The sequence below is a fragment of the Bacillus sp. JJ1122 genome, assembly GCF_036964885.1.
Classification (GTDB): Bacteria; Bacillota; Bacilli; order Bacillales; family Cytobacillaceae; genus Mesobacillus.
The window spans coordinates 1-50004 of sequence record NZ_JBALQL010000002.1; the positions used below are offsets into that span (position 1 = coordinate 1).

Annotated in this window: 60 protein-coding genes, 1 tRNA gene and 1 pseudogene; 44 read left to right on the top strand and 18 right to left on the bottom strand. The window is 38.3% G+C overall.

Annotated elements, in window-relative coordinates:
* Positions 1 to 55 precede the first annotated feature (55 nt).
* From ispG to V7201_RS01970, 3 genes are all read right to left on the bottom strand, one after another.
* The gene (gene ispG / locus V7201_RS01960) at positions 56 to 1159 is read right to left on the bottom strand and encodes a flavodoxin-dependent (E)-4-hydroxy-3-methylbut-2-enyl-diphosphate synthase (RefSeq protein ID WP_335375158.1); all 1104 of its coding nucleotides are present in this window, start codon (positions 1157 to 1159) and stop codon (positions 56 to 58) included.
* Positions 1160 to 1286: 127 nt separating this feature from the next.
* Positions 1287 to 1646: a hypothetical protein gene (locus V7201_RS01965; RefSeq protein WP_335375104.1), complete on the bottom strand. Its 360-nt coding sequence runs from the start codon at positions 1644 to 1646 to the stop codon at positions 1287 to 1289.
* Between the two features lie 344 nt (positions 1647 to 1990).
* Positions 1991 to 2767, bottom strand: a complete 777-nt coding sequence (locus V7201_RS01970; RefSeq protein WP_335375105.1) for a DUF1189 domain-containing protein — start codon at positions 2765 to 2767, stop codon at positions 1991 to 1993.
* 218 nt (positions 2768 to 2985) lie between these two features.
* Here V7201_RS01970 and V7201_RS01975 point away from each other — a divergent pair, with 218 nt between their 5' ends.
* Together V7201_RS01975 and V7201_RS01980 are read left to right on the top strand one after the other, a co-directional pair.
* Complete coding sequence (locus V7201_RS01975) at positions 2986 to 4617, top strand: Na/Pi cotransporter family protein (protein WP_335375106.1); 1632 nt, start codon at positions 2986 to 2988, stop codon at positions 4615 to 4617.
* Positions 4618 to 4700: 83 nt separating this feature from the next.
* Entirely contained in the window at positions 4701 to 5183 is a 483-nt protein-coding gene (locus tag V7201_RS01980) for a DUF456 domain-containing protein (RefSeq protein WP_335375159.1), read from the top strand.
* 171 nt (positions 5184 to 5354) lie between these two features.
* Here V7201_RS01980 and V7201_RS01985 read toward each other — a convergent pair whose 3' ends face one another.
* Positions 5355 to 6050, bottom strand: coding sequence for a Crp/Fnr family transcriptional regulator (locus V7201_RS01985; protein WP_335375107.1), 696 nt, complete (start codon positions 6048 to 6050; stop codon positions 5355 to 5357).
* Between the two features lie 450 nt (positions 6051 to 6500).
* Between V7201_RS01985 and V7201_RS01990 the strand changes: the two genes are divergently transcribed.
* The 8 genes from V7201_RS01990 to phoU all read left to right on the top strand — a co-directional run bounded on the left by V7201_RS01990 (position 6501) and on the right by phoU (position 15502).
* A complete protein-coding gene (locus tag V7201_RS01990; protein WP_335375108.1) occupies positions 6501 to 7109 on the top strand; it encodes a superoxide dismutase in 609 nt (202 codons plus the stop codon).
* Positions 7110 to 7262: 153 nt separating this feature from the next.
* Complete coding sequence (locus tag V7201_RS01995; protein WP_335375109.1) at positions 7263 to 8483, top strand: MFS transporter; 1221 nt, start codon at positions 7263 to 7265, stop codon at positions 8481 to 8483.
* A gap of 180 nt (positions 8484 to 8663) precedes the next feature.
* Positions 8664 to 10799, top strand: coding sequence for a peptidoglycan D,D-transpeptidase FtsI family protein (locus tag V7201_RS02000; RefSeq protein WP_335375160.1), 2136 nt, complete (start codon positions 8664 to 8666; stop codon positions 10797 to 10799).
* A gap of 221 nt (positions 10800 to 11020) precedes the next feature.
* Positions 11021 to 11974, top strand: coding sequence for a PstS family phosphate ABC transporter substrate-binding protein (locus V7201_RS02005; RefSeq protein WP_335375110.1), 954 nt, complete (start codon positions 11021 to 11023; stop codon positions 11972 to 11974).
* Between the two features lie 180 nt (positions 11975 to 12154).
* A complete protein-coding gene (gene pstC, locus V7201_RS02010) occupies positions 12155 to 13075 on the top strand; it encodes a phosphate ABC transporter permease subunit PstC (protein WP_438825004.1) in 921 nt (306 codons plus the stop codon).
* A gap of 1 nt (position 13076) precedes the next feature.
* Complete coding sequence (gene pstA, locus V7201_RS02015; protein WP_335375112.1) at positions 13077 to 13961, top strand: phosphate ABC transporter permease PstA; 885 nt, start codon at positions 13077 to 13079, stop codon at positions 13959 to 13961.
* An 80-nt stretch (positions 13962 to 14041) separates the two neighbouring features.
* Complete coding sequence (pstB, locus tag V7201_RS02020; RefSeq protein ID WP_335375161.1) at positions 14042 to 14806, top strand: phosphate ABC transporter ATP-binding protein PstB; 765 nt, start codon at positions 14042 to 14044, stop codon at positions 14804 to 14806.
* A 36-nt stretch (positions 14807 to 14842) separates the two neighbouring features.
* Entirely contained in the window at positions 14843 to 15502 is a 660-nt protein-coding gene (gene phoU / locus V7201_RS02025; protein ID WP_335375113.1) for a phosphate signaling complex protein PhoU, read from the top strand.
* A 751-nt stretch (positions 15503 to 16253) separates the two neighbouring features.
* Here phoU and V7201_RS02030 read toward each other — a convergent pair.
* A complete protein-coding gene (locus tag V7201_RS02030) occupies positions 16254 to 16733 on the bottom strand; it encodes a hypothetical protein (RefSeq protein ID WP_335375114.1) in 480 nt (159 codons plus the stop codon).
* Entirely contained in the window at positions 16730 to 17104 is a 375-nt protein-coding gene (locus tag V7201_RS02035; RefSeq protein WP_335375115.1) for a hypothetical protein, read from the bottom strand. Before V7201_RS02035 ends, V7201_RS02030 begins: the two co-directional genes overlap by 4 nt.
* 328 nt (positions 17105 to 17432) lie before the next feature.
* On the opposite strand from V7201_RS02035, the gene V7201_RS02040 reads away from it, so the two are divergent.
* From V7201_RS02040 to V7201_RS02080, 9 genes are all read left to right on the top strand, one after another.
* Positions 17433 to 17903: a DUF4912 domain-containing protein gene (locus tag V7201_RS02040; protein WP_335375116.1), complete on the top strand. Its 471-nt coding sequence runs from the start codon at positions 17433 to 17435 to the stop codon at positions 17901 to 17903.
* Entirely contained in the window at positions 17900 to 19120 is a 1221-nt protein-coding gene (locus V7201_RS02045; protein WP_335375117.1) for a glycosyltransferase family 4 protein, read from the top strand. The genes V7201_RS02040 and V7201_RS02045 overlap by 4 nt, the downstream gene beginning before the upstream one ends.
* Positions 19117 to 19749 (top strand): hypothetical protein, encoded by a 633-nt coding sequence (locus V7201_RS02050; protein ID WP_335375118.1) that lies wholly within the window; start codon positions 19117 to 19119, stop codon positions 19747 to 19749. Before V7201_RS02045 ends, V7201_RS02050 begins: the two co-directional genes overlap by 4 nt.
* A 57-nt stretch (positions 19750 to 19806) precedes the next feature.
* Positions 19807 to 19956 (top strand): 50S ribosomal protein L33, encoded by a 150-nt coding sequence (rpmG, locus tag V7201_RS02055; protein WP_071395755.1) that lies wholly within the window; start codon positions 19807 to 19809, stop codon positions 19954 to 19956.
* A 117-nt stretch (positions 19957 to 20073) separates the two neighbouring features.
* Positions 20074 to 20643: a 5-formyltetrahydrofolate cyclo-ligase gene (locus V7201_RS02060; protein WP_335375119.1), complete on the top strand. Its 570-nt coding sequence runs from the start codon at positions 20074 to 20076 to the stop codon at positions 20641 to 20643.
* On the top strand, positions 20633 to 21427 hold the full coding sequence (locus V7201_RS02065) for a DUF92 domain-containing protein (protein WP_335375120.1): 795 nt from the start codon (positions 20633 to 20635) through the stop codon (positions 21425 to 21427). The genes V7201_RS02060 and V7201_RS02065 overlap by 11 nt, the downstream gene beginning before the upstream one ends.
* A 129-nt stretch (positions 21428 to 21556) precedes the next feature.
* On the top strand, positions 21557 to 22507 hold the full coding sequence (locus V7201_RS02070) for an L-lactate dehydrogenase (protein ID WP_335375121.1): 951 nt from the start codon (positions 21557 to 21559) through the stop codon (positions 22505 to 22507).
* A 210-nt stretch (positions 22508 to 22717) separates the two neighbouring features.
* Complete coding sequence (locus tag V7201_RS02075; RefSeq protein WP_335375122.1) at positions 22718 to 22915, top strand: hypothetical protein; 198 nt, start codon at positions 22718 to 22720, stop codon at positions 22913 to 22915.
* 245 nt (positions 22916 to 23160) lie between these two features.
* Positions 23161 to 24696 carry a rhomboid family intramembrane serine protease gene (locus tag V7201_RS02080; protein ID WP_335375123.1) on the top strand — a complete coding sequence of 512 codons (1536 nt, stop codon included), beginning with the start codon at positions 23161 to 23163 and terminating at the stop codon, positions 24694 to 24696.
* Here the strand turns inward: V7201_RS02080 and V7201_RS02085 are convergent.
* Positions 24674 to 25546, bottom strand: coding sequence for a hypothetical protein (locus tag V7201_RS02085; RefSeq protein WP_335375124.1), 873 nt, complete (start codon positions 25544 to 25546; stop codon positions 24674 to 24676). The two genes, V7201_RS02080 and V7201_RS02085, sit on opposite strands and share 23 nt — an antisense overlap.
* A gap of 169 nt (positions 25547 to 25715) precedes the next feature.
* Here V7201_RS02085 and V7201_RS02090 point away from each other — a divergent pair, with 169 nt between their 5' ends.
* From V7201_RS02090 to V7201_RS02115, 6 genes are all read left to right on the top strand, one after another.
* Positions 25716 to 27176: a spore germination protein gene (locus V7201_RS02090; RefSeq protein ID WP_335375125.1), complete on the top strand. Its 1461-nt coding sequence runs from the start codon at positions 25716 to 25718 to the stop codon at positions 27174 to 27176.
* Between the two features lie 248 nt (positions 27177 to 27424).
* A complete protein-coding gene (locus V7201_RS02095) occupies positions 27425 to 27640 on the top strand; it encodes a YqgQ family protein (protein ID WP_335375126.1) in 216 nt (71 codons plus the stop codon).
* A gap of 6 nt (positions 27641 to 27646) precedes the next feature.
* Complete coding sequence (locus V7201_RS02100; RefSeq protein WP_335375127.1) at positions 27647 to 28624, top strand: ROK family glucokinase; 978 nt, start codon at positions 27647 to 27649, stop codon at positions 28622 to 28624.
* A 280-nt stretch (positions 28625 to 28904) separates the two neighbouring features.
* Complete coding sequence (locus V7201_RS02105) at positions 28905 to 30791, top strand: LTA synthase family protein (RefSeq protein WP_335375128.1); 1887 nt, start codon at positions 28905 to 28907, stop codon at positions 30789 to 30791.
* A gap of 286 nt (positions 30792 to 31077) precedes the next feature.
* The gene (locus V7201_RS02110; RefSeq protein ID WP_335375129.1) at positions 31078 to 32232 is read left to right on the top strand and encodes a hypothetical protein; all 1155 of its coding nucleotides are present in this window, start codon (positions 31078 to 31080) and stop codon (positions 32230 to 32232) included.
* 19 nt (positions 32233 to 32251) lie between these two features.
* Positions 32252 to 32563 (top strand): MTH1187 family thiamine-binding protein, encoded by a 312-nt coding sequence (locus V7201_RS02115; protein WP_335375130.1) that lies wholly within the window; start codon positions 32252 to 32254, stop codon positions 32561 to 32563.
* Between the two features lie 57 nt (positions 32564 to 32620).
* Here V7201_RS02115 and V7201_RS02120 read toward each other — a convergent pair whose 3' ends face one another.
* Positions 32621 to 32797, bottom strand: coding sequence for a DUF2759 domain-containing protein (locus tag V7201_RS02120; RefSeq protein WP_335375131.1), 177 nt, complete (start codon positions 32795 to 32797; stop codon positions 32621 to 32623).
* A 120-nt stretch (positions 32798 to 32917) separates the two neighbouring features.
* Positions 32918 to 33385 carry a hypothetical protein gene (locus tag V7201_RS02125; protein WP_335375132.1) on the bottom strand — a complete coding sequence of 156 codons (468 nt, stop codon included), beginning with the start codon at positions 33383 to 33385 and terminating at the stop codon, positions 32918 to 32920.
* 105 nt (positions 33386 to 33490) lie between these two features.
* Between V7201_RS02125 and V7201_RS02130 the strand changes: the two genes are divergently transcribed.
* Both V7201_RS02130 and V7201_RS02135 read left to right on the top strand, forming a co-directional pair.
* Positions 33491 to 34126 carry an MBL fold metallo-hydrolase gene (locus V7201_RS02130; protein WP_335375133.1) on the top strand — a complete coding sequence of 212 codons (636 nt, stop codon included), beginning with the start codon at positions 33491 to 33493 and terminating at the stop codon, positions 34124 to 34126.
* 155 nt (positions 34127 to 34281) lie between these two features.
* Positions 34282 to 35379 (top strand): class I SAM-dependent methyltransferase, encoded by a 1098-nt coding sequence (locus tag V7201_RS02135; RefSeq protein WP_335375134.1) that lies wholly within the window; start codon positions 34282 to 34284, stop codon positions 35377 to 35379.
* Positions 35380 to 35423: 44 nt separating this feature from the next.
* Here V7201_RS02135 and V7201_RS02140 read toward each other — a convergent pair whose 3' ends face one another.
* Both V7201_RS02140 and V7201_RS02145 read right to left on the bottom strand, forming a co-directional pair.
* The gene (locus V7201_RS02140) at positions 35424 to 35669 is read right to left on the bottom strand and encodes a DUF2626 domain-containing protein (RefSeq protein WP_251482833.1); all 246 of its coding nucleotides are present in this window, start codon (positions 35667 to 35669) and stop codon (positions 35424 to 35426) included.
* Between the two features lie 79 nt (positions 35670 to 35748).
* The gene (locus tag V7201_RS02145) at positions 35749 to 36450 is read right to left on the bottom strand and encodes a helix-turn-helix transcriptional regulator (RefSeq protein ID WP_335375135.1); all 702 of its coding nucleotides are present in this window, start codon (positions 36448 to 36450) and stop codon (positions 35749 to 35751) included.
* Positions 36451 to 36643: 193 nt separating this feature from the next.
* Between V7201_RS02145 and V7201_RS02150 the strand changes: the two genes are divergently transcribed.
* Complete coding sequence (locus V7201_RS02150) at positions 36644 to 36997, top strand: Spx/MgsR family RNA polymerase-binding regulatory protein (RefSeq protein WP_335375136.1); 354 nt, start codon at positions 36644 to 36646, stop codon at positions 36995 to 36997.
* Between the two features lie 78 nt (positions 36998 to 37075).
* Here V7201_RS02150 and V7201_RS02155 read toward each other — a convergent pair.
* A tRNA-Gln gene (locus V7201_RS02155) sits at positions 37076 to 37147 on the bottom strand.
* 151 nt (positions 37148 to 37298) lie between these two features.
* Between V7201_RS02155 and V7201_RS02160 the strand changes: the two genes are divergently transcribed.
* Both V7201_RS02160 and V7201_RS02165 read left to right on the top strand, forming a co-directional pair.
* Positions 37299 to 37733 (top strand): ATPase, T2SS/T4P/T4SS family, encoded by a 435-nt coding sequence (locus V7201_RS02160; RefSeq protein ID WP_438825005.1) that lies wholly within the window; start codon positions 37299 to 37301, stop codon positions 37731 to 37733.
* Between the two features lie 48 nt (positions 37734 to 37781).
* Complete coding sequence (locus tag V7201_RS02165) at positions 37782 to 39260, top strand: recombinase family protein (protein ID WP_335375138.1); 1479 nt, start codon at positions 37782 to 37784, stop codon at positions 39258 to 39260.
* Positions 39261 to 39358: 98 nt separating this feature from the next.
* Here V7201_RS02165 and V7201_RS02170 read toward each other — a convergent pair whose 3' ends face one another.
* The gene (locus tag V7201_RS02170) at positions 39359 to 39625 is read right to left on the bottom strand and encodes a hypothetical protein (protein ID WP_335375139.1); all 267 of its coding nucleotides are present in this window, start codon (positions 39623 to 39625) and stop codon (positions 39359 to 39361) included.
* Between the two features lie 159 nt (positions 39626 to 39784).
* Here V7201_RS02170 and V7201_RS02175 point away from each other — a divergent pair, with 159 nt between their 5' ends.
* Positions 39785 to 40450, top strand: a complete 666-nt coding sequence (locus V7201_RS02175) for a hypothetical protein (protein WP_335375140.1) — start codon at positions 39785 to 39787, stop codon at positions 40448 to 40450.
* A 281-nt stretch (positions 40451 to 40731) separates the two neighbouring features.
* Complete coding sequence (locus V7201_RS02180; RefSeq protein ID WP_335375141.1) at positions 40732 to 41475, top strand: hypothetical protein; 744 nt, start codon at positions 40732 to 40734, stop codon at positions 41473 to 41475.
* Between the two features lie 262 nt (positions 41476 to 41737).
* Here V7201_RS02180 and V7201_RS02185 read toward each other — a convergent pair whose 3' ends face one another.
* Positions 41738 to 42292, bottom strand: a complete 555-nt coding sequence (locus V7201_RS02185; RefSeq protein WP_335375142.1) for a recombinase family protein — start codon at positions 42290 to 42292, stop codon at positions 41738 to 41740.
* Positions 42293 to 42745: 453 nt separating this feature from the next.
* Here V7201_RS02185 and V7201_RS02190 point away from each other — a divergent pair, with 453 nt between their 5' ends.
* Both V7201_RS02190 and V7201_RS02195 read left to right on the top strand, forming a co-directional pair.
* Positions 42746 to 42937, top strand: coding sequence for a hypothetical protein (locus V7201_RS02190; protein ID WP_335375143.1), 192 nt, complete (start codon positions 42746 to 42748; stop codon positions 42935 to 42937).
* Between the two features lie 163 nt (positions 42938 to 43100).
* Positions 43101 to 43883, top strand: coding sequence for a hypothetical protein (locus tag V7201_RS02195; protein ID WP_335375144.1), 783 nt, complete (start codon positions 43101 to 43103; stop codon positions 43881 to 43883).
* Between the two features lie 14 nt (positions 43884 to 43897).
* On the opposite strand, the gene V7201_RS02200 is transcribed toward V7201_RS02195, so the two are convergent.
* The 4 genes from V7201_RS02200 to V7201_RS02215 are packed head-to-tail and all read right to left on the bottom strand — an operon-like array spanning position 43898 to position 45215.
* Positions 43898 to 44047 (bottom strand): hypothetical protein, encoded by a 150-nt coding sequence (locus V7201_RS02200; protein ID WP_335375145.1) that lies wholly within the window; start codon positions 44045 to 44047, stop codon positions 43898 to 43900.
* On the bottom strand, positions 44040 to 44714 hold the full coding sequence (locus tag V7201_RS02205; protein WP_335375146.1) for a hypothetical protein: 675 nt from the start codon (positions 44712 to 44714) through the stop codon (positions 44040 to 44042). The genes V7201_RS02200 and V7201_RS02205 overlap by 8 nt, the downstream gene beginning before the upstream one ends.
* Positions 44707 to 44946, bottom strand: a complete 240-nt coding sequence (locus V7201_RS02210; protein WP_335375147.1) for a hypothetical protein — start codon at positions 44944 to 44946, stop codon at positions 44707 to 44709. Before V7201_RS02210 ends, V7201_RS02205 begins: the two co-directional genes overlap by 8 nt.
* Complete coding sequence (locus V7201_RS02215) at positions 44943 to 45215, bottom strand: helix-turn-helix domain-containing protein (protein WP_335375148.1); 273 nt, start codon at positions 45213 to 45215, stop codon at positions 44943 to 44945. Before V7201_RS02215 ends, V7201_RS02210 begins: the two co-directional genes overlap by 4 nt.
* Before the next feature lie 226 nt (positions 45216 to 45441).
* Between V7201_RS02215 and V7201_RS02220 the strand changes: the two genes are divergently transcribed.
* The 10 genes and pseudogenes from V7201_RS02220 (at position 45442) to V7201_RS02265 (ending at position 49886) form a co-directional block, all read left to right on the top strand.
* Complete coding sequence (locus V7201_RS02220; RefSeq protein WP_335375149.1) at positions 45442 to 45567, top strand: hypothetical protein; 126 nt, start codon at positions 45442 to 45444, stop codon at positions 45565 to 45567.
* A gap of 22 nt (positions 45568 to 45589) precedes the next feature.
* Positions 45590 to 46240: pseudogene (locus V7201_RS02225) on the top strand (ATPase, T2SS/T4P/T4SS family); the annotation flags it as partial.
* Positions 46230 to 47261: a competence type IV pilus assembly protein ComGB gene (comGB, locus tag V7201_RS02230; RefSeq protein WP_335375150.1), complete on the top strand. Its 1032-nt coding sequence runs from the start codon at positions 46230 to 46232 to the stop codon at positions 47259 to 47261. The pseudogene V7201_RS02225 and the gene comGB, both read left to right, overlap by 11 nt.
* Before the next feature lie 28 nt (positions 47262 to 47289).
* On the top strand, positions 47290 to 47589 hold the full coding sequence (gene comGC, locus V7201_RS02235; RefSeq protein ID WP_335375151.1) for a competence type IV pilus major pilin ComGC: 300 nt from the start codon (positions 47290 to 47292) through the stop codon (positions 47587 to 47589).
* 3 nt (positions 47590 to 47592) lie between these two features.
* Complete coding sequence (comGD, locus tag V7201_RS02240) at positions 47593 to 48033, top strand: competence type IV pilus minor pilin ComGD (protein ID WP_335375152.1); 441 nt, start codon at positions 47593 to 47595, stop codon at positions 48031 to 48033.
* A complete protein-coding gene (locus V7201_RS02245; protein ID WP_335375153.1) occupies positions 48017 to 48352 on the top strand; it encodes a hypothetical protein in 336 nt (111 codons plus the stop codon). The genes comGD and V7201_RS02245 overlap by 17 nt, the downstream gene beginning before the upstream one ends.
* The gene (gene comGF, locus V7201_RS02250) at positions 48303 to 48779 is read left to right on the top strand and encodes a competence type IV pilus minor pilin ComGF (protein WP_335375154.1); all 477 of its coding nucleotides are present in this window, start codon (positions 48303 to 48305) and stop codon (positions 48777 to 48779) included. Before V7201_RS02245 ends, comGF begins: the two co-directional genes overlap by 50 nt.
* A gap of 47 nt (positions 48780 to 48826) precedes the next feature.
* Complete coding sequence (comGG, locus tag V7201_RS02255; protein WP_335375155.1) at positions 48827 to 49150, top strand: competence type IV pilus minor pilin ComGG; 324 nt, start codon at positions 48827 to 48829, stop codon at positions 49148 to 49150.
* A 14-nt stretch (positions 49151 to 49164) separates the two neighbouring features.
* Positions 49165 to 49662 carry a shikimate kinase gene (locus V7201_RS02260; protein ID WP_335375156.1) on the top strand — a complete coding sequence of 166 codons (498 nt, stop codon included), beginning with the start codon at positions 49165 to 49167 and terminating at the stop codon, positions 49660 to 49662.
* 44 nt (positions 49663 to 49706) lie between these two features.
* The gene (locus tag V7201_RS02265; RefSeq protein WP_335375157.1) at positions 49707 to 49886 is read left to right on the top strand and encodes a YqzE family protein; all 180 of its coding nucleotides are present in this window, start codon (positions 49707 to 49709) and stop codon (positions 49884 to 49886) included.
* Positions 49887 to 50004: the final 118 nt, after the last annotated feature.

Genomic DNA, 50004 nt, shown 5'->3' on the forward strand with positions numbered 1-50004 from the left:
AAAAGGGGGCACAGTTCATCTCTTCCCGGGTCTTTCCTTTACTTATTGCTGGTACTTATTGCTGGACCGTGGCAGCCGCTTCTGCAGCTTCACGCAGCTTTTCTTCAGCAATTTTATCGATTTCCTTCTTCAATTCCTCTACCATTGTCGCTTCAGGGACTTTACGGACTATCTCTCCCTTACGGAATAACAACCCTTCCCCTCTTGCTCCCGCAATGCCGATATCTGCCTCACGCGCTTCACCAGGACCATTTACAGCGCAGCCAAGGACTGCAACCTTGATGGGGGCTTTGATTTTTGAAATGTATTCTTCTACCTCGTTGGCAATGCTGATTAAGTCGATTTCAATTCTTCCGCATGTTGGACATGAAATTAGTGTCGCAGCATTAGCGGCGAGGCCAAACGACTTTAATAATTCTCTTGCAACCTTTACCTCTTCAACAGGATCCGCACTTAAGCTTACCCTTACCGTGTTCCCAATTCCCTTGCTAAGGATGGCTCCAAGTCCTGCAGCACTTTTTACTGTTCCCGCAAATAAAGTGCCTGATTCTGTGATTCCAAGATGAAGCGGATAGTCAAATGCCTTAGCTGCTTTTTCATATGCTTCGATGGCTAAATTGACATCAGATGCCTTCATAGAAACGATGATATTATGGAAATCCAGATCCTCTAGGATCTTAATGTGGTGCAATGCACTTTCGACCATTCCATCTGCAGTAGGGTAGCCATACTTTTCTAGAATGCGTCTTTCCAAGGAACCTGCATTAACACCAATTCTGATAGGGATACCGCGTTCTTTCGCAGCCTGCACGACCGCTTCTACCTTTTCGCGTTTGCCGATATTACCAGGGTTGATCCTGATTTTGTCTGCTCCGCCTTCAATTGCCTTCAGCGCTAAACGGTAATCGAAGTGAATATCGACCACAAGCGGAATATTGATGCGTTTCTTGATTTCAGGAATTGCATTCGCGGCTCTTTCATCTGGACAAGCAACTCGGACGATTTGACAGCCTGCTTCTTCGAGGCGTTTGATTTCAGCTACAGTAGCTTCAACGTCGTGCGTCTTTGTTGTTGTCATACTTTGGATGACAACTTCATTGTTGCCCCCTATTGTTAAATTCCCAACTTTAATTGGGCGGGTTTTGGTACGATGTATAATTTCACTCAACGGTGATTCGCTCCTTTAAAAAATGGAATTCATCTTATAAATTTCAAATGATGCACAACCCCATTTTATCAATCTTTTGTTCATATTGACAAGGAAAGACTATAATTGTTAGCCTTTGCTAATTTCCTTCGCTGTAATCCGGAAATTTATATGTTTTGCCAAACTTGATTTTTTGAGGGTCTGTACCATCATTCAGTAATTTGAAATCCGCAACAGCTTTTGATATCGGCACTGCGAGTTGGCTTTTTGAGTTACTGTCCAGCACAGATAAAACGGTATCTCCTGGTTTTACCTCGTGTTCAAAGTATGGAATATTATTTGTGTTATTCGGTCCTTCCTCCACTTTCTGCTTTTTGACTACTTTTTCGACGGTTTCTATCTTTTGCATATTTGCAGCAGGTAGAGTGCCTGCACTTAAATCATTGTAAATGGCATATACGATTACTACTAGAAACAGGAATCCTGCAAGTTTTTTCATAGGATTTTCCTCCCTTTAAGAGCCTATATCAAAACTTATGCAGGAAAAATAGAGTTGAGAACATATTTAATAGATTTTTTCTGCTTATTTTTATAGAAGATTTTAAAAATCAACTATGAACTTTACCATAGAGCATAAACAAGTGGATTTTTTAAAACAATGGTTGGCTGTATACTTGTGATTTTTCTTAATTCTTACAAGTGTAAAGCGAGTAACCTAGAATGGAAGTCAACCTCTATTCTATTAGCAATATTTTACGAAACCAGCTCGATGAATGGTCATAAGAAAGCTTATAACGACCACTCTCGATACCGAAGTCCAAAAAAAACGCCAAGGGGCGCATTTTAATCCATATTCTTTTTTAGTGTAGCAACTTCCTTAATAGCCAGCAATAGCATCATGGATCCAACAAACCAGTTAATCATGAAGCTGTAAGGAACTGTTGTTTTCAACAATGACATGATCGTGAAAAATAAGGTAGGAAGAGTGATGCTATAAGCGGCCATTCTCCACAAGTCTTTATAATGAAGATTTTTCCCTGCAAGATTTTTTAATAATAGACCGAATACAGCGAGAATAGAAATTTCAATGAACTTCATGCCGCTAGAAAAAACATAGATGGCAATAATGATTAATCCAATAAAAATAGGAAGGGAGGAGGAAGCACTGCTGAGCATGCTGATAATATCCTGTTTAGACATTGTCCCATCATTAATCAAGCTGTATGGAAATGAATTTGATTCCCCTCCTGCTGCTAAAACAGCTTCGTTCTTTAGCAACGCGAAGGTAGATTCCATTCCTGCCATATCTTCTTGTTCTACTGCGCCAGTAGAATCAAAAATGATTGTAACACTCCCACTATCAATGGTAAGAGGCTCCTTGATTTCTGATTTAAGTACTCCCTTTTCTATTGTAAAATAGGGCAATTTCGCTTCCAGTGTTTCTTTCGCAGTATTGACTGCTTCATTGATTGCCACTGCTGTGTAATAAGATGCTGGTATAACTGAAATTATGGTTAGCAGAAATACGTATAAAATCGTTTTCCCAATGCCTTGAAAGCGGAATAACGCAATATCCTTTGGTGAATATATGCTTTTGGCAAATTGAGTAAAAATATTCATCGATCCACGTCCTTTAATAGATTCACGTTCCTATTTTATATTTTCAACTGTGGTTGCACAAGCAATTCAATCTCGCTTTGTAACAATTTTGTAACATAGACTGGTAATGTTAAGGTATTGTAAATTCGATTCATAAACCATTTACTATTAATTAATATTTGCTTCATAATGGTGTGAGTTTGTAGATGTTTGTCGAAATCGATCAAGGGGTTGGAATAATGGAATTGAATTTACAAGAAATGCTGTTTGAATTCTTTGGCGGTCTTGGAATCTTCTTATATGGCATAAAATTCATGGGTGATGGTTTGCAAAAATCAGCAGGCGAGCGCTTAAGAGATGTTCTGGATCGTTATACCACTAATCCAGTAATGGGTGTACTAGCAGGTTTGATTGTTACTGTATTGGTGCAAAGCAGTTCAGCTACAACTGTTATCACAGTTGGTCTCGTAAGTGCGGGCTTTATGACACTGCGCCAGGCAATTGGAGTCATTATGGGAGCAAACATTGGTACAACAATCACAGCCTTCATCATCGGTATAGACGTAGGTGAGTATGCTTTACCAATTATTGCGTTAGGATCAATTCTTTTATTCTTCTTTAAAAATAAAAAAATACATAATGTTGGCCAAATTGTTTTTGGATTTGGTGCTTTATTTTATGGTTTAGAATTGATGAGCGGAGGAATGAAACCACTGCGTTCTCTAGAATCTTTTCACGAATTAACCGTAGAACTTAGTTCGAACCCACTGCTTGGAGTACTCATTGGAACGTTGTTTACTGTTATTGTCCAGAGTTCAAGCGCAACTATTGGGATACTCCAAGGTTTGCACGCTGAGAATTTAATCAATCTTGATGGTGCTTTACCGGTTTTATTTGGAGATAATATTGGAACAACGATAACGGCTATCCTTGCGGCGATCGGCACCTCAGTAGCTGCCAAAAGAGCTGCAGCAACACATGTACTGTTTAACCTTATTGGAACAACGATCTTCTTGATCCTGCTGAGTCCCTTTACCTATGTCATTGAAATGATCAGGGGCAGCCTGGGATTAAATCCTGAAATGACGATAGCGTTCGCTCACGGAATATTCAATACAACCAATACACTTATCCAGCTTCCGTTTGTCGCTGGCTTGGCGATCGTCGTTACGAAGCTTATTCCTGGTGAAGATGCTATCATCGATTATAAAGCACAGCACCTTGACCCAGTGTTTATTGAACAATCTCCTTCAATTGCACTTGGCCAGGCGAAGGAGGAAGTGCTGCGCATGGGTAAGTTCGCTTTAAAAGGTCTTGAAGAAACGAACCAATTCTTAAAGACAAAAAACACAAAACATTCCGCTAGTGCATATCAGCTTGAGGAAGCAATCAATAATTTAGATCGCAAGATAACCGATTATCTAGTAGATTTAGCAACAAGCTCATTATCTGAGCATGAATCTGAAGAACACAGTATGCTGATTGATACTGTCCGTGATATTGAGAGAATCGGTGACCACTTTGAAAATATCCTTGAATTGGTTGAATATCAGCTGGCTAATAAAGTGAAGATTACTGATTCAGCAATGGCCGATCTTGAAACGATGTTCAGCCTTACAGTCAAGACCGTTGAAGAGGCATTGCAAGCATTGGATCAGAAGAACCTTGAAGCAGCCACAGACGTTGTAAAAAAAGAAAATGAAATAGACAGTATGGAACGTACACTTAGAAAGCAGCATATCCTGCGAATGAATGAAGGACAATGCACTGGTCAGGCAGGAATTGTCTTTGTTGATATTATCAGCAATCTTGAGCGGATTGGCGATCATGCAGTTAATATCGCTGAATACGTTTTGGGAGATCAGAAATAGTGGTAAAATAAGCAAGGGGAAGCCCTTGCTTATTTTAATATGCAAATCAGGGTCTAATTTGTGTGAGAAGGAATGGTCAAATGATGGATTATATTTATTGGACAATCATCGGTTTGTTATTTGCAGGTGCTTTTGCAGCATTGGTTTTTCCAATTTTGCCGGGTGTCCTTTTATTATTGGGTGGCTTTGTAATATATGGAGTCTTTTTTTCATTCGATCCGTTTAACTGGATATTCTGGACTGTACAGGGACTGTTTGTCATTCTGTTGTTTGGCGCTGATTATATAGCAAATATAATTGGTGTGAAAAAGTATGGCGGCAGCAAAGCAGGCATTTGGGGGAGCACGATAGGATTGCTTGTTGGTCCATTTGTAATCCCATTCCTGGGCATTATTATTGGTCCTTTTTTAGGCGCAGCACTCGCAGAACTTGTAGTGAATAAGAAAAATTTAAACGATGCGGTCAAAATCGGCTTTGGTTCAGTGATAGGATTTGTTAGCAGTGTGATTACTAAGGGAATCATTCAGGCGGTCATGCTGATTTACTTCTTTATCCTTGTTCTCTAACAGGGAGATAACGAGCAAAATGTTTTTATTATTGGCTGGGTGTTAAAGGACAACGTTGATTTTTAGCTCCTGGCGCCCTCCGGAAAGCGAGTGCCTGGAGCGGAAATCAGCAGACAAGTTTAACACAGCCTTATTAAAAAAATCGTGCCTGCAAAGCACGATTTTTCTTCTTTAATTGAGCCCGCAAATTTCAAATGAGCAATTCTGGCAATCCACTTCTCTTTTCAAATAAGCAAGGTTTTTTATAGTAAACTTGAGCTGATCATATGAAATGATGTCTTTCTCACGTAATTCCTTCAGCATTCTTTGTACAACCTCCCGGGTTCCGTAGGTAAGATTGGCCAGTTCCTGGTGTGTAAGTGGCAAATCGATCAGGATTCCATCGTCAGTCATTACCCCGTAGCTATTGCTTAAACGAATTAGAATCGAATAAAGTCCGCCTTTTTTGCCATTCATAATTAAATCCTGGCATTTCATCTGTGCTTTTAAATAGCGGGTGCTTAGCCAATTGACAAGTGCATTCATTGCTGATTGATCCTTCATGATCATTTCTTCGAATTGTTCTCTTTTAATCATTAGGATTTCACACTCAGTAAGTGTCTTGGCAGAAAAGTGATAACGCGGGGAATGTTTAAACAACTCATATTCAATGATCATTTCTTCGCCATTTAAAATCTTCAGGATGAATTCCTTGCCTTTCACATGTACACGCCCCACTGAAACACTGCCGCTCAAGATGACATAAACATGGTTCACATTTTCTTCTTCCTGAAATAGTATTGTGTCGGGTTTAATTTTTTGAATCGTTTCCTTATCAATGAAGTTTTGTAAAATTAAACTGTATAATGAAATATTTTTATCCAACACGATCGTCTCCTTACTTTGCCTCTACACCTTTGATTTAAAAGAATTCATAATATGATGTCAATGAGGTATTGGGATAATATGGGTGTCGATATAGCTTGCTGCGACTTAAATCGTTGACAGATAGCCGTTTGTGTATTTTTGACGATTTTTCGAAAACTTGATTCTTGTTCAAAACAGGTAATTTAAAACATATGGAATAGATGCCTTGATGTTGATTATAGTGGGGGTTTTCGAGAATTTCGTCCCTATTTTTAAGTTACCGTAAGATTTAAGTATAAAACATATAATAAACGGGGATTTTAATTACGTTGGTTTAGAGCATTTTATTTGAATCGATTACCGTTCTCTGGTAATCTAATGATGAAGCGCTTTTAGAACAATTCTAATGTCTGAATAATAAGATAGATTTGTTCGAGAAAGTGTACCACGATACATAGGAGGATGTTAAAAATGGCATTTGAATTACCACAATTACCGTATGCATACGATGCACTTGAGCCACACATCGACAAAGAAACAATGAATATTCACCACACTAAGCACCACAATACTTATGTAACAAACCTTAATAACGCTTTGGAAGGCAATGAAGAGCTTCTTTCTAAAACTGTTGAAGAAGTTATTTCAAACCTTGATGCAGTTCCTGAAGCTGCACGCACAGCTGTACGCAATAACGGTGGCGGGCATGCTAACCACTCTTTATTCTGGCAAGTCATTTCTCCAAATGGCGGCGGCGAGCCTACTGGAGAATTAGCTGAAGCAATCAACACAAAATTCGGCGGCTTCGAAGGCTTCAAAGAAGAATTCTCAAAAGCTGCTACAACTCGCTTCGGTTCTGGCTGGGCTTGGTTAGCAGTTAACAATGGAGAACTAGAAGTTACTAGTACTCCAAACCAGGACTCTCCTTTAATGGAAGGAAAGACTCCTATTCTTGGACTTGATGTATGGGAGCATGCATATTACCTGAATTACCAAAACAGAAGACCAGAATACATTGGCGCGTTCTGGAATGTTGTAAACTGGGAAGAAGTTAACAACCGCTACAACGCTGCAAAGTAATATTATCTTAAAAGGGAAGGCTGCAATCATTTGCAGCCTTTTTTTGTTTCTCTGTCGGTATGCCTCGAACATGTCTCCTAATTACAATGGCAAAAAACTGCATAACGCTGTTTACTTTGTTAGAAACTACCCTAGAGAAAAGGGGAGTAGATCATGAGCAAAGTAAAAAAATTATTAGGAGATATCGAACTTACAAAGGATTTAACGCTCCTATTGATTATTGGGGGACTGTACTCATTGAGCATTGCCCTTTCTAATACCTTTGTAAATATATACTTATGGAAGCAATCTGGAGAGCTTGCCGATTTAGGATTATACAATTTATCAGTTGTGGTGGCGCAGCCATTGACATTCATCCTTGCAGGCAGATGGGCTAAAAAAGTAGACAGAGTGATTGTGCTCCGCATTGGAGTGATATTCTTAGCTTTGTTTTACGTAACTGTTCTGTTTGTTGGAACAAGAGCGTCCGATTATTTGCTTTTATTAGGTGCTTTACTGGGTATTGGCTATGGTTTTTATTGGCTTGCTTATAACGTGCTTACATTTGAAATCACAGAACCGGAGACAAGGGATTTCTTTAATGGCTTTCTCGGGATTCTTGGATCTGTAGGAGGAATGATTGGTCCGTTTGCTGCTGGTATAATTATTTCCAGACTTGAAAAGTTCACGGGTTATACAGTCGTATTCGGTCTTTCTCTAGGACTGTTTGCTGTCGCTGTTTTATTGAGCTTTTCATTAAAACGAAGGCCAGCCCACGGAAAGTATTGGTTTCAGCGGATCATTACGGAGAGAAAACATGATAAGAATTGGCGGATGATTACAAATGCGCATTTTTTCCAGGGATTAAGGGAGGGGGTATTTGTCTTCATTGTTTCGGTTTTCGTATTCATTGCCACTGACAGTGAACTTGCCCTCGGAACATATGGGCTGATTAATTCGGGTTTCTCATTTCTGGCTTATTTTTTCGTATCAAGGATGCTGAAAAAGGAATTCAGGAAAAGAGCAATTCTTATCGGAGGCCTTATGCTATTTTTTGCGATATTCCTGATTGTTTTCGATCCAACTTATATACGCTTGTTGTTATATGCGGCTCTGATTGCAGTTGCTTATCCTTTGCTTCTGGTGCCTTATTCCTCCATGACATATGATGTAATAGGAAGAGGGTGGAAGGCTGCTGAAATGAGAATCGAATATATAGTAGTAAGAGAGTTATTTTTGAACATGGGCCGTATCTTTTCGATCGTTTTGTTTTTAGCTGCTATTGCTTTATTCAAAGAGGAGAAAGTCATTCCAGTTCTTCTCGTTGTTCTTGGAAGCGGGCATACACTCATTTATTTTTTCATTAGGCAAATCCATATAAAAGCTCCAGCATAACCGGGATTTCCCGGTTTTTTGTTATGGGAAAAATTTCTTATGCTGTTTCATGATAGTAAAAATCGAGTTTTTTCGATAAAATATAGGTTAGTGCTATTGCACGGACATACAGACTGAAGAGGTGGGAGAGGCTTGAATAAAAAGAAAAAGAAGAAGACGCATGTGCCATTCAGGCTGAATATGGTGTTTTTTGCCGTTTTTATGTTATTTTCAATGCTGATTTTGAGGCTGGGCATTGTTCAAATTGTATATGGGGAAGATTTTAAGAGAGAAATCGAACGTACCGAAGATGTTACTGTAAATAATCCGGTTCCAAGAGGGAAGATGTATGACCGGAATATGAAAACAATCGTCGATAATACACCTAGCAAGGCCATTACTTATACAAAAAGCCAGAGCACAGATACAAAGGAAATGCTAATGGTAGCCGAGCGCCTGGCAAAGCTGATTAAAAAAGATACAAAAGAAGACTTGAAAAAGGTAAGAGAAAGAGACAAAAAAGATTATTGGATTTTAAGGAATGAAGAAAGAGCAAAGGAAAAAATAAAGAAAGAAGAATGGGATCTGTATGATGAGAAAAAGCTGGATGACAAGGCAATCTACAATCTTCAGCTGGACCGGATCACAGAAAAGGAATTAAAAGAATTGTCTGATGAGGATTTAGAAATCCTTGCGATTTTCCGTGAACTAATCAGTGGATACGCGCTTTCTCCGCAAATCGTCAAAAAAGATGTTACTCCTGAAGAATTCGCAATTGTAAGTGAGAACCTTGAAATGCTTCCTGGTGTCGATACAACTACTGATTGGGAGCGCGAATATACTTTTGATAAAACGCTGAAATCGATTCTTGGAAAAGTAAGTGATTCTGAGAAAGGGCTGCCTAAAGAAAAGCTTGAATATTATCTTTCACGTGATTATAGCCGGAATGATCGGGTTGGCCTTAGTTATATCGAACAGCAATATGAAGATATACTGCATGGTCAAAAAGCAAAGGTCAAAAACATTACTGACAAAGCGGGAAATGTACTTGATACAAAGGTAATTACCGAAGGGCAGCGTGGCAAGGATCTTGTTCTGACAGTAGACATGGACTTGCAGTTAGCAGTTGAGAAAATCGTTGAAGAGGAATTATTAAAAGCAAAACAGGAGCCAAGAACCCGTCTTCTAGACAGGGCATTTGTAGTATTGATGGACCCGAATACAGGTGAAATCCTCACACTTGCAGGAAAACAACTTGAAAAGGATGAGAAGACTGGAAAGACCATTATGCAGGATTTTGCAAGTGGTAATTTTACCACGTCTTATAACGTTGGATCGGCTGTAAAAGGAGCCACAATCTTGACAGGCTTCAAGACAGGGGCAATTCAGCCTGGCACTTCATTTTATGATACACCGATCAAAATTAAAGGAACAAATCCAAAGAAATCCTGGAAAGCAGGATTGGGTACACTTGATGACCGTAATGCATTGAAAGTATCCTCGAATGTTTATATGTTCAGGACAGCAATCAATATTGGTAAAGGTAATTATCAATATGATCAGCCATTATATCTTGAACCTGAAGCCTTCGATACAATGAGGAATTATTTCAGCCAATTCGGCCTAGGAGCAAGAACTGGAATAGACTTACCAAATGAAATGATTGGTTTTAAAGGAATGGAGCGCAGGCCAGGTCTTTTACTAGACTTTGCAATCGGCCAGTATGACACCTACACACCGATTCAGCTTGCGCAATATGTTTCAACGATCGCGAATGGCGGAAATCGTCTGCAGCCGAGAATTGTGAAAGAAATTCGTGAACCGGTTATGAAGAATAATGAAGTAGGTCCTGTGCTGGAAGAAATCGAACCGGTCATTCTTAATAAAGTCGATGCCAAACCAGAATGGTTTGACAGAGTGCAGGAAGGTTTCAGGAGAGTTATGCAGGAAAAGGGTGGAACGGCATACGGTTCCTTCTATAACGCTGAATATAAGCCAGCAGGTAAAACTGGTACTGCACAGGCTGTCTATGATGGACCAGTGAAGTTTCCTGAAGGCCAGCTTCCTCCTGAGGTAATGAACTTGAGCCTTGTGGCATATGCACCTAGTGAGAATCCCGAAATCGCCTTGGCCGTTATGGTACCGTGGGCATACGAAGGGGGCCAGGGACATCATGCGAATAATGATATTGCCCGCAGGGTGCTTGATACGTACTTCGAGCTTAAAAAGAAGCGGATGGAAGGAAATATGAATCCCGAACAGCCAAACCAGGAAGTAGAGAAGAAAGAAGAAGGCGCTGAACTGCTGGAAGAAATTGAAGCGGAAATTGAACAATAGAATACTAAAACTGTCCCTTTTGGGGCAGTTTTTTTTTATGGTGATGGGTATACTAACCGCAAGCGGGCAAACCTGATATTTATACCTGCTTTTCAACAAGCTCACACGTAAATCAGATAAATTTACAAAACCTTTACATTCAGTTAAAACAGCGTTAAAAGAAAAGCTTTATTCTTAGTCTGTAGGACAAAACAACCATATCTCGTAGGGGGAATTAAGGAATGAAGAGTCTTAAAAAAATGAGCCTGTTTTCAATGCTTGCAGCTCTTATGGTATTTGCTGCTGCTTGCGGTGGTGGAGATAACGAAGGTAAAAATGGTGAAGAACTAGAAGGCAGTGTTGTCATTGATGGCTCTGGTACTGTTTATCCTTTTATGGCACGTATGGCTGAAGATTATATGGGAGAACAAGAAAATGTCTCTGTTGAAGTAAGCCGCTCCGGAACTTCAGCTGGCTTTAAGAAATTCCTTGTTAAAGACGGTACAGACTTTAATGATGCATCCCGACAAATAAAAGATGAAGAAAAAGCAGAAGCTGAAAAGCTTGGCATTGATGTACAAGAAATGAAGGTTGCTCTAGATGGTATTACAATCGTCATTAATAAAGACAATGACTGGGCTACCGAACTTACAGAACAAGAAGTTAAAGATATCTTCCTTGCAAGCGCTGGAAAGAAGAAATGGTCAGATGTACGTGCTGATTTCCCAAATGAAGAAATCAAAACATATGGCCCGAACGAAAACCACGGCACATACGAGTTCATGTTTGAAAACATTTTAGGAGAGCAAGAACTTCCTGGAAACATCAATCTGCAGCAAGATTACTCAACTTTAGTGGATCTTGTTTCAAAAGATAAAAACGCAATTGGTTTCTTCGGTTACGGATATTATGACAGCAATAAAGATAAGCTTTCTGCTGTTAAAGTTGACTTTGGCAAGGGTCCTGTTGAGCCTTCATTAGATACAATCAAAGAAGATGGCGATTACGCACCATTCACTCGTCCGGTATTCACATACTTGAACGTGAACCAGACTAAGAATAAGCCGCAAGTTCTTGATTATGCGATCTATACAATGGAGCATGCAAAGGATGTTGCAGCAGATACTGGATTTGCTCCGTTATCTGACGAAGATATCAAGGCTTCTCTTGATACTTTAAATGGATTAAAGAAGTAAATTCTTAAACCTTTTTACTAAGAGGATGAGAGGTCTAACCTTCTCATCTTCTTGCGTGTATTAAAAAAATTAATCTGTTTTCCCTGGGGTACGATAAGGAAAAGAGTTCTTCCTTGGATAAGAAGGATGAAAGGGGTTTTACACTTGGCGAAAAGCGTTGTTCAAGATAGCAATGAAAAAATGAATGTGCGTGATATGATACAAGAGAAGAAAAAGACTCGAAGTATCAACAATTATACGGAAAAATTTATTCCGAAAATTCTATTCGGTATTGCAGCAATCTCTGTTTTCACAACAATTGGAATTGTACTTACTTTATTAACGGAAACAATCGCCTTTTTCAAAGACGTTCCTTTTCTAGATTTCTTTACAGGCACGAAATTAAAGCCATTAGGTGATCATGCTGTCTTCGGTGTATTGCCTTTGCTGACAGGAACACTTATTTCAACTGTAATTGCGATGCTCGTTGCGATCCCGGTTGGACTTATGACAGCCATTTTCTTAAGTGAATATGCTTCTGAAAAATTAAGGAAAGTTTTAAAACCGATTCTTGAAATTTTAGCTGGTATTCCTACTATTGTTTATGGTTTTTTTGCTTTCACTTTTGTTACACCTCTTTTAAGATCGTTTATTCCAGGTCTTGAACCTACCAACATTCTGAGCCCAGGTCTTGTAATGGGTATTATGATTATCCCGATGGTTGCTTCTTTATCCGAGGATGCAATGAGCTCTGTGCCAAACGCAATGAGAGAGGGTGCTTTGGCTTTAGGTGCAACAAAGCTTGAAGTAACCTGGAAAGTTGTCATTCCTGCAGCGATATCAGGGATCATTGCTTCATTTGTGCTCGGTATTTCTAGGGCGATAGGGGAAACGATGATTGTAGCGATTGCAAGCGGAAGTTCAAAAAACTTCACCTTCGATGTAACACAATCGATGCAGACTATGACTGCCTATATCGTAGAAGTAACAGGAGGAGAAGCGGCTGCGGGAACGACTTTATATTACAGCCTTTATGCCGTCGCCATGACCTTGTTTGTTTTTACGCTGATCATGAACCTAGTCGCTCAATATATCTCTCGCAGGTTCAGGGAGGAATATTAATATGAAATACGTAGATGCAAAACAAGTTCATAAAAAAATGGGTTCACGTTTACTAGCCAATAACCTGGCAAAGGCACTTTTCTTCATTGCCACATTATTCGGCCTTGTAGTGTTGGTTGTACTAATTTACCGTGTATTGTCGGATGGCTTGCCATGGATTAATATGGATTTCCTGACAAACAGACTATCTACAGATCCCGAGAGAGCCGGTATTTGGGGAGCAATAATGGGTACCTTCTGGCTGATGCTTGTTGTAGCTCCAGTAACCATGATTCTGGGTATTGGAACAGCGATTTATTTAGAGGAGTATGCAGCAAAAGGCCGTATCTCTTCTTTTATCAAAACAAATATCTCGAATCTTGCTGGTGTTCCCTCTGTAGTATTTGGTATCCTAGGATTAACTGTATTCGCCAGGACACTTGATTTAGGTTCTGTCGTTCTTGCAGGAGGTTTAACTATGGCTTTGCTGGTACTTCCGGTAGTGGTGGTTGCGAGCCAGGAAGCTATTCGAGCAGTACCGCAATTTTTACGGGAAGCATCTTATGGAATGGGTGCAACAAAATGGCAGACCATTAAAAATGTTGTTCTGCCTGCTGCTATACCGGGTATTCTAACTGGTGTCATTCTTGCATTATCCCGTGCGATCGGGGAGACGGCACCTTTAGTTGTAATCGGAATACCTGCATTGTTAATTCCTATACCGGACTCCATCTTTGATAAATTTACGATTTTGCCTGTACAGATTTATTATTGGACAGTTGACTCGGCACTGGTAGCTGAATATGCAAACCTTGCAGCTGCGACAATCGTTATTTTACTGTTAGTTTTGTTCGTGATGAACTCAATTGCCATTTTGATTCGTAATAAATTTCAGAAAAGATATTAGTCTGGGAGGGTTAACCTATGTCAGTAGTTACAGATAAGACAACAGCAAATTTAAAAGCAGAAAAACAGAACGCGGGCAATATGGATCACAAAAGGGTTGTATACGATACAAAAGACCTTAACCTATGGTATGGCGAAGGCCATGCTTTGAAAAATATAAATTTAGCGATCAATGAAAATGAAGTTACAGCAATTATCGGGCCGTCGGGCTGCGGTAAATCCACATATATTAAGACGTTGAACCGTATGGTTGAGTTGGTCCCAACAGTGAAAATTTCCGGTGAAATTTTATATAGAGGACGAAACATACTTGAAAAATCTTATCAGGTAGAAGATTTAAGAACAAGCGTAGGAATGGTGTTCCAAAAACCAAATCCATTTCCAAAATCAATTTATGAGAATATCGCTTATGGTCCAAAAATTCACGGTATTCGCGACAAGAAAATCCTTGATGAAATCGTGGAAAAAAGCCTAAGGGGAGCAGCTATTTGGGATGAAGTGAAGGACCGCTTAAACTCTAATGCCTATGGTCTTTCTGGCGGACAGCAGCAGCGTATCTGCATCGCCCGTGCTCTTGCGATTGAACCAGACGTCATTCTTATGGACGAACCTACATCAGCACTTGATCCTATATCAACATTAAAGGTTGAGGAACTTGTACAAGAATTGAAAAAAGATTTCAGCATTATTATCGTTACGCATAATATGCAGCAGGCAGCACGTATATCTGATAAGACTGCATTCTTCTTGAATGGGGAAGTAATCGAATTTGCTGAAACCGATAAGATTTTCTCCAATCCTTCAGACAAGAGGACGGAAGATTATATTACTGGGCGTTTCGGTTGATTTTTCATACAATTCAGTTGGAAGGATGAGGATTACATGGTGGTTAGAGGAAAATTTGATGAAGACCTTAAAACATTGCATGCCAAATTGCTTGAGCTTGGAAATTTTGCAATAAACGCACTGACTAAATCACTCGAAGCTCTGGAAAATAAAGATATTGAACTAGCGTTAAAAATCCTTGAAGATGATGCTGATGCGAATATTCTTGAAGAAGAAATCAATGATTTTGCGATTTTATTGATTGCAAAACAGCAGCCAGTAGCAGTTGATTTAAGAAGGCTAATTGTAGCCATCAAGATTGCTACAGATATTGAAAGAATGGCAGACTTTGCGGTGAATATCGCAAAATCCGCAATCAGGATTGGAAATGAACCGCTCGTAAAACCTATTGAACATATCAAGCAGATGCATCAGCTTTCGCTGCAAATGCTGACATTATCGCTTGAAGCATACAATGAAGAGGACTTAGGCAAGGCAAAACAGGTTGCTCAAATGGATGATCAGGTTGATGAGCTATATGGCCAGACAATTAAGGATTTATTGTCCCTTGCACAAAGTAAGCCTGAGCAGCTGGCGCAAATTACTCAGCTATCGTTCATAAGCCGATACCTCGAAAGAGCAGCCGACCATGTTACAAACATTGCAGAAAATGTTTTCTACCTCGTTAAAGGCAAAAGGTATGACCTTAACCAATAGAGTAAAAGAAAGGAGCAGGGAATTCCCTGCTCCTTTTAGTTTATGGACAAAAGGGGTGCGGAATGGTCTCAATTTGAATTTCATTTGTCTTTTAATATTAATATTCCACTTGATTAACTCCGCGTGTCTCCTCTCTTTTCTCTGGCTAATAGTCATGATCATACTTTGAAGCTATTTTACCTTCTTTTTCACACATGAATGTAGCCCAGAATACTGACACGTTAATATGTCCAGCAATAAGGGTTCTTGGTTCCCTTGAAAAACAAAAATTGGAAAAAGTGGACGCCAATACGGCCTACTGGTTACACAGATGAACAAAAATTGGAAAAAGAGGAAGTCAAAAAGGCGTATTGGTTACATGAATGAACAAAAACTGGAAAAAGAGGACGCCAATAAGGCCTATTGGTTACATAAATGAACAAAAACTGGAAAAAGAGGACGCCAATAAGGCCTATTGGTTACATGAATGAACTAAAAACTGGAAAAAGAGATCGCCAATAAGGCCTCTTAGTTACCTGTATGAACAAAAACTGGAAAGATACGTCACCAATAAAGCCTTATTATTACCATAAAGACTGTAAAAACAGGACATCAATAAAGCTTCTTGATTACTCGGATGAACAGTAATTGGAATACGAAGTGCCTAGAAATCAACAAACCATTTAAGAGACAGACAAAAAAAGACTGCCGACAAACTCGATTTTCATCTGGTTTGTCGGCAGTCGGAAGGGGTCTCCAATCTAATAAGATATTACCTATTTTTCGTAATTACCTTTGCAATCTGGTCATAATCCATGCCGCCGGTTAATTCATACCGCCCGATTTGGACCTTCATATGGTAGCCTTTATCAATCAGGAATCGTTCGAATTTATCTTCATCATCGATGATTCCCTGGCTCTTCAGCATAACTGCCACGTCCCCAGGAGTCATGCCGCCAGCGATTACAAGCGTGAACTTCTTCTCTTCTTTTACCTCTTCGGGTTTAGCTTTTTCAGCAGGAGCTTCTGCTTTTGTCTTTTCCTCTTTTGCTGCTGTTCTTTTCTCGTTGAGTTTTGCAAACTCATTGTTGTCCATTACTTTGTAACCTTTAGTTTCGAGAAGCTGTTTTGCATTGGATACAGTTACTTTCTGCTCTGTACCTTTATTTGCTATTACATTGCTTCCTGCCCAAAGGAATATGGCAGAAAACAGAATCCCTAGTGCGAATGCTTGTGCTGTCCGTTTATTCATACGATCTGTCCTTTATCAACAAAGTCATTAATGATTTCCTGTACTTCCTGAGTCGAAAGTGAAGACTGCTTTGCAATCTGATTAAGGTCCATTCCTTGCTGGGCAAGTGACCATACTTGGTTTTTAATGATATCGTGGATTTGCTTTTTTCCTGTATTAAAAGAAGATCGTTTATCCAGGATTGAATCATTGACTAGCAATTCTTCTTCGAGTACTTTCAGCTTTTTTTTGATTTGATAGAGATCCTGAATCTGCTGGATTGTCAGCTGATCAATTTCCTCGCGCAGTTCCTTATACGGATCCTTTAAAAAGAAAGAAAGTATGAAAAGGATGGCGGCCAAGGCAATCAGGCTTAAGATTATATAGCCCATCTGTTATTCCTCCCTAGCTGTAATTAAAACACATAAAGTTAGTGTACCATTCCAAATTCGAAATTTCGATTTATATTTTTTTCCTAAAAAAAAATGATAGTTTTGTCATAATATGATTTCCAGTCGTTGTAAAGCATGTCGATAAAAGACCATATTTGTAATACATATTGACTATAGAAAATTATTTGCTCGTTCTTCTGCTGATAAAGCAATAGGGTGCAAATTACGACAATTTGCGTTCATTGTAGCAAGGTAGTTAAAATGCTAACATAAATTTATAGAATATATGATCAATATGAGCAATAAACTATTCATTTGGAGGTGCAGCGTGGCGAAGTACAATAATTGTTCAATTAAGGAATCAGACTACCTGGCTGCGCGAATCCTTTCGCCTAAAAAGCTATTTGTTTTTTGGCAGCTGCAGGATGAAAAGGTTAAGTTTATGGCCGATTACTTCGACCTTCCAGAAGCAAAAACTGTAAAATCTTTGCGGCTGTATGAAATATCCGCTTTTGAAGGTGCAAAGCATTCAACATGCATACTTGAAGTGATCTTGCGGCAAGGTGTATCCAGTTGGCTATTTAAAGGGATTAGTGAAAAGCGGAATTATGAAGTTGAATTTGGAATAAAGCGAAATGAGGCAGATTTTTTTCCATTGCTTAGATCAAATCCAATTATATTAAATGATAAATCGATATCTCCAGAATGTAGTAATCATCCTTTAACATCTCCCGAATGGACTGCGCAGGTAAGTACATACACCTATTATGAGAACATCGAAGGGAGCACCAGGAAGTGATTCAGAGGGAAGAAACCGATCAAAAGAAATCAATTCTTATGCTCTCATGGGAGTATCCACCACATATTGTTGGAGGTCTTGCGAGACATGTTCATGCACTGTCCATCGAGCTTGTGAAAAGAAATTATGAAATCCATGTTATTTCTTCAATGGCACATGGTGCACCCGGCTATGAAAAGAAGGATGGTGTGCATATCCACCGGGTGGCTCCCCTAAATGACCAAGACTCAAATTTCATTTCATGGATTGGCGGCCTGAATTTAGCAGCAGCCAACCTGGGGCTTTCCATTGCACGAGATACCATAGTGGATGTGGTCCATACTCATGATTGGATGACCGGTCCTGCAGCGGAATTTCTTAGTAGTTCCTTAGGCGTTCCACTTGCCGCTACAATACATGGCACAGAATACGGGCGGAATAAAGGGATCTTTACCGAGCTGCAGCAATTTGTTTTTGACAAGGAGAAGTCTCTTGTCCATGCATCAGATAAGGTAATTGTATGCAGTGACTATATGGCAGACGAGATTAAGCAGCTGTTCGGAGAACCAGAAAACAATATTTCAGTCATTCCAAATGGGTCAATAATGGAGGAGGTAAGTTTTCAAGAAATAGATGTCGAGAAAATTTATCCTTTTATTAATGGGAAAAAGGTGATCTTTTCGATTGGAAGAATCGTTAAAGAAAAAGGCTTCGAAACATTGATAAAGGCCGCATCAATCTTGAAAGAAACCATTCCGAATTTGTGCTTTGTGATTGCGGGAAATGGTCCATTACTAGAATCTTATAGGCAGAAGGTAAAAAAATTTTCATTAGAAGATTCGGTTTATTTTATCGGCTTTATTCAGGATGGAATTCGAAAAGGGTTTTTAAAAAGAGCTGATTTGACCGTATTCGCAAGCCTGTATGAACCATTTGGTCTTGCTGCCGCTGAAGGACTGGCAGCAGGTAAACCCACGATCATTGCCCAAACCGGGGGACTGCAGGGTTTGGCAGAAAATTTAAAGACAGGCTTTTATATGGAACCAGGAAATGTAAAAAGTTTGGTTGATTCTATTAAGTTTATCCTTGCAAATGAACAGCTGGCAAACAAAATAGCCCTGAATGGGAAACTGGCAGTCAGAGAAAAGTTCAGCTGGTCAAAAAACGCAAAGGCGACAGATGATCTGTATCAATATTTATTATTAACGCATTCTTGCGAAAAGGAGGGTTTAAATTGAATATAAATGCTTATCTTCAGGCAGAAAAAGATGATGGAATGGTCATTTGCAGAAAATCCTTGATTTTTTCACCAGGTTTATGGATTAACGGTAAGGTGTATTGGCTTGATGATGCAAGCGAGAAATTGCTTCCGAAAGAAGAAATGTCTATAAAAATCAGACAGCCTAATATTCATTCAAAGATAGAGTTTTTAGATATTTTTGTTACAAACCATTCCAAAAACAGCAGGCATGCAAAGTTGATTTTGATGCAGCAGTACACGGAAACAGCGAACGATCAATTCAGTTTTGTTTCCCCAAGCGAGGATGTCATCTATCATTTTGCCGATAAAAGGATTTTCCTGGTAAACGGAATCAACAGTACGGGTAGAATGAAACAATGTACGGTCCAGCCGATTTGGAATGTAAGCACCGACCGGCTATGGACTTGCCGTGAGTCAGGTATACTTAGTTATCAGCCTATGGCAAAGGGAGCTGCTGCCAGTCTTTTTTCTCTGGATTTGGATATGGGCCCTAGGGAAACTCAAAAAAGCAGCTGCTGGTCAATAGAAGGAACTGAGAAAAATACAGTAATAAATTTGAATCATATGCTTTTAAAAAACACACTAGCATTTCCCGACAAAAAGTGATATTATAGAAAAGTCGTATGCACGAACCTAGCTTGAATTAGTTTGGAGGGAAATTACATGCGTGTAAACATTACATTAGCTTGCACAGAGTGCGGAGATCGCAACTATATTTCTAAAAAAAATAAGCGAAACAACCCAGATCGTCTTGAGCTAAAGAAATATTGCCCAAGAGAAAAACGTACAACTGCACACCGTGAAACAAAATAAGCAGCGGGATTTTTCCCAGCTGCTTTTTTCTTTGCCTTTTTTCAGAGCATGATGAAGCAATTAATGGTAAAGTTTATACATAGGATTATATCTTTGTGACCATTGGAGGAAGAATAAGTGGAAGCAAAAAAAGAATTTCGTAAAATGGTAAGGAAAGAATTGTCAGCACTAAATTTGCCGGAATATGAGCATTTATCCTACCAAATTGCTCAGCGGCTCTATCTGGATGAATATTGGGAAATGGCTTCAACGATCGCCATTACAATGTCAAAAATGCCTGAAGTTGATACTTGGCAAATAATCAGGAAAGCCTGGGAGCAAGGTAAAAGGATTGTTATCCCAAAATGTGCACCAAAATCAAGAGTGCTGGATTTTCGGGAGTTGACCCAGTTCTCCCAGCTTGAATCAGTGTATTACGGACTTTTAGAGCCAATTGTTTCTGAAACCGTAAAAGTAAAACCAAATGAGATTGATTTAGTTATTGTTCCAGGGCTGGCTTTTTCTAAAACAGGTTACAGACTCGGCTTTGGGGGAGGATACTACGACCGTTTTCTGGCAAACTATCAGGGGAACACTCTTTCTTTAGCCTTTGAAAGTCAAATCGTATCAGACATCCCAATTGAATCTCATGATATTCCGGTAAGTAAAATTATCAGTAATGTTGAGGTTAATAAAGTTGGGGGCTGAGCAATTAATCATCCCATTTTTTATTGCCGCTGTTGCGGTGGCTTCTTTATATTTGAAGTTTCTCAGTTTCTCTGGAGCAGTCGCTGCATTTGTTACCGGCTTGTTCGTCTGGTCAGGGTTTGGAATAAAGGGATTGATTCTTATGGGGATCTTCTTTGTGACATCCAGTTTGCTGTCTAAGTACAAGCAAAAGCGAAAGGAAAACCTTGGTGAAGTGCATGAAAAAGGATCCGCGAGAGACTGGGCACAAGTTGCTGCCAATGGAGGAACAGCTGCCATTGCTGGGTTTATGAATCTGTTGTTTCCAGATCCTGTTTGGATGCTGGCATTTTCAGTTTCTCTTGCCAGTGCTAATTCTGACACATGGGCTTCAGAATTAGGTGTTCTAAGCAAAAGTGATCCGATATCAATCAAAGGATTTAAGAAGGTTCCAAGGGGTACGTCGGGTGCAATTTCACGTTTTGGAACACTCGCAGCAGCCACAGGCTCCTTGTTGATTGCGAAAGCTGCTAATTTGTTATTTAATCTTAACCTCGATTGGACAGTGGCCATTTTTATTTTAGGATTAGCTGGCTCTTTTGTGGATACCTTACTTGGCGCTTTTTTACAGGCAGGTTATAAATGTGTAGAATGTGGATTGCATACGGAAAAAACAATGCATTGTTCAAAAAAAACTGCTCGATTGACTGGATATGAATGGGTGAACAATGATGCAGTGAATTTTTTATCAGGTTTTGCAGTAGCTAATATGGGGATGATTATATATATTGTTTTTTCTTATTAAAGTTAAGGGCTTAGTTTGTAACAAAATGTTTATAATGATAACGTTTTCGGTAATACATAAGGATTCATAATTAATGTACTATATTAAACATGGAAATAGTAAGCAGCCGAATTTTAGGAGGATGCCGATATGAAAAATCGTGTTAATAGAGTTGTCCTGGTAGGTACTGGCTTCGTGGGGTCAAGCTATGCATTTGCAATGATCAATCAGGGAGTGGCAGAAGAGCTCGTTCTTGTAGACCTCAATAAGGAGAAATCTGAAGGGGATGCAATGGATTTAAACCATGGTATGGCTTTCGCGCCTTCACAAACGAAAATATGGTTTGGTTCATATTCAGATTGCAAGGATGCTGACTTGGTCGTTCTTTGTGCAGGAGCTAATCAGAAGCCGGGTGAAACAAGACTGGATCTTGTTGAAAAAAATACGAAGATATTTAAAAGCATTGTCGATGAAATAATGGCAAGCGGCTTTGATGGGATTTTCCTTGTCGCCACAAACCCTGTTGATATTCTCACGTATGCTGTTTGGAAATTTTCTGGCCTGCCAAAGGAACGTGTCATTGGTTCAGGGACAATCTTAGATACAGCCAGATTCCGCTTTTTGCTTGGAGACTATTTTAAAGTCGACACAAGAAACGTTCATGCTTATATTATTGGAGAACATGGTGATACCGAATTACCAGTCTGGAGCCATGCTGACATCGGTGGTAAACCAATCGAAAAAATGATGAAGGACCAAGAACGTTATAAACACGATGACCTGGAAGAAATTTTTACGAATGTAAGAGACGCTGCTTACCATATCATTCAGCGAAAAGGGGCAACTTATTATGGGATTGCGATGGGACTTGTCCGTTTAACTAAAGCCATTCTGCATGATGAGAACTCAATCCTGACTGTTTCCGCCCAGCTGAACGGTGAATATGGACACACTGATATTTATATAGGGGTACCTGCAATCGTGAACCGTAGCGGTATCCGGGAAATAGTCGAGCTATCACTAAATGACGAGGAGCAAAAGAAATTCGATCATTCTGTAGAAATACTGAAACAAGTCATGGATCCTGTGTTAAAAGGCTAAATTTCGAAAGCTGCCATTTTTGGCAGTTTTTTATGTTAGTTGCTTTGATTTATATTTCTGAATGAAGGTATCATCCTATATATGGGATTTAATAACGAGTGTGAAACCGTTTTCTTCTATTATATATACACAACTTTTGGAAGGTATTTTTTTTCGTTCATCGGGATAAAAACTCGATCTCTTTCCCAAAATAAAAGGGGAGGGATTTAAATGGTCAGGAAAATGATTTCGATTTTTATGGTTGGTCTTGCCGGATATTTTCTATTTGAAAACAGGTACAGGGTTATGAATGTATTGCTCGGAAACAGGTTCTTGCGAAGGGTCGCAGTTGGCTCATTAATGGGATTGCCCGGTGTAAGGAGCAAAATGCTTCAATCTGTATTTTCAGGACCTTCAGATTTTCAGTAAAAGACCCTTTGAGGTCTTTTTCTGCTTTATTCCAAGGTTCGTATCTTAACTATGAAAAAAAGGACCAGGTACATATGAGATAAGAAGGTGGTATACAAGGCCTCTTGATATGTGAGGAAATAATATTTAGTTTATAATATTTTTAGTGATAATTTAACATAAGGCATATACATATTGATAATAAATTTATAGCCGCATTATTAGGCAAGAAAGTAGGGGAGAAGTTGGCTTTTTTGGAGGAATATTTGTTTTGGAAGACCGCAGAATTCCTGATTGACCAAAAGGAGTATCGGATTCTGCAGCTGTCAAAGGGCCAGGAGGAGCTGTGGCTGGAGAAAACAGAAAACAAGCAAGCTCAAGTCATTCGCTTGCTTCATTATAATATTGATTGGAGCAACTGGCTCCAAAGAGATATAGAAATGACAGCAGACAATGGGGAAAGCATCCGCAAAAAGCTGGGTAAAGGAGATTTAAAGCTATTGAATCTCTATTTCAGTTCTTATCCACCAGTAGATGATTATGAATTCAGGTTGAAGGAACCTTTTCAATCTCCTGACAAACCAAAAGTCAGCGTTACATCAATATTAGTAGACCGAGCACATGCAGCGGATGCGGTAAATCGGATAGAGGAGCATTTTGGCACAAATGCAGAACTGGTATATACAGATGATTATTTAGATTATGATATAGAAACAATAAAGAAAAACGCCATTTCAACAGCATTGAACAGAGCTAAGGCTGAACAATCAGTATTTAATTATGGCAAACCATTCTTCACTTATCTTTTTATTGCCATCCAAATTATCGTGTTTCTTGTTATGGAATTCGCTGGGGGCAGTACCAATTCATCCACATTGATAAAATTTGGAGCTAAATTCAATCCTCTTATTCTTGAAGGTGAATGGTGGCGTTTTTTCACACCCATTTTCATTCATATAGGCCTCCTTCATTTGTTGATGAATACGCTGGCTTTGTATTATTTAGGAACGATGGTAGAGCGACTTTTTGGGAATTTCCGTTTTTTAATTATCTATCTAGCGGCAGGATTCACTGGTGTGCTCGCTAGTTTTTTATTAAGCCCCAATCTATCTGCTGGAGCGAGTGGAGCGATATTTGGCTGTTTTGGAGCCTTGTTGTATTTCGGCGTCAGCAATCCGAGATTATTCTGGAGAACACTGGGACTCAATATTCTTGTAGTGCTTGGTATCAATCTGGCATTTGGATTTACGATTCCTGGAATTGATAATGCAGGACATATCGGCGGACTGATTGGCGGTTTTGCAGCTGCGGGCATTTTACATCTGCCAAAGAAAAAGCGCCCATTGCTGCAACTCGGGTACCTGGCAGCTGCAAGCGCTTTGATTTTTCTGTCATTGCAGTATGGTTTCAGCGGAAAAGCCGAAATCGTTGATGAGCGGTCAGTCTTGGTGCTTGCCCAGCAGCACATTATAGCCGGTGAGTATGGTAAGGCACGTCAATTGCTGTCCACATATTCAATAGAAGAAAATCCCTCTGCAGAGACATATTTTCTGCTCTCATATACGGAGATTAAGCAAGACCGCCTTGAGGAAGCAAAAGGCCATTTGCTGAAAGTGGTGGAAATGGAGCCTGAGTTCCACGAAGCTTATTATAATTTGGCACTTATATATATGGATGAAAAAAATTACAAAGATGCTGAAAAATATGTCAAGAAGGCAGTAGAACTGAAACCGGATCAGGAAGATTACAAGAAAACATTGAGTCAAATTAAAGGTTTACTTAAATCAGCTGCTTCAGAATAATGCTTTCACCATCTTTGGTTTGAGTTACTGCCAGTAAATGGCTTTTATCCTTAGAAATTAAAATAAGCGGCATGGTACTGTCTAGAGAGTCGACTACAGTGCCGTCGCTTTTTTTTATGCCAAGGTTGTAATTTTTATATAATCCCTCCCACAGCCTTCCGAGTATATTAGCTGTTTCTCTCTGTGAAAATCCATCGATTGGCTGATCTTCATATTTACGGATTTCATATAAAGGGATGGCGATGTAGTTTGAGAGATTAACTCCATAATTCTTTGCAGCTTTCAGGAGGCTTTTATTGAGCCTGTTTTCTGTGCTTCGATCAAGGACTTGCTTCCATTCCCTCTCTTCCTTGCTATTTGGAACCCTGAAGGAACTGAGTGGGCTGAATTGTGAATCAATTACGTAAAGCCTATCCTCAGACATCCGTTGGGAACTTGAAATTCTATCTCCGTTGCCATGAACCTCAGAGTAATGAAAGGTGATGGCATCATATCTTCCGCTTTCTCCTGTTGAAATGATATCTTCCTGTGAAAGGTCAGATGTATCCTGTTCCCATTTGGCCACTTTACCCTTCAAAAGACCATTAATAAATAATAGGCCTAAATCCTGTCGTAAATAGGCTTCCCGATCTAGTGCAGAGTTTACCTTCCAATCAACTTGATGCTGATTATTTTTTTTATCTTTTAACAGAGTTAACGTAGTATTTGCAGCTTGATAGTGAACAGATTCATCTATTGGAAAGAAGGTGATCGTTTCCTGTATAGACTTGAATAGCTGAAGTTGAATCACGATAGCAGAAGCTGCAATCGCCATTGCGCTAATTCCTAAAAATAAAAAACGTTTCCCCATGCATATCCCTCTCAACGTTCATATTAGTTTGTCCGGTATAAACACTATATGACCACTGTTCTTAAGACATGCATTAAGTATGTTTTATTGATTCTTGGGCAAAGATGGTGAAGAAATAGTCAGGAAAAAAATGGTTTATTGCTGGAATGAAAGGTGTTTGAGTTACGCTATGACAGAGAAAAAGAAGCATCTTGTACAAGAAAGCCTAAAAGAAAATATTGAATTCCTAAGAAAAGAACTTGGTATTGGCAAAAGTTTTGATGTCATTCAGCTTGATGTAGAATATGCGGGCCGAGATATGGCGCTGTTCCTGGTTGATGGTTTTGTAAAGGACGATATCTTATTATTTATCATGCAATTGCTGGCCAAGCTGGAGCCAGGGACCTTAGAAGTAGACACATTGAAAAAAATGGTGAAAACGTATATACCATACGTAGAGGTTGAAACAACTGATGATTTAGATAAAGTAGCGGATATGGTGCTTGCAGGTCCAACAGCCTTGGCGATTGATGGAATCACAGAAGTAATTTTGATTGATGCCAGGACCTACCCTGTCAGGGGACCAGAGGAACCTGATACCGAGAGAGTTGTAAGGGGTTCAAGAGATGGCTTTGTCGAAACACTCGTATTTAATACCGCTCTTACACGGAGGAGAATCCGTGACCGCACCTTAAGGATGGAATACATGCAGGCTGGCAGGCGTTCTAAGACTGATATTGTCGTTTGCTATATTGAAGATATCGCTGATCCCGAAATGGTCAAAAAGGTAAAGGATGCCATCAGCAAAATTGATACTGACGGTCTTCCAATGGCCGAAAAGACAATTGAAGAATTTATGGCTGGCCGTCATTGGAATCCTTTTCCGACAGTAAGGTATACAGAAAGGCCCGATACGGCAGCAACCCATTTATATGAAGGCCATGTCTGCATTATTGTTGATGGATCACCAAGCGTCCTTATCACTCCTACAACTTACTGGCATCATTTGCAGCATGCCGAGGAATATCGAAATAAACCAATAGTTGGAGCATATTTGCGATTAGTTAGATTCATGGCAGTATGGTCATCATTATTTTTGCTGCCGCTGTGGTATTTATTCGCAGTAGAACCTGGACTGCTTCCGGATAAGCTTTCCTATATAGGCCCAAATGATCCAGGTCAGATACCATTGTTTTTACAATTCTTCATGATCGAAATCGGCATAGATGTCCTGAGGATGGCAGCAATACATACTCCAACCTCACTGGCCACTGCACTCGGACTTGTCGCTGCATTGATGATTGGCCAGGTTGCGGTAGAGGTTGGCCTTCTGACCAATGAAGTCATCTTATACCTTGCTATAGCAGCAATTGGCACGTTCGCGACTCCAAGCTACGAAATGAGCCTTGCCAACAGGCTGGTACGATTATTTTTGCTGATTTTAACAGCTGCGTTCCAACTATACGGTTTCTTGATAGGGATTGTCTTGTTCATCATCATGCTCGCAAGGATGAAGTCATTTGGCGTCCCCTACCTCTGGCCGTTCATACCGTTTAACCTGAGGGCTTTCCGTGACGTCTTGGTGCGTTCACCAATCCCATTGAAAAATCGGCGTCCGCGAATTTTGCATCCGCAGGATCCGGATCGTTAATAATGTGAAACGAAGAAAAGCAGCCTCCGCTGCTTTTTAGTTTTTTGGGGGATTATGGCTAGAAAATTAAACAAACATTTAATAGGGCCGATAAATCAACACGATATTATGTACTTTGAAACAGTTTAATAAAAGAAAGATAAATAAAGATAAAATCTTCTCCAGCACACTTGAGGAGGTTCTATGTATCCATTATACTTAAGTATTGTAGACATGCTCTTATATTCACAAACATTGAGGGGAATACGTTGAAAACCATTTATGAAATCCAGCAATTCCTGAAAAAGTTCGGGACCATAATTTACATTGGCGACAGAGTTTCTGATTTAGAGCTTATGGAGTCAGAATTGAAGGAACTTTTTAATTCCCAACTGATCGAGACAAATGTTTATCAGACTGCAATATTGCTGTTAAGACATGAGATACAGCTGGAAAAAGAAAAAACTGCAAATAAGAAAAGGTGATGCAAGATGGCTGAAAAATGGCTCATAGGTGTGGACTTAGGTGGTACAACGACAAAACTGGCTTTTATAAACTTATATGGAGAAATTCTTTATAAATGGGAAATACCAACAGATGTTTCCAACGACGGGAAAAATATCACCCTTCATATCGCCAAATCGATTGATCAGAAGCTGGGAGAATTAGGTCATTCCAAAAGTGAAGTTATTGGGATTGGCATGGGAGCACCTGGTCCGGTCGATCTTTCCTCAGGTGTTATTTTTGAAGCGGTAAACCTAGGCTGGAGAGATCCATATCCGTTAAAGGATTTACTTGAGGTAGAAACTTCATTGCCGGCTGTAATCGATAATGATGCTAATTGTGCTGCACTAGGTGAAATGTGGAAAGGTGCTGGCAATGGAGCAAAAGATTTGGTTTGTGTAACTTTAGGTACGGGGGTCGGCGGAGGCGTCATCACCAATGGGGATATTGTCCATGGAATAAGCGGTGCTGCAGGGGAAATCGGTCATATTACTTCATTAGCTGAAGGTGGGGCACCTTGCAACTGCGGTAAAACGGGCTGCCTCGAAACCATTGCTTCTGCAACCGGTATTGTGAGGATTGCGAAAGAAATTCTGGATGCAGAACCATCGAGCGGTGAGCTTACAGTAGTTTTAAAAGAAACTGGACTGGTAACTGCAAAAGATGTATTCGATGCTGCCAGAAGGAACGATGCGATTGCCCTTAAGGTAATCAACACAGTTGCATTACACCTGGGAATTGCTCTGGCAAATATAGCGAATACACTTAATCCTGAAAAAATTGTCCTCGGCGGTGGGGTATCAAAAGCAGGAGATGTCCTCCTGAATCCGGTAAAAGAACAATTCTTAAGAAATTCTTTCCCAAGAGTTGCTCAGTCCACTGAGATTAGTATCGCAACGTTAGGAAATGATGCTGGTGTGATTGGCGCTGCTTGGCTGGTAAAGAATAAAATTTACCAATCATAAACCTTATGACAGGGAGTTTTCTCATCTATGAGAAAACTCCCTGTTTCATTTGAGTCAAAAGTTTCAATTTTCGGAATTTGGACTGTGGTGAAACTTTTTGAGGTTTGAATCGTCTATAATGGTGGAAAATGACATTGATGAATTATACATTTTGCCATTTAAGTTGGGTTTGCTTTTTTGTAAAAAAAGTATTAAGATTATGTTTGATTCTCGAGGGAAATGTTTATTTTCCCTAAAAATTCCCATGTCTGTTATTTAATAACAGGGAGGTTGTGAACGAATGAAAACACCTAAATGGTCAAAAGCATCCATTGTTGCCATCGCAACAATCCTGCTATGGCTGAAAACGTATATTGCCTATAAAACTAGTTTTGATATTAAAATTGAAAACTGGAGACAGGAAATTATCCTGTTCATAAATCCTTTAAGCTTCCTGATGTTCATCTTCGGAATCAGCCTGTTCATGAAGGAGAAGAACCAGAAGCGCTACGTGCTGATTACAAGTTTCATAATATCCGCAGTATTGTTCGCGAATGTTGTGTTCTACCGCTTCTTTAATGACTTCCTGACGATTCCAGTCTTATTCCAGACGAGCAACATGAGTGACTTGGGGAGCAGTGTCACCGAATTGATCAACTTCAGTGATTTATTATATTTTGCTGACTTTATCATTTTAGCCGTCCTATTAAAAATTAAACCGAAATTTATGGGATACCGAGAATATTCCAAGGTAGATCGCAGAGCATTCTTCCTCGTCGCGATCGCGATTGCTTTTTTCAATCTTGGAATGGCTGAAACAGAGCGTCCCCAGCTGCTTACAAGAACGTTCGACAGAGAAATGCTGGTAAAGAATATCGGAACTTACAATTATCATCTTTATGATGCGTTCTTACAGTCTAAATCATCTGCACAGCGCGCAATGGCTGACGGCAGTGAATTAGCCGATATCGACAATTATGTTCGAGCAAACTATTTGCCGCCTGATGAGAAGATGTTTGGTGTCGCAAAAGGCAAGAACGTAATTCTTATCTCTATGGAATCCACACAGAACTTTGTGATTAACCAAAAAGTAAATGGACAGGAAATCACTCCTTTCCTTAACGATTTCATTAAAGACAGTTATTACTTTGATAACTTCTATCACCAAACTGGTCAGGGTAAAACTTCAGACTCGGAGTTCCTAGTTGAAAATTCACTTTATCCTTTGAGCCGAGGTGCAGTTTTCTTTACTCACTCGGGGAATGAATTTACGGCTACACCGGAAATTTTAAACAAAAACGGTTACTATACAGCTTCTTTACACGCTAATAATAAGAGTTTCTGGAACCGGGACATTATGTACCAATCATTAGGATATCAGCGTTTTTATTCGCTGCCTGATTACGAAGTAACTGAAGAGAATTCAGTAGGATGGGGAATGAAGGATGTTGATTTCCTTCAACAATCTGTTCAGCATTTGAAGGAAATGCCAAAACCGTTCTACTCAAAATTCATTACATTGACTAACCACTTCCCATTTGAATTGAGTGAGGAAGATAGATTTATTCAGCCGTATACGTCCGATGATAAAACTGTAAACAATTATTTTCCAACAGTTCGTTATCAGGATGAGGCTTTGAAGCTTTTTGTACAAAAATTAAAAGATGAGGGTCTTTATGAAGATTCCATTATCGTATTATACGGAGACCATTATGGGATTTCGGAAAATCATAATAAAGCTATGAGTGAATATCTTGGCAAAGAAATTACGCCATTTGAAAGCACTCAGCTGCAGAAGGTGCCTTTGATTGTCCATATTCCTGGACAACATGGAAAGACCATTTCCACTGTTGGCGGCCAGATCGATATCAAGCCGACAATCTTGCACCTGCTTGGAATTGATACAAAGTCCGACATTGATTTCGGTTCAGACCTTTTCTCAAAGGACCGCCTTGATTTTGCTGTGCTTCGCGATGGAAGCTTTATCACGAAGGATCGTGTTTTCACACGTGAAACTTGCTATGATAAAACAACTGGTGAACCTACAGACAAAAACAGTTGTGAACCGTATATGGAAAAAGCAAAGAATGAACTTGAATACTCCGATAAAATCATATATGGTGACCTGTTGAGATTCTATGATAAGTCTGCAGGCAGCAAAGGCTCTTTCCCTCAGAGTGAAGAATAAGACCGAATAAAAACCTGTGCCCTTTGGCGCAGGTTTTTATTTTGTCATAACGATTGTATTTTCTTGGACTGGAGTGTATCTTATCTGTATCGGAAATATGCTTTGTGCCCTAGGTTATTGTTGAAAAGTAAATCTGTAAGTGTAAAAGGGATTTTATCATGCTTAAATATCAGCATGGTCTACAAAAAGAGGTTCAAATAAAGATTTATCGTAATTGTATGAAACATTTGGGTAGTATTTAACGTACAAATAAATACAATGTTTTAATCGTAAGGGTGGTGTAGTGGTGAAAGGAGACGGAGAGAATACATACAAAAAGCCTATTATGTTCTTGTTATTCATGATCCTGTTCACTTCTGCAATAAGCCTTACTGGATGCTCCCAGAATATGGAGGGTTCAATCCATGCCGGAGCCAAGCATAACCTGATCAGGCTTAAAGAAACACCTGGAACTTCTTATTTAGGAGCTAGTATCATACCAATTCAGGATGAGGATGAAGAGTTTTACAAGGCAGCAGGCTGGCTAACGAATTTATCTATCCTATATATTGCAAATAAGGGCGAGAGTTCTACTCTGTATTCCTATAATCTTGGCTCAGGAAAAGCAAATATGCTTTTTAGGAGTGAAAATCCCATTGTTGCGGCTGAGATTAGTCCAGATAAAAAGAAAATTTTAGTTCATGGTGCTGCCAAAAATAGCGGGATTTTGACGATCATCGATCTCTCAGGTAAAGAGATTTTTTCGGCAAACATAGATTCTTATGAATTAAGTTTTGAATGGAATCCATTTAATATGAATTTGCTTACGGTTTCTGCTTTTACAGAAAATTGGGATTTTAGTACTTTTTTGTTGGACTTGAATAAGAAGCAGCTAAAGGAGATTGATCTTCCAGAGCCATTTGTTCGCTGGATTTCTGATGAAGAACTTGTTTTTCAGGAGTGGCAGGAACAAAGTATGGCATTGCAGGCACCATTAAAGGTATTATCAGTTGATAATCTGAAAGCTGAGCAGCTTTTTGAGGATTTATACCAGTTCGATGCGATGGGAAAGAATCTGATCACAGTCAGGGTCGAAGAAAATGAAGATTCTGAGCTTGCATATTACACAATCTATGCACCGGGACTTGAACCAGCAGCAACCTTTAATGCACCGGTTCTGACATCTTTTTCTGGCTGGCTCATTCCTTTTTATGATTTAATGAATGATGGGAAGGAAATCTTATATTTACGTGCCCTTCATAATGGAGAGGCAGATATTTATCAGGATGGCTTTGATTTAATACGTTTAAACCTTGATACCCAAAGAGAGGAAATAATTTTTTCGGGCCAGCCCAATGAGCCAATATCCTGCTCGCCTTCTGGCGAAATGTGCCTTACCGGATTTCAGTTCGAAAAGGTATTAAACATTGATACAAAGGAAATAAATGAGCTCGTCAAATAATTCAATAGGAGAGAAACAAATGGCAATAGTAGATGTGACAGTTATACCGATTGGTACACAGACACCTAGTGTAAGTTCCTATGTAGCGGACATTCAAAAAATTCTCAAGGAGTATGAAAAAGAAGGGAAAATCCAATTCCAGCTGACTCCGATGAATACTTTGATAGAAGGTGAGCTGCCTGTATTATTTGAGGTTATTCAAGCAATACATGAGGCACCATTCAACGCGGGGATACTAAGGGTAGCGACAAATATCCGAATTGATGACCGGCGCGATGTAAAGAGGAAGATGCAAGAAAAAGTAGATCGGGTTAATGAGCTTCTGAAATAATCTTTATTTATACAAGAAAAAAAGACCACCTGAACGGTGGTCTTTTAATGCCTTCTATTAATGATGTGCAACTGGGAATCCGTGGTTAAGGACTGTCATGACTGTGAACCAGCCAAGTACTAAGAATGTTCCTCCAGCGAATACAATTCCAAGAAGGTTTTTGTTTTTAAGCGCCGTAAATGTTCCATAGCCGGCAAGTAGCGTAACTAAAGCGAAAATAATCGCCAATCCCATGATAAAGCCCCCTTCATTAAATATTTGGCAGGCATTTAGCCTTTTTGTTGAAGTTTTAGGCGGCAGCCTGTTTATGTAATTACAAGCATACACTCGTTTTTTATTGTATATTTTTTTAAATCATTTGTCGAGGTCTAAAAATTCAACTTTAACTTTATATGCCCTTACTATACCCATAATTAGCTCTTTATAGTGTTTCGCTGTAAAAAAAATCTCTCCTGCTGCTTTAAAAGTTAAGTGCTCATCTATTTGCAGTAAGGCCATCTCTTTTTGTTTATTGTCTGAACCGCTTATTTTGAAAGCTGACAACTGATCAATATATATAAATGATGCACCATCTGCATAAAAACCATAATCGAAAAAGTCAGTTCCTCGTATACCTTCTGCTATTCTGATAAGAGGATGAATTTCTTCTAATAACTCTGCATCATGCAGCAGCTTAGCTGCCTCATCGGCAAGGTTTACAGACGGATAGATAAATAAATGACCCTGAACGAGAAGGGGAGGCGCAACTGAATGAAAAAACTGCAAAAAGTCTGGCAGTTCTGAGATAAATGGTTTAGCTTCGATCCCTATTGTTTTATTCAATGTGTATGCTCCTTACAGATCTTTTGGCAAATCCTTAAATCTTATACAACAATAGTGTAGAATAAATATAATGATAATTTCAATAGAAGCTGGAGGCATTTATATATGAAATGGAAACAGATTCCACTCGGGCAATTGCAGACAAATTGTTACCTGATCATTGATGAAAATAATTCTTGTTTAATCGTAGATCCAGGGGATAATCCAAAAAAACTGACAACATTAATTGAACAACATGAACTAAAGCCGGAAGCAATCTTGCTAACGCATGCTCATTTTGATCATATAGGCGCAGTAGACCGTATCAGGGATAAATACGCAATTAAGGTATATATTCATGATAGGGAAAAGGATTGGCTTACAGATCCTGCATTAAATGGATCGAGGCATTTTATGATGAAGGAAATGATAACAGCAAGGCCGGCAGATCACTTGATTACGGAAGAAGGAGAAATGTCAATCGGCAACTTTTCTTTTTCTGTATACGAAACACCTGGGCACTCACCTGGCAGCATTTCGATCTATTTCCCTGATGACAATTTTGTTCTCGCTGGTGATGCTCTTTTCAATGGAAGTATCGGCAGGACTGATTTGCCAGGTGGAAACCATAATCAGCTAATTAAAAGTATCCATGACAGGCTTTTGGCATTGCCTGAAGAAACAGAAGTCCTGCCAGGACATGGACCAGCAACAACAATCGGCTATGAAATGGACACAAATCCATTTTTAAACGGGTTTTAACTTTCAAACTAGAAAAGCCCTTCTCTTAGAGAAGGGCTTTTCTGGGGGATGTTCTATTCATATCATGGGAGGGGATATAGTTAAGCTACTAATTAAAACAATATAATAAAGAAAACACTATGTCAATAGTGAAAAACTGTGTCTGAGGAGATATTATGAAAGAAATAATCAGCAGGGCTATTGCTTCATCACCACTTAAAATGATCTCTTACGCTAAATATATGGAGTTAGCACTTTACCATCCTTCAAAAGGGTACTATATAAAAAATCGCCAAAAGATTGGCAAAGGCGGAGACTTTTATACTACAAGCAATGTTTCAGATGTTTTCGGAAAATTAATAGGCAAATGGTTTGCTAAAAACATTGGAAGTTTAGGCCTTCCGCCATCCATTTGTGAAATTGGTGCGGGAAATGGGCGTTTTGCTCGTGCTTTCATTTCAGGCTGGAATGAATGTAGTGATGATGCTCTTACATATTACATAGTTGAGGAAAGTCCTTATCACAGGGAATTGCAATCGGAGGCTTTGGGCGGGCTGGACAATGTTCAAGTGGTTCATGCTCCGACCTACGCTGATTCCGGAATGAATGAAGGTCTTGTTTTTTCAAATGAATTGTTCGATGCCTTCCCTGTTCATGTAATTGAAAAAAAACAAGGTGTCATCCAGGAAGTCTTTATAACGTGTGAAAATGAACAGTTGATTGAAAAATTTGTTCCTGTTGAAAATGAAGAGATAATTGCATTCTTACAAAAACAAAATATTGAACTTATCGAAGGTCAGCGGATTGAAATACCTCTGGCAATGGAGGAATTCATAAAATCCATTGCAGAAACCTTATCAAAAGGGATCATTGTCACTGTCGATTATGGATATACAAAAGAACAATGGATGGAACCTTCACGAAAAAAGGGAAGTCTTCGTGGATATTATCAGCATCAAATGTTTCACGATGTCCTGCAGATGCCTGGGGAAATGGATATAACGAGTCATGTCCATTTCGATGCATTGATATCTCAGGGTGAAAAGTATGGCTTGAGCTTACTGCAAAAAAAGAGACAGGATGAATTCCTGCTGTCGATTGGCATTCTGCAAGAGCTGGAAAACCACTATGATCCAAACCCCTTTTCAGAAACAAGCAAAAAGAATAGGGCTATACGAAGTCTCATCATGCCTGGCAGCATCAGTCAATCATTTGATGTGATCATCCAGGGCAAGGGGATGGGAGCGGAATCCGATAAAATAATCAGCAAATAAAAAAAGCGATGGGAATCCATCGCTTTTTTTATTGGGGAATAGGTTTAGTGTCCTGCTCCACCAAGTGGCATCATAAATGTTGTCCAGTAAGTAAATCCTGCAAAGAAAACAGTTAAGTATGCGCCGAATACGTAAATATACATACGCTCGGACAGTTTCAAATAGCTTAAAAGCAAGAAAAATCCTGTTTGACCAAAGAAAATCAAGGACGTCGTATACATGTGACCTAAGAAAAACATCACAGCAAAGATTCCCGTCCAGAATCCTAAAACTCTGTACATACGATCCAAAGATATCCCTCCTTTACCCTACAAGTCCATCACTATCATATTATAAAGTATAGTGGAGTGAAAAGTAAACAAGGATTGATTATTGTGCAATAACAGCCTGGTAAGAACATGAGTCACAGCCAGTGAACATATTTTCCTTTTCAATCAGCTCAATGTCTCCAAAAAGAGATTCAAACATTCCTCGCAAAAACTCATAATGCATATTACAGACTGTTTCAGTGTGGTCCATGGCCACTTCTTTGAAAGGGCAATTGAAGATTTGGAAATAGATTTTTGTTTTTTCGTCATTAACTTCGAATTCAGGATAGAATCCCGTGAGCGTCGCCGCATTTTTGATTGCATTAAGCTTATGCTCAAAGCTCATATCTTCAGGAATCTGCGGATGTCGGGAAATTTCCTGATCCATCAATTCAGCCCCAAAGCGTTTACCAGTCATGTATAGAGCGTTTTTTCCAGCTTCCCCCAATGACATCATCGTCGTCATGGCAATCTTTGATAGCAGCTGATAGTCCCTGAATGGGAAGTGCAGCTGGATCACATCATCTGAAAGACGGTAAAGCCTGCTAGGCCGTCCGCCTTTGCCCGTCTTTTTCGTTTCGGAAATAAGCATATTTACATCTTCCAGCTTAGATAAATGGAGACGTGCCACATTCGGATGAATATCAAAGTTATCTGCTATTTCTTGAACGGTTACATCTTTATGCCTCTTTGTAATGTACTGATAAATATAATAACGAGTTGGATCAGACAAAACGCTTGTTATTTTTAATGTTTGTTCCACCTTAGTTCACCTCAGACCACTATTTTGCCTTTATTATAATACAGGCGAAAATAAGGTTTACACTGTTTAAACTATATGTTTAGAAAATGTTCACAACTAAATGGCGAAATGATGACAAATAAGTGTACAAAAGTTATACAAAAGTTATACAATGTAATTAATAATAAAAAAAGCGATCCAGGAGGTATGACGAATGAAAGAATTGATATTTTATTCCTATCCAAGCTGTACATCTTGCCGCAAAACGAAAAAATGGCTTGTATCAAACAGTGTGAAATTTAAAGAACGTCATTTGTTCAAAGACACTCCGACTAAAAATGAATTACTGCAAATTTTATCATTGACTACAGATGGTCTTGATGAACTGCTTGCAACTAGAGGGGGAACCTATAAAAAGTTAGGAATAGAGGTTGAAGACCTGCCTTTATCAGAAGTACTGAAACTGATGGTCAATGAACCAAAGCTGCTGAGGAGACCAATATTGACAGACGGGAAAAAGCTGATCGTGGGATTTAACCCAGACGCTTTGAAAGGGATAGCTAAATAAAATGAAAAATCGGAAGCACAACGCTTCCGATTTTTATGTGGTACTGTTATTCGTTTTAGGTAGGAATGCTCGTTCTAACTGGGCTAGCTGGATTCGAACCAACGCATGACGGAGTCAAAGTCCGTTGCCTTACCGCTTGGCTATAGCCCAATAATCAATGCTTGCTGTTGTTCGATAGTAGTATAATTCTATTTGTCATTTTTTATACACATTTAAACAAAATTATCGGCAGGAGATAAAAAGGACTTAGCGAAATATTTTATTATTACGAAAAAGGCGGTGCATACCTATTGTAAAGTCAATTGAACAACTTGCAGAAAATGTATTGAAGGATGCTTTAAGAAGCGGAGCCTCTGATATCCACATCATTCCCCGTGAAAGAGACACACTCATCAAATTTAGGCTTGGGAACCAGCTCCTCCCTCGTTTTACGCTTGAACAAGCGGATTGCGACCGGCTCATTTCACACTTTAAATTCACCGCATCCATGGATATTGGTGAAAAAAGACGGCCGCAAAGCGGTGCTTATACTTATCAATATCTCGACACAAAAATAGGCTTAAGGATTTCCACCTTGCCAGCCTATAAAAATGAAAGTATGGTAATACGATTACTCCCGCAGCAAAATCAAATCCCTTCCTTTCAAATTTCCTTATTCCCGGAAACATCCAAAAAATTAATCTCATTATTAAAGCATGCACATGGCCTTATTATTTTCACTGGTCCGACTAGTTGAGTACTTCGGGATAACAATATATAATTACCCTATGGGAAGGTGATTATATTGCTTTTTAACAATGAAAACATAAAACATGTTGCGGTTTACTTACGTTTAAGTCGTGATGAAGAAAACTTAGGAATCGAACAAGTATTAGCCAACCACCGACAAACACTCATTAATTTATGTAATGAAAATGGATGGTCTTATGAAATATTTGAAGAAGTGGCATCAAGTAGCACTATTATTAATCGAGAACAAATGGTTAAGCTATTAGACCGAATACAAAAGGATTGCTATGACGCTGTTGTAGTAATGGATATAGATAGACTTTCTAGAAATGAATATGACGCTAGTGTTATAAAAAGGATACTGTTTGAAACAGAAACTTATATAGTTACACCCTATCGAATGTATGATTTATCAAGGGATGATGACAGTCTTTTATTAGGGATAACTAACCTTATTGCTAGTGGAGAATATAAACAAATCTTAAAGCGTATGAGAAGGGGGAAAGAATACGCACAAAAGCAAGGAAACTGGACAAACGGTATTGCCCCATTAGGATATAACAAGGACACTAAAACCAAAAAACTTGTTCCTAACGAACGTGCAGATGATATTAAGTTTATCTTTTCAGAAATACTTAAAGGTACGACAATTCCTGACCTTATCAGACAGTTAGAAACCATGGGATTAGAAACAAGGGAAGGGAAATCCTTTCACTATAACAGCATTCTTAGAATAATACACAATGAGGCTTATAAAGGAATGATCGTTAGTAACAGAACTATTGGTAAACATTCAAGTAAGATTCGACCGAAAGAAGAATGGATTATTGTCCATGATGCACACCAAGCCATTATTGATGAAAAAACATGGGAATCGGCTAATAAAATTGTTAAAGAATATACCTTTAAAGCACCTAGAAGTAAGAATAGGATTTATCCAACAACTAGCCTTATTTACTGTGCTAATTGTGGAAAGGTACAAGGAAATAACTACCATCCTCATATTGATAAGTATTACATTAAACATTGTAGGTGTGGTAACAGGAGTTTTTACTATAATCCTGTATTAGCTTTAATTAAGGAAGAAGTATTGCAACATAAAGACAGCCTTTTAAAGGCACTAGAAACGCTTGAGGAAGGTAAACAGGAAGATAACACAAAGTATAGAAAGGATAATCTAATTAGACGATTAAGCAAGTCTAATACGGCTATACAAAGGATAAACTTAGCTTATGAAAATGGGATTTATGACATGTTAACTTTAAGAGAAAGGATATCTGAAAGGGAAGAAGAAATAAGGCATATAGAAGAAGAAATATTGGCATTGGAGAAGGAAGATCCGTCAGCTAAAATAAACACCCTAAAGGAACAAATAAAAGCTATTGATAGCCTTGTAGGTAAATGGGAATTCTTAGATGGTGAAGGCTATTCTGATGAACAGGTAAACCGATTATTACATGGTTTAATGAGTGGGATATTGTGGTCTTATAAAAAAGGTGCGGAATCTCCAACCATTAATATAATTTACAAATAGGGATAATCATAATTGATTATTCCTTTTTTATTTCAACACACATAAAATCCCTCTAACAGCAGATATGCCATTGAGGGAATAAGAGAAAACAATTTATCTTAGTTTTGAAGTTTTAATTGCTTTTCTGATAGCTGGACCTTAAAGAATAGCTTATAAACGGTTACCCCATCATCCTCCAATTTCGAATGACTAACATACTCAGCATCAAGGGATCTGAATTGACTGTCAATAAGATATGTATCATTGCTATTTTCAGGCTTTGAACTAAGCATATCGATTATTTCAAGGATTGCCTTTTCATCCTGGTAAGGAACTTCTCTTAAAATTTCCTGTGTAAATACATTTACAAATTCAACTCTAAACATATACCCCACCCCCTTTCTTTCTTTATCATAAGTTAATATGGATTTTTTTTCTGTGAATCTTTTGTGAATACATAAGTTTAGGTGTCCTAATCCTTCCGATTGTTGCAAGTCCCTTTTTGACGGAATAACCGTTAATAAAGTTGCAGAAGGTGAATGGACATGTTAGTTAAACAAGCTGAATTAAAGCTACTACCTATGGCTGAAAGAAAATTAGAAGGACTTAAGAAAAGAAGACCTGAAAAGGTAGATTACATTTTACAGATAGAACGGTTATGGGAAGAATATGCGATGAATCGTTCGGAATTTAATTTAAACAGGCTATTAAAACAATTAGAGTTTACAATCAACCGTAAGGCAGCATATTGGGGGAATAGATATAAGCAGATACCGACAGCCGATTTTATTAGCCGTTTCTATGAAGTAGTTTGGGAAGTGTGTATGGAATATAATCATTATCAGGACTTTTATCTATTTGAAACGGTTTGTCTTGTTATTGAACGAAGGGGAATCGACCTTACTAGAAAGCTTAAAACTGAAAAGGGGAGTTTTGAAAAAAATATCTTGCCATTAAAGGAAGAAACAGCTGACTATATTCCTGACCCACGGGTTAATGTTGAAAGTGATGTTATAGACCGTGATACAGTAGAACAAATATTAAATGAAGATTCACTTAACACCAAAGAAAGACGGCTATTACAAGCTTTGTATTGTAACCCTGAATTAAGTTACAGGGATTTAGCTAAAGTGGCAGGGTATAACCATCATACAGAAGTTACCCGTTCACTTGATAAAATAAAGATGAAAATAAATTATATTATTTTATAAAAAAGTGTGCCAAACTCACTTGAACTAACGAATATAATAATGTCTTCACAACGGGAAAAATACCTATACCACTAACTTAATAAGAGAATAGGTAAGGAAAGTAATAGGTAGGGGTAATAATTGTCGCAAATAATATAATCACACATGTTTGTGATATTCAATCATTGACTATTTACGTCCTTCCTAATAGTTCAGGGGTGTGTTTAGCCTTTTAATTTTTTTACCTTTGCAGGAAAATATCTCCTTTTGTCGAATTGTATTCGTGAAAAGGGGGGGAAGTTATGGAATTAAAAGATTTAATCACTATTCTTGTCGAACAGAACAAGAACTACAAAGATATGCTTACTTGGTCAATAGGTAGCATAATCACTATTTTAGTTATTTTTCTAACCGCAAACTTTTTTACAATGAGAAAATTTAGGGAAGATGAAATTGAAAAGATTAAAGCGTCAGTTTTGCTTGACTTAAAAAACAATTCAATACCTTCTTTGAAACAGGAAGTAAATGATCAATTGGACTTGAAGTTTACACAGCAAATCAGTACAGTGGAATCAAAGGTAACGCAGGAAATCAGTACATTAGAATCTAAGTTTACTCAGGAAATCTCTACATTGGAATCTAAGTTTACTCAGGAAATCAGTACAGTGGAATCAAAGGTTACGCAACAGGGAAATACCGTGAACTCAAAAGTCAACAGTTTAGAAAGAATGTTGAAGGATCTTTCTGAAGACAACTCTAAATTAGAAGGAAGATTATACGAACTAACAGGGGACTTTTATACTGAAAATGAGGTTTTTATAAATGCGTTTAGTTATTATTTAAGGGCTGGAACAGCATATCATAAAGCAGATTCAATGGGATTCATACCTAATATTTTACGAAAGTTAGAAAAGACAGCAGGTAATCTTCCTCATGTACAATCCGAAATAAGGGATTTCAATATCTTCGCGAGTTTACTTACAGAAGAAAATAAGTCTCAAAGTGATAAGATTCGTGATATTTTAGTTAAAGTAACTCCTTTATAATTTGAATGGCACCCTAATGGGTGCCTTTTATTTGGACCAATTATTAGACAAAATTACAATAATATCATGAAGTTACAATGTGCAAAATTGTGCTTGGGTGCTTTTTTTGATACCTATACTTAAAATTATTATAGTCATAAATCCAATTGTAAATAGCTTCCTATAAAGTAAGCTGATTGATATGTTCCCACGTGTGCATAAAGAAATAACAGTGTTAATGAAATAGTTCATTCTTAAATTATTCATAACAATAACAGTACTGTTAAAGTACTGTTTTCATCTTAGCACGTATAAGCGTACTTTTAGATATTCCTGTCATGCTTTCTACTTCTTTATATGAGTTAGTTTCTAACAGTTTTAATGCATGTGCTATCTGTTTCTTTGTAAACTTCTTAGGTCTACCTTCTCTAAAGTCCTCACGTTGCCTTGCAATAGCCTTACCTTCTTGGGTACGTTCTACAATCATATCTCTTTCAAACTCAGCAAAGGCACTCATAACGTTAAATACAAGCCTTCCTGTAGGTGTATCTTCTACTAACCCCATGTTTAGAATATGTACCTTTACCCCTTTATTAAATAATTCCTTTACTGTTTGTATTGCATCAATAGTGGATCTTGCAAAACGGTCTAGCTTGGTTACTACTAATGTATCCCCTTGTTGAAGCAGGGTAAGCAGTTCCTTAAATTTTGGTCTGTCTGCTTTAGTTCCTGTAAACTTCTCGGATAATACTTTGTCACATCCTTCTTTTTCTAATGCTTGTAATTGGGACTCTAAATCTTGATTAACAGTACTTACCCTTGCGTAACCATATTTCATGTTATTTCCCCCTGAATTTTTGACACTAAGTTATGAACCACATTGATAGCTTGATAATACAGAACTCTAAAATAGGTGTCAATACTTTAAAGATATGACACTTTAGAATTTATATAAATATAAACAGTTTATAAACAGTTAGACTTTATTTCCAATGAAGGATTATTGTAGTTATCCACAAATTCACACCCCCTACTAGTACATATTTTTTGAAAATATATTATTTTATATATAATCCTAGATTACTTATTTGCTTTTAGTGCAACTTTTGCAATGTATTATTTATGATGATTTACGGTAATTCAAAAGTAAGGATAATAAATAAACGAAAATTCCCATACTTCTAGGGACAATACTGAGGAAGGCTTACGAAATAAATAAGAAATATAGTGAACGTCCTAGTTTGCTTATTCCGACTATTGAAATAAGGACAGTATAAAGGGGGAAAGTACTGTGGAAAGAAAGAAGGATAAAGTAAGCATGATAGAAATGAAATACAAGGTAGGCAGCGAAGGGTACTTCAAAATGAAAAGAACAGGGGATTCAAATGAAAAGAAGGGAAGATGGAAGTTATCCATACTACAACAAGTAATAATCACCATAGGGTTTATACTGATTAGATTAATCTTTGGTAAGATCCTTTAGGAATATAACAAAGATTAAGGAAGGGTATCCTAGGGGGACATGGGGGACTCCCTACCCCGAACTGTTGTCTGAAAAAAATATGCCATAGTTGCTAGGCTTTTTTGTGGTAGAATATGGTATAGTTTTGTGATTGATTGGTTGTTTTAATTTAAAGTTATTTAGATTGGATGTGTTTAAAATCGAATGGTTTGCAAGGATAAACGGACAAGAATATGAATTGAAACGTTTATCAGAAGTTTTTAATTCACTTGAAGCATGTGTTCAATTAGAAGATGATGATGATAATCAATATATACTAAAATCAATCCATTTTACTGATTGTAAGAATTCAACGGAAGTACTTAATAAAGCAAAAGAATTGATACAAAGGATTAATGGGATTGGAAAATTAACTATTGATTTCTTTAATAGTTTACAGATAGATTCTATTGTGCAAATCGAAGAAGATGGGGGAAAACGTGTTAGCAAGTTCTTTGATACATCAATTATGATAGGCAGATCATATGCGACGGCAAGATTGACGATTATTAGGGATGGAGAAATTATAGAAGAAGAAGATGATGATGATGATGTAATATCAGTTCAATCAAATTGGTTAGTTCTAGCAGAAATTAATGAGAATGTTAATACTGTAATAAGGCTTTTATCCAAAGGGATAGATAGCTGGGTAAATTTATATAGACTTCTTGAAGTAATTGAAGGGGATTTAGGAAGAAAAAGAAAGGTATCTGATAAGGGATGGATAACTGATAAAAAACGTACTCTATTTAGACGTACAGCCAATAGTGTAACTATATTAGGTGATGATGCAAGACATGGGTTTGATGATAGTGAACCACCGCCAAACCCAATGGACATAACTGAAGCGAAATCACTGATAATAAAAGTCATTAAAGAGTGGTTAAATGAAAAGATTATTATTGAACAAACTAAAATAAACACCTAAAGCTACTGACTTTGTTAATCAGTAGCTTTTTCTTTTCTAATTCTTATATCGTTTCTTTTTTGTATAAATTCTGCAACCTTGTCGTAATCAACTTTTGATTCTTGTTCCTGTTTTAACTGTTCAATACCCTGAATAATCTTGATTAATGGATTATGTTTAATCATTTTCTACTTCCTTTCTAGGATTATTCATTGTTATACTGCCATCACAGGCGGCCCAAACTTCATTACGGTTAATCAAATAAGGATAGGGATAGCTGAACACAGGTTTAATTTTACTGTTTGAAAGGACATTATAGGTTGTTCTATATTTCTCATTGACCTGTTTATCCATTAGTACTTCATTAGCTTTTGACACTTGTTGTAATTCCGTATCTAAACCCTTTTTCAGATCCATTAAAGCAGTTAGTAAATCATACTTAACTTGTTCTAATACTGCTGTCATTCCATACTTCATATTGATTATTGAACTATCCTTACTACTAGCATCTTTAAAGGCAGGTGCAAACTTTAATTTGAGTTTCTGATATTCTTCTTTTAGTTCTTCTAACAATGTTTCCAAAATGGCAATCTCATTGTTAATTTCCTTAGCATTCAGTTGAAGATAAATTAAATCATCTACATTACGGTAAACCTGCTGTTCTTGGAAGTTGTTTACTTGCTTTTTCATTAAATCTGACAGTCGTGTATTTAGATGTTCTTGCCGTTCATCTAGCTTTGATTCTTCCTTTTCATATTCAGTAATAACCTTTTTGGTTTCTGTAAATAAGGACATCTCCTCAATTGCATTATCCAATTCCTTACGGTCTATTGAGATTAATTGTTTAGCCATTTTCTCTTTCCCCATTCTGTAATATAGATTTTGAATGTAACAAGACTAGGATTAACTGTTTCTTAATAGCAAGTTGACGATTAATTTCATCTATTTCATTTTGATGAGTCACCTTTAGGCTATTCAGGTTACTTAACTTATCTAATTGGCAGTGAAGCTTTTTATCTATTTCCGATATATCGAATGTCTTTACAATCTCCTGTGCTAACAAATCCTTCTTGGGTTTATTCATGCCTTATAACCCCGTATTTCCTTCATTTCAATTAACTTTCTAATAGCATCTATCTCATGATTGCTTATACGCAAAGAACGGATAGCCTGCCTGATCCTACTTTCATAAATAGGTGTTAAATCAAGTTCACCTTTCTCTAACTTAGCAATTACTGATTGGTCTATCCCCGAGATTCGTCCAAACTTTTCTTGGGTACAGTTCCTTGCAAGTCTGATATAGCGAATCATTGGATAAGTTATTTCTTGTTTATACGGTAAGCGTTGTCCCATTTGTTCACCTTCTTTTTCTTAAATTAGGAAGTTATAGCAAATAAAAAAGTAGATGGTTAATAGCCGCAACTGTAACTCCCTTAATACTAAGTTTTTGAAATATCACAAAAACACAGGTTATTTATTAAATTAATTAAACAATGTCCTATTCTCATCTTTATTTGCAAGTACGTGTCAGAAGGGGTTTTTAAATAACTTCTTACATACATGTAATGGGGTGCAACAAATGGGGAAAGCCACAAATGAAAAAAAGAAACCTGTCAAAATATCAGTAATAGTTTTTAACGAACCATCCAGTGAAGCTATAATAAACACAGCAAAGATTTTAAAGACTTTAGGCATTAATGCTTAGAGTCTTTTTTATTTATAAAAAATTATCCCTAAAAACTGGTCAAACAGGCAGCGGCAAAACCACGACCCTTTATTCAATGCTGTCTGAAACATCGGAAATCGTGAACCGCAATGTTATTACACTAGAGGACCCGATTGAAAAACCGAGTGAAACGGTGCTGCAGGTCCAAGTGAACGAACGGGCTGGCATTTCCTACTCTGCAGGCTTGAAGGCGATATTAAGGCATGATCCTGACATTATCATGGTTGGAGAAATCAGGGATAAAGAGACTGCTGAAACTGCAGTCCGTGCCGCACTCACTGGCCATCTTGTATTGACCACGATGCATACCAGGGATGCGAAAGGAGCGATTTACAGGCTGATCGAATTTGGCATCAACTGGCAGGAAATTGAACAGACGCTCATTGCCGTGACGGCCCAAAGACTTGTCGAGCTGACATGCAGATACTGTGATGATGGTTGTTCACCATTTTGTTATTCTTCTGGAAGCGGAAAAAGGGGGAATGTTTTTGAGATTCTTACAGGAAGGGATCTTATAGCTGTACTTAAAGAAGCAAGAGGAGAACCACATTCTTACCACTATAAAACATTAAAAGACGCCATCACAAAAGGAATTGCGCTCGGTTATATCAAGGAATCAGAATACCAAAGGTGGGTGCTCAATGAAGGATAATAAATGGCCAGTTGAGGAACAGGCCCGATTCCTGAAAAGGGCAGGTGAATTATTGGCCCGTGGCTACCCATTAGCAGAAGCGATTGAGTCATTAACATTTTATCTTGAGAAGAAAAGAAAGAATGACATAAAAAATAGTCTTGGTCAATTACGTGAAGGGTATCCACTGTATTTGATACTTGAACAGCTTAAGTTTAATAAGGATTTAGTTAGCTATGTTTATTTTGCAGAGCAGCATGGAGGTCTGGCTCATGCTGTAAAAGAAGGCAGCGAAATGGTGCTTAAAAGGGAAAGTGACCTTCAGCGATTGAAAAAGATTGGTTCCTATCCGCTTTTTCTTGTGCTGCTGACTGGTGTGTTATTTTTCTTCGTTGACCGGCTCCTGCTCCCAAAATTCACTTCGCTTTTTACCGACATGAATCTCTCCCCTAATTTATTTATGCAGTTTATTTATTCAACCGCCTCCATATTTCCATTTATTCTGTACTCCGTGTTAGCATCAATTATTTTGACCATAGGTTATTACTTATTGGTTTTTAAAAAGCTCTCTCCTATTGAACAAAAAGCAAAGCTTACAAGTGTGCCTCTGGCAGGCAAGCTTTTAAAGCTTTTTTATACCCATTTTTTTTCGGTTCAATTGAGCTATTTATTTTCAGGGGGCCTTTCAGTTTTGGACGCGTTGAAAGTGTTTGAGAACAATCGGCACGAACCATTCTTAATGGAAATAGGAAAGGGGATTATTTACAAGCTTTCCAGGGGGCAGGATTTGGATGCCGCATTAGATGCATACCCGTTTTTTGAAGACGAATTGGCAAGGGTTGTCCGCCATGGCCAGAAAAATGGCAAGCTGGATCAAGAGCTTTATTTTTACAGCAGGCATTGTCTTAATCAGCTGGAAGAAAGGACCGAAAAAACAATGAAAATCATCCAGCCGGTATTATACAGCTTTATTGGACTGCTGATTATATCATTGTACCTGGCGATTTTGCTTCCAATGTTCCAGTTGTTACAAGGAATATAAATTATCTTTAAAAGGAGTATTAAACAAAATGAAAAATCAAAAAGGATTTACATTGATTGAAATGATGATTGTATTGTTGGTGATATCTGTCTTATTAATCATAACAGTACCTAATATTTCAAAGCATAGTTCCAATATTAATACGAAGGGCTGCGAAGCCTATATGAAGACAGTAGAGGCTCAGGTTCAGGCTTATAAAATCGATCATAATAAAACCCCGACTTTTGCCGAGCTAAAAACAGAAGGGTATCTGAAAAGCGATGAAGGTAAATGCCCGGACGGATCAGTACTTCTGATTTCGTCAGATGGTGCAGTTACAAAACAATAGTATATGAATAATTCAAAAGGTTTTACATTGGTGGAAATGCTGGTCGTCCTGTCAGCACTTTTCATGCTCAGCTCAACCACAATCTTCTTATTCACTCCGCAAGATGCAAATCTTGAAACGAACCTCTTTTTTGCTCAATTGAAATCAGACCTTCTTTATGCACAACAGTATGCCATTTCCCATCAAGAGAAAATAGCCGTCCATATCATGCCGGAAAATAATTTTTACTATATTCGGAGTAATGAATATGGGGATGCATATTTGATAAAAAGGCATTACTCGCCTGATATAAAGATAGTGAAAGGGTCGATGAGTTTATATTTTCAATATATGCCAGACGGGAATATCGATGGTTTTGGTTCACTTTATATAAAAATAAAAAACAGGACGTACAAGCTGATGATTTTGATTGGAAAGGGCAGATTCTATGTTACGGAAGAGTGATGGTTACTTTCTTGCGGAAATGATTCTTTCACTGGCTGCTTTTGTCATGGCGGCATCCGTTATTCTCCCAGTTGCTCTAATGGTTATCAGCCAAACTGTGCAGCTAAGAGAGGATGCTGCGGCTGATCATGTGATATTTGACGAGCTGATGTATATAAAAATTACCGGATCAGAATCGGGCAGGGGGAGTGTTTGGAGGGATGGAGTATTATTCGATGTAGCTGTTTACAAGGAGGATATCAGTACATCAAGGGAGGTATGTGTGCATTATGCTGGTGAGAATCAAAAAGAGAATGAGAAATGTGCCTTTGTTGAATGACAGGGGTTTCACTTTCCTTGAAATGCTCTTGTCATTGCTCACTTTTTTAATGATTGCTTCGGTATTTCCTGTCGGCATGAGAGTGATCCTGGATAATGGACTGATTGAGAGCGGGATACGCAGGATGGAGTGGGAAATCTTCAGCAGCCAGGTCAAAAAGGAAATACGCTCTGCTGACGAAATGACAGTTAACCCAGAGAACATCATGATGAAAATTGATGGAAAGGTAATTCTTTATGAAAAGTACGGCACTAGCATACGGAGAAGAGTGGATTTTCAAGGGCATGAAATCTTATTGCAAAACCTTTCTAGTTTTCGATTCGAAAGGATTGAGGAGGGATTCGAGATGACCGCATCTGATCTTAATGGAGTTAAGCATTTTGCAAGGTTTCAAAATTATATCAAAGTAGGAGAGGTTTCGTCATAAATGAAAAAGGCTTCATATACCCATTAACATTGATTTTCCTCATACTAATGTCTTTATTTTTGCTGACGGTCACGGAACAGTATGTGGCAGAGAAGCGATTTTCCAAGGAAACAAAAGTGATTCGGCTGGAAGAGTATTATATGCTATGTTCAATAAAGCAGGCAGAGTCGATGATGATTGCAGATCGTTTACCGACAACAGGCACAATTGACTTTAAGAATGGTACAGTGATATTTAATAAAACATCGCTTTCGGAAAATATGGAAGAAATAACATTTACATTGAAGCTTAAGAGCGGAGAGAGAGCCATAGGCACTGGCAGATATGACAAGCAATTGGGGAGGATGGTAAAATGGATAGAAAGAAATTGATAGGGGATTTTTAAATGAATGCCATTTACTTGATTGGCTTCATGGGTGCTGGCAAAACTTCAGTATCCAGGAAGCTTGCCGAAGCATTAACCGTTACCCATTTTGACACTGATCTTGAAATTGTGGAAGCTGCTGGAAAATCAATTAATGATATTTTCGCTAGCGAAGGGGAAGCTAAATTCCGTGAAATTGAATCGGCTGTATTAAAAACGATGCCACAATATGATGCAGTGATAGCAACCGGTGGAGGCGTAGTATTAACTGAAGAAAATAGACGTCAGATGAGAAGCAGCGGAACCGTCATCTTTTTATATGCGGAAATCGGTGAAATACTTCAACGGCTGGGAGGAGATCACTCAAGACCTTTGCTGCAAGAAAATAAGCTAGAAGCAGCGCAATCTTTGTACAGCAGCAGGCTGCCACTATACCGCCAGACAGCACATTTCGAAATCGATACGACCTCAAAGTCCGTTTCAGAAATTGTAAAGGAAATTATTGTTAGTATGAATTGAACAGAGATGGTTATACTTGTTATCGAAAGAAGGCAGGTGTAAACATGAAAACAAATGATTATGTGAAATATATTACCCAGACTTTTGTGAAGTACATCGATCAGCCAAAAGAAGAAAGAAAAAAAATGAAACAGGCAAAAAAAGAAGCAGAAGCAACCTTTCTATACAGGTGGTTTGGAATTCTGCCTTTTCTGTTGATGTCCAGTATAAAAAAGAAAAGATAAACTAGCAAAACCCGGCTGAAAGACCAGTCCGGGTTTTGTTTTTGATTAGGAAATTATAAAATTTTTTAGGTGTGGATAACTCAAGCCGGATTTACTTAATCCAGCTCCAGCGCCTAGC

Excerpts from the sequence above, each read along its gene's own strand:
- V7201_RS01965 (WP_335375104.1), bottom strand. The coding sequence starts at position 1,646 with ATGAAAAAACTTGCAGGATTCCTGTTTCTAGTAGTAATCGTATATGCC.
- V7201_RS01970 (WP_335375105.1), bottom strand. The coding sequence starts at position 2,767 with ATGAATATTTTTACTCAATTTGCCAAAAGCATATATTCACCAAAGGAT.
- V7201_RS01975 (WP_335375106.1), top strand. The coding sequence starts at position 2,986 with ATGGAATTGAATTTACAAGAAATGCTGTTTGAATTCTTTGGCGGTCTT.
- V7201_RS01980 (WP_335375159.1), top strand. The coding sequence starts at position 4,701 with ATGGATTATATTTATTGGACAATCATCGGTTTGTTATTTGCAGGTGCT.
- V7201_RS01990 (WP_335375108.1), top strand. The coding sequence starts at position 6,501 with ATGGCATTTGAATTACCACAATTACCGTATGCATACGATGCACTTGAG.
- V7201_RS01995 (WP_335375109.1), top strand. The coding sequence starts at position 7,263 with ATGAGCAAAGTAAAAAAATTATTAGGAGATATCGAACTTACAAAGGAT.
- V7201_RS02000 (WP_335375160.1), top strand. The coding sequence starts at position 8,664 with ATGGTGTTTTTTGCCGTTTTTATGTTATTTTCAATGCTGATTTTGAGG.
- V7201_RS02005 (WP_335375110.1), top strand. The coding sequence starts at position 11,021 with ATGAAGAGTCTTAAAAAAATGAGCCTGTTTTCAATGCTTGCAGCTCTT.
- pstC (WP_438825004.1), top strand. The coding sequence starts at position 12,155 with ATGAATGTGCGTGATATGATACAAGAGAAGAAAAAGACTCGAAGTATC.
- pstA (WP_335375112.1), top strand. The coding sequence starts at position 13,077 with ATGAAATACGTAGATGCAAAACAAGTTCATAAAAAAATGGGTTCACGT.
- pstB (WP_335375161.1), top strand. The coding sequence starts at position 14,042 with ATGGATCACAAAAGGGTTGTATACGATACAAAAGACCTTAACCTATGG.
- phoU (WP_335375113.1), top strand. The coding sequence starts at position 14,843 with ATGGTGGTTAGAGGAAAATTTGATGAAGACCTTAAAACATTGCATGCC.
- V7201_RS02030 (WP_335375114.1), bottom strand. The coding sequence starts at position 16,733 with ATGAATAAACGGACAGCACAAGCATTCGCACTAGGGATTCTGTTTTCT.
- V7201_RS02035 (WP_335375115.1), bottom strand. The coding sequence starts at position 17,104 with ATGGGCTATATAATCTTAAGCCTGATTGCCTTGGCCGCCATCCTTTTC.
- rpmG (WP_071395755.1), top strand. The coding sequence starts at position 19,807 with ATGCGTGTAAACATTACATTAGCTTGCACAGAGTGCGGAGATCGCAAC.
- V7201_RS02070 (WP_335375121.1), top strand. The coding sequence starts at position 21,557 with ATGAAAAATCGTGTTAATAGAGTTGTCCTGGTAGGTACTGGCTTCGTG.
- V7201_RS02075 (WP_335375122.1), top strand. The coding sequence starts at position 22,718 with ATGGTCAGGAAAATGATTTCGATTTTTATGGTTGGTCTTGCCGGATAT.
- V7201_RS02085 (WP_335375124.1), bottom strand. The coding sequence starts at position 25,546 with ATGGGGAAACGTTTTTTATTTTTAGGAATTAGCGCAATGGCGATTGCA.
- V7201_RS02090 (WP_335375125.1), top strand. The coding sequence starts at position 25,716 with ATGACAGAGAAAAAGAAGCATCTTGTACAAGAAAGCCTAAAAGAAAAT.
- V7201_RS02100 (WP_335375127.1), top strand. The coding sequence starts at position 27,647 with ATGGCTGAAAAATGGCTCATAGGTGTGGACTTAGGTGGTACAACGACA.
- V7201_RS02105 (WP_335375128.1), top strand. The coding sequence starts at position 28,905 with ATGAAAACACCTAAATGGTCAAAAGCATCCATTGTTGCCATCGCAACA.
- V7201_RS02115 (WP_335375130.1), top strand. The coding sequence starts at position 32,252 with ATGGCAATAGTAGATGTGACAGTTATACCGATTGGTACACAGACACCT.
- V7201_RS02120 (WP_335375131.1), bottom strand. The coding sequence starts at position 32,797 with ATGGGATTGGCGATTATTTTCGCTTTAGTTACGCTACTTGCCGGCTAT.
- V7201_RS02130 (WP_335375133.1), top strand. The coding sequence starts at position 33,491 with ATGAAATGGAAACAGATTCCACTCGGGCAATTGCAGACAAATTGTTAC.
- V7201_RS02135 (WP_335375134.1), top strand. The coding sequence starts at position 34,282 with ATGAAAGAAATAATCAGCAGGGCTATTGCTTCATCACCACTTAAAATG.
- V7201_RS02150 (WP_335375136.1), top strand. The coding sequence starts at position 36,644 with ATGAAAGAATTGATATTTTATTCCTATCCAAGCTGTACATCTTGCCGC.
- V7201_RS02170 (WP_335375139.1), bottom strand. The coding sequence starts at position 39,625 with ATGTTTAGAGTTGAATTTGTAAATGTATTTACACAGGAAATTTTAAGA.
- V7201_RS02175 (WP_335375140.1), top strand. The coding sequence starts at position 39,785 with ATGTTAGTTAAACAAGCTGAATTAAAGCTACTACCTATGGCTGAAAGA.
- V7201_RS02180 (WP_335375141.1), top strand. The coding sequence starts at position 40,732 with ATGGAATTAAAAGATTTAATCACTATTCTTGTCGAACAGAACAAGAAC.
- V7201_RS02185 (WP_335375142.1), bottom strand. The coding sequence starts at position 42,292 with ATGAAATATGGTTACGCAAGGGTAAGTACTGTTAATCAAGATTTAGAG.
- V7201_RS02200 (WP_335375145.1), bottom strand. The coding sequence starts at position 44,047 with ATGATTAAACATAATCCATTAATCAAGATTATTCAGGGTATTGAACAG.
- V7201_RS02205 (WP_335375146.1), bottom strand. The coding sequence starts at position 44,714 with ATGGCTAAACAATTAATCTCAATAGACCGTAAGGAATTGGATAATGCA.
- V7201_RS02210 (WP_335375147.1), bottom strand. The coding sequence starts at position 44,946 with ATGAATAAACCCAAGAAGGATTTGTTAGCACAGGAGATTGTAAAGACA.
- V7201_RS02215 (WP_335375148.1), bottom strand. The coding sequence starts at position 45,215 with ATGGGACAACGCTTACCGTATAAACAAGAAATAACTTATCCAATGATT.
- V7201_RS02220 (WP_335375149.1), top strand. The coding sequence starts at position 45,442 with ATGGGGAAAGCCACAAATGAAAAAAAGAAACCTGTCAAAATATCAGTA.
- comGB (WP_335375150.1), top strand. The coding sequence starts at position 46,230 with ATGAAGGATAATAAATGGCCAGTTGAGGAACAGGCCCGATTCCTGAAA.
- comGC (WP_335375151.1), top strand. The coding sequence starts at position 47,290 with ATGAAAAATCAAAAAGGATTTACATTGATTGAAATGATGATTGTATTG.
- comGD (WP_335375152.1), top strand. The coding sequence starts at position 47,593 with ATGAATAATTCAAAAGGTTTTACATTGGTGGAAATGCTGGTCGTCCTG.
- V7201_RS02245 (WP_335375153.1), top strand. The coding sequence starts at position 48,017 with ATGTTACGGAAGAGTGATGGTTACTTTCTTGCGGAAATGATTCTTTCA.
- comGF (WP_335375154.1), top strand. The coding sequence starts at position 48,303 with ATGCTGGTGAGAATCAAAAAGAGAATGAGAAATGTGCCTTTGTTGAAT.
- comGG (WP_335375155.1), top strand. The coding sequence starts at position 48,827 with ATGTCTTTATTTTTGCTGACGGTCACGGAACAGTATGTGGCAGAGAAG.
- V7201_RS02260 (WP_335375156.1), top strand. The coding sequence starts at position 49,165 with ATGAATGCCATTTACTTGATTGGCTTCATGGGTGCTGGCAAAACTTCA.
- V7201_RS02265 (WP_335375157.1), top strand. The coding sequence starts at position 49,707 with ATGAAAACAAATGATTATGTGAAATATATTACCCAGACTTTTGTGAAG.